At 52.6% G+C, this 57671-nt stretch carries 57 protein-coding genes and 2 tRNA genes (2 of these 59 only partly in view); 21 read left to right on the forward strand and 38 right to left on the reverse strand.

Features of this window, described 5'->3' with window-relative positions:
- Both ACQKDS_RS01340 and ACQKDS_RS01345 read right to left on the reverse strand, forming a co-directional pair.
- Nucleotides 1-969: the start of a beta-N-acetylhexosaminidase gene (locus tag ACQKDS_RS01340; RefSeq protein WP_399664469.1), read on the reverse strand. 1422 nt of this gene lie to the left of the window's left edge; the window shows 969 of its 2391 coding nt (coding positions 1-969); its start codon is at nt 967-969; its stop codon lies off the left edge, out of view.
- Nucleotides 970-1070: 101 nt separating this feature from the next.
- A complete protein-coding gene (locus ACQKDS_RS01345) occupies nt 1071-1286 on the reverse strand; it encodes a hypothetical protein (protein ID WP_399664466.1) in 216 nt (71 codons plus the stop codon).
- Nucleotides 1287-1638: 352 nt separating this feature from the next.
- Between ACQKDS_RS01345 and treR the strand changes: the two genes are divergently transcribed.
- The 3 genes from treR to treC all read left to right on the forward strand — a co-directional run bounded on the left by treR (nt 1639) and on the right by treC (nt 5876).
- On the forward strand, nt 1639-2586 hold the full coding sequence (gene treR / locus ACQKDS_RS01350) for a trehalose operon repressor TreR (RefSeq protein ID WP_399664463.1): 948 nt from the start codon (nt 1639-1641) through the stop codon (nt 2584-2586).
- 141 nt (nt 2587-2727) lie between these two features.
- On the forward strand, nt 2728-4143 hold the full coding sequence (gene treB, locus ACQKDS_RS01355; protein ID WP_399664459.1) for a PTS trehalose transporter subunit IIBC: 1416 nt from the start codon (nt 2728-2730) through the stop codon (nt 4141-4143).
- Nucleotides 4144-4211: 68 nt separating this feature from the next.
- The gene (treC, locus tag ACQKDS_RS01360; protein WP_399664456.1) at nt 4212-5876 is read left to right on the forward strand and encodes an alpha,alpha-phosphotrehalase; all 1665 of its coding nucleotides are present in this window, start codon (nt 4212-4214) and stop codon (nt 5874-5876) included.
- On the opposite strand, the gene ACQKDS_RS01365 is transcribed toward treC, so the two are convergent.
- Entirely contained in the window at nt 5798-6190 is a 393-nt protein-coding gene (locus tag ACQKDS_RS01365; protein WP_427673869.1) for a hypothetical protein, read from the reverse strand. The two genes, treC and ACQKDS_RS01365, sit on opposite strands and share 79 nt — an antisense overlap.
- Nucleotides 6191-6526: 336 nt before the next feature.
- Between ACQKDS_RS01365 and nrdD the strand changes: the two genes are divergently transcribed.
- The 6 genes from nrdD (at nt 6527) to ACQKDS_RS01395 (ending at nt 13672) form a co-directional block, all read left to right on the forward strand.
- Nucleotides 6527-8665: an anaerobic ribonucleoside-triphosphate reductase gene (gene nrdD / locus ACQKDS_RS01370; RefSeq protein ID WP_399664450.1), complete on the forward strand. Its 2139-nt coding sequence runs from the start codon at nt 6527-6529 to the stop codon at nt 8663-8665.
- A gap of 115 nt (nt 8666-8780) precedes the next feature.
- Complete coding sequence (nrdG, locus tag ACQKDS_RS01375) at nt 8781-9245, forward strand: anaerobic ribonucleoside-triphosphate reductase-activating protein (RefSeq protein WP_399664447.1); 465 nt, start codon at nt 8781-8783, stop codon at nt 9243-9245.
- A gap of 171 nt (nt 9246-9416) precedes the next feature.
- Nucleotides 9417-10946, forward strand: coding sequence for a lipase family alpha/beta hydrolase (locus ACQKDS_RS01380; RefSeq protein WP_399664444.1), 1530 nt, complete (start codon nt 9417-9419; stop codon nt 10944-10946).
- Nucleotides 10943-12049: a T6SS immunity protein Tli4 family protein gene (locus ACQKDS_RS01385; protein ID WP_399664442.1), complete on the forward strand. Its 1107-nt coding sequence runs from the start codon at nt 10943-10945 to the stop codon at nt 12047-12049. Before ACQKDS_RS01380 ends, ACQKDS_RS01385 begins: the two co-directional genes overlap by 4 nt.
- A 241-nt stretch (nt 12050-12290) precedes the next feature.
- The gene (locus tag ACQKDS_RS01390; protein ID WP_399664439.1) at nt 12291-12569 is read left to right on the forward strand and encodes a hypothetical protein; all 279 of its coding nucleotides are present in this window, start codon (nt 12291-12293) and stop codon (nt 12567-12569) included.
- Complete coding sequence (locus ACQKDS_RS01395; RefSeq protein WP_399664436.1) at nt 12566-13672, forward strand: T6SS immunity protein Tli4 family protein; 1107 nt, start codon at nt 12566-12568, stop codon at nt 13670-13672. The genes ACQKDS_RS01390 and ACQKDS_RS01395 overlap by 4 nt, the downstream gene beginning before the upstream one ends.
- A 122-nt stretch (nt 13673-13794) precedes the next feature.
- Here ACQKDS_RS01395 and ACQKDS_RS01400 read toward each other — a convergent pair whose 3' ends face one another.
- From ACQKDS_RS01400 to ACQKDS_RS01415, 4 genes are all read right to left on the reverse strand, one after another.
- Nucleotides 13795-14853 carry a permease gene (locus ACQKDS_RS01400; protein ID WP_399664434.1) on the reverse strand — a complete coding sequence of 353 codons (1059 nt, stop codon included), beginning with the start codon at nt 14851-14853 and terminating at the stop codon, nt 13795-13797.
- A 601-nt stretch (nt 14854-15454) separates the two neighbouring features.
- Entirely contained in the window at nt 15455-16096 is a 642-nt protein-coding gene (locus tag ACQKDS_RS01405) for an NAD(P)H-binding protein (RefSeq protein ID WP_399665136.1), read from the reverse strand.
- 212 nt (nt 16097-16308) lie between these two features.
- Nucleotides 16309-16569, reverse strand: coding sequence for a LysR family transcriptional regulator (locus ACQKDS_RS01410; RefSeq protein ID WP_399664431.1), 261 nt, complete (start codon nt 16567-16569; stop codon nt 16309-16311).
- Nucleotides 16557-16994, reverse strand: coding sequence for a YhbP family protein (locus ACQKDS_RS01415; protein ID WP_399664429.1), 438 nt, complete (start codon nt 16992-16994; stop codon nt 16557-16559). Before ACQKDS_RS01415 ends, ACQKDS_RS01410 begins: the two co-directional genes overlap by 13 nt.
- Before the next feature lie 274 nt (nt 16995-17268).
- On the opposite strand from ACQKDS_RS01415, the gene ACQKDS_RS01420 reads away from it, so the two are divergent.
- Nucleotides 17269-17538, forward strand: coding sequence for a GIY-YIG nuclease family protein (locus ACQKDS_RS01420; protein ID WP_399665133.1), 270 nt, complete (start codon nt 17269-17271; stop codon nt 17536-17538).
- Here ACQKDS_RS01420 and ACQKDS_RS01425 read toward each other — a convergent pair.
- Both ACQKDS_RS01425 and ubiT read right to left on the reverse strand, forming a co-directional pair.
- Complete coding sequence (locus tag ACQKDS_RS01425) at nt 17525-18028, reverse strand: GNAT family N-acetyltransferase (protein WP_399664426.1); 504 nt, start codon at nt 18026-18028, stop codon at nt 17525-17527. The genes ACQKDS_RS01420 and ACQKDS_RS01425 overlap by 14 nt on opposite strands.
- The gene (ubiT, locus tag ACQKDS_RS01430) at nt 18022-18543 is read right to left on the reverse strand and encodes a ubiquinone anaerobic biosynthesis accessory factor UbiT (protein WP_399664423.1); all 522 of its coding nucleotides are present in this window, start codon (nt 18541-18543) and stop codon (nt 18022-18024) included. The genes ACQKDS_RS01425 and ubiT overlap by 7 nt, the downstream gene beginning before the upstream one ends.
- Nucleotides 18544-18795: 252 nt before the next feature.
- Here ubiT and ubiU point away from each other — a divergent pair, with 252 nt between their 5' ends.
- Together ubiU and ACQKDS_RS01440 are read left to right on the forward strand one after the other, a co-directional pair.
- Nucleotides 18796-19791, forward strand: a complete 996-nt coding sequence (gene ubiU / locus ACQKDS_RS01435; protein WP_399664420.1) for a ubiquinone anaerobic biosynthesis protein UbiU — start codon at nt 18796-18798, stop codon at nt 19789-19791.
- 11 nt (nt 19792-19802) lie between these two features.
- Entirely contained in the window at nt 19803-20681 is an 879-nt protein-coding gene (locus ACQKDS_RS01440; protein WP_399664418.1) for a U32 family peptidase, read from the forward strand.
- A gap of 335 nt (nt 20682-21016) precedes the next feature.
- Here the strand turns inward: ACQKDS_RS01440 and ACQKDS_RS01445 are convergent, their stop codons facing one another.
- From ACQKDS_RS01445 to ACQKDS_RS01455, 3 genes are read right to left on the reverse strand one after another with little or no spacing between them, the layout of a single operon-like run.
- The gene (locus ACQKDS_RS01445) at nt 21017-22156 is read right to left on the reverse strand and encodes an ABC transporter permease (protein ID WP_399664415.1); all 1140 of its coding nucleotides are present in this window, start codon (nt 22154-22156) and stop codon (nt 21017-21019) included.
- Nucleotides 22153-23307, reverse strand: coding sequence for an ABC transporter permease (locus ACQKDS_RS01450; protein WP_399664412.1), 1155 nt, complete (start codon nt 23305-23307; stop codon nt 22153-22155). The genes ACQKDS_RS01445 and ACQKDS_RS01450 overlap by 4 nt, the downstream gene beginning before the upstream one ends.
- The gene (locus ACQKDS_RS01455) at nt 23289-24260 is read right to left on the reverse strand and encodes an HlyD family secretion protein (protein WP_399664410.1); all 972 of its coding nucleotides are present in this window, start codon (nt 24258-24260) and stop codon (nt 23289-23291) included. Before ACQKDS_RS01455 ends, ACQKDS_RS01450 begins: the two co-directional genes overlap by 19 nt.
- Before the next feature lie 340 nt (nt 24261-24600).
- Here ACQKDS_RS01455 and ACQKDS_RS01460 point away from each other — a divergent pair, with 340 nt between their 5' ends.
- The gene (locus tag ACQKDS_RS01460; protein ID WP_399664407.1) at nt 24601-25614 is read left to right on the forward strand and encodes a luciferase-like monooxygenase; all 1014 of its coding nucleotides are present in this window, start codon (nt 24601-24603) and stop codon (nt 25612-25614) included.
- A gap of 126 nt (nt 25615-25740) precedes the next feature.
- Here the strand turns inward: ACQKDS_RS01460 and yedF are convergent, their stop codons facing one another.
- From yedF to rlmE, 19 genes are all read right to left on the reverse strand, one after another.
- On the reverse strand, nt 25741-25980 hold the full coding sequence (gene yedF / locus ACQKDS_RS01465) for a sulfurtransferase-like selenium metabolism protein YedF (RefSeq protein ID WP_399664405.1): 240 nt from the start codon (nt 25978-25980) through the stop codon (nt 25741-25743).
- Nucleotides 25977-27191, reverse strand: coding sequence for a selenium metabolism membrane protein YedE/FdhT (gene yedE / locus ACQKDS_RS01470; protein WP_399664402.1), 1215 nt, complete (start codon nt 27189-27191; stop codon nt 25977-25979). Before yedE ends, yedF begins: the two co-directional genes overlap by 4 nt.
- A 145-nt stretch (nt 27192-27336) precedes the next feature.
- Nucleotides 27337-29271, reverse strand: a complete 1935-nt coding sequence (locus tag ACQKDS_RS01475; RefSeq protein ID WP_399664399.1) for a DEAD/DEAH family ATP-dependent RNA helicase — start codon at nt 29269-29271, stop codon at nt 27337-27339.
- Nucleotides 29261-29341, reverse strand: a complete 81-nt coding sequence (gene yrbN / locus ACQKDS_RS01480) for a protein YrbN (protein ID WP_096335046.1) — start codon at nt 29339-29341, stop codon at nt 29261-29263. The genes ACQKDS_RS01475 and yrbN overlap by 11 nt, the downstream gene beginning before the upstream one ends.
- Before the next feature lie 239 nt (nt 29342-29580).
- Complete coding sequence (gene nlpI, locus ACQKDS_RS01485; RefSeq protein ID WP_399664396.1) at nt 29581-30465, reverse strand: lipoprotein NlpI; 885 nt, start codon at nt 30463-30465, stop codon at nt 29581-29583.
- A gap of 128 nt (nt 30466-30593) precedes the next feature.
- A complete protein-coding gene (gene pnp / locus ACQKDS_RS01490; RefSeq protein WP_399664393.1) occupies nt 30594-32714 on the reverse strand; it encodes a polyribonucleotide nucleotidyltransferase in 2121 nt (706 codons plus the stop codon).
- 255 nt (nt 32715-32969) lie between these two features.
- Nucleotides 32970-33239, reverse strand: coding sequence for a 30S ribosomal protein S15 (rpsO, locus tag ACQKDS_RS01495; RefSeq protein ID WP_004933502.1), 270 nt, complete (start codon nt 33237-33239; stop codon nt 32970-32972).
- Nucleotides 33240-33394: 155 nt separating this feature from the next.
- Complete coding sequence (gene truB / locus ACQKDS_RS01500; protein ID WP_399664390.1) at nt 33395-34339, reverse strand: tRNA pseudouridine(55) synthase TruB; 945 nt, start codon at nt 34337-34339, stop codon at nt 33395-33397.
- Complete coding sequence (rbfA, locus tag ACQKDS_RS01505; RefSeq protein ID WP_399664387.1) at nt 34339-34749, reverse strand: 30S ribosome-binding factor RbfA; 411 nt, start codon at nt 34747-34749, stop codon at nt 34339-34341. The genes truB and rbfA overlap by 1 nt, the downstream gene beginning before the upstream one ends.
- Nucleotides 34750-34817: 68 nt before the next feature.
- Nucleotides 34818-37511, reverse strand: a complete 2694-nt coding sequence (gene infB / locus ACQKDS_RS01510; RefSeq protein ID WP_399664384.1) for a translation initiation factor IF-2 — start codon at nt 37509-37511, stop codon at nt 34818-34820.
- Between the two features lie 24 nt (nt 37512-37535).
- Complete coding sequence (gene nusA, locus ACQKDS_RS01515; protein ID WP_399664381.1) at nt 37536-39044, reverse strand: transcription termination factor NusA; 1509 nt, start codon at nt 39042-39044, stop codon at nt 37536-37538.
- Between the two features lie 21 nt (nt 39045-39065).
- Nucleotides 39066-39518 carry a ribosome maturation factor RimP gene (gene rimP, locus ACQKDS_RS01520; protein WP_399664378.1) on the reverse strand — a complete coding sequence of 151 codons (453 nt, stop codon included), beginning with the start codon at nt 39516-39518 and terminating at the stop codon, nt 39066-39068.
- Nucleotides 39519-39734: 216 nt separating this feature from the next.
- Nucleotides 39735-39811, reverse strand: a tRNA-Met gene (locus ACQKDS_RS01525).
- 60 nt (nt 39812-39871) lie between these two features.
- Nucleotides 39872-39958: transfer RNA gene (locus ACQKDS_RS01530), tRNA-Leu, on the reverse strand.
- Between the two features lie 67 nt (nt 39959-40025).
- The gene (gene secG, locus ACQKDS_RS01535; protein ID WP_399664374.1) at nt 40026-40361 is read right to left on the reverse strand and encodes a preprotein translocase subunit SecG; all 336 of its coding nucleotides are present in this window, start codon (nt 40359-40361) and stop codon (nt 40026-40028) included.
- Between the two features lie 235 nt (nt 40362-40596).
- Nucleotides 40597-41934: a phosphoglucosamine mutase gene (gene glmM, locus ACQKDS_RS01540; protein ID WP_399664371.1), complete on the reverse strand. Its 1338-nt coding sequence runs from the start codon at nt 41932-41934 to the stop codon at nt 40597-40599.
- Between the two features lie 4 nt (nt 41935-41938).
- On the reverse strand, nt 41939-42775 hold the full coding sequence (folP, locus tag ACQKDS_RS01545; RefSeq protein ID WP_399664368.1) for a dihydropteroate synthase: 837 nt from the start codon (nt 42773-42775) through the stop codon (nt 41939-41941).
- A gap of 91 nt (nt 42776-42866) precedes the next feature.
- On the reverse strand, nt 42867-44798 hold the full coding sequence (ftsH, locus tag ACQKDS_RS01550; protein WP_399664366.1) for an ATP-dependent zinc metalloprotease FtsH: 1932 nt from the start codon (nt 44796-44798) through the stop codon (nt 42867-42869).
- A gap of 56 nt (nt 44799-44854) precedes the next feature.
- The gene (gene rlmE, locus ACQKDS_RS01555) at nt 44855-45484 is read right to left on the reverse strand and encodes a 23S rRNA (uridine(2552)-2'-O)-methyltransferase RlmE (RefSeq protein WP_399664363.1); all 630 of its coding nucleotides are present in this window, start codon (nt 45482-45484) and stop codon (nt 44855-44857) included.
- A 142-nt stretch (nt 45485-45626) separates the two neighbouring features.
- On the opposite strand from rlmE, the gene yhbY reads away from it, so the two are divergent.
- Nucleotides 45627-45920 (forward strand): ribosome assembly RNA-binding protein YhbY, encoded by a 294-nt coding sequence (yhbY, locus tag ACQKDS_RS01560; RefSeq protein WP_399664360.1) that lies wholly within the window; start codon nt 45627-45629, stop codon nt 45918-45920.
- 112 nt (nt 45921-46032) lie between these two features.
- Here yhbY and greA read toward each other — a convergent pair whose 3' ends face one another.
- Entirely contained in the window at nt 46033-46509 is a 477-nt protein-coding gene (gene greA, locus ACQKDS_RS01565; RefSeq protein ID WP_399664357.1) for a transcription elongation factor GreA, read from the reverse strand.
- A 255-nt stretch (nt 46510-46764) separates the two neighbouring features.
- On the opposite strand from greA, the gene dacB reads away from it, so the two are divergent.
- Genes dacB through pmrB form a run of 3 tightly spaced genes read left to right on the forward strand, consistent with a single transcriptional unit; the run spans nt 46765 to nt 49942 of the window.
- Nucleotides 46765-48201 (forward strand): serine-type D-Ala-D-Ala carboxypeptidase, encoded by a 1437-nt coding sequence (dacB, locus tag ACQKDS_RS01570; protein ID WP_399664355.1) that lies wholly within the window; start codon nt 46765-46767, stop codon nt 48199-48201.
- Between the two features lie 8 nt (nt 48202-48209).
- Entirely contained in the window at nt 48210-48872 is a 663-nt protein-coding gene (gene pmrA, locus ACQKDS_RS01575; RefSeq protein WP_399664352.1) for a two-component system response regulator PmrA, read from the forward strand.
- The gene (gene pmrB / locus ACQKDS_RS01580) at nt 48869-49942 is read left to right on the forward strand and encodes a two-component system sensor histidine kinase PmrB (RefSeq protein WP_399664349.1); all 1074 of its coding nucleotides are present in this window, start codon (nt 48869-48871) and stop codon (nt 49940-49942) included. The genes pmrA and pmrB overlap by 4 nt, the downstream gene beginning before the upstream one ends.
- A 51-nt stretch (nt 49943-49993) precedes the next feature.
- On the opposite strand, the gene cgtA is transcribed toward pmrB, so the two are convergent.
- The 4 genes from cgtA to rplU form a co-directional block, all read right to left on the reverse strand.
- A complete protein-coding gene (gene cgtA, locus ACQKDS_RS01585) occupies nt 49994-51166 on the reverse strand; it encodes an Obg family GTPase CgtA (RefSeq protein ID WP_399664346.1) in 1173 nt (390 codons plus the stop codon).
- Between the two features lie 16 nt (nt 51167-51182).
- Complete coding sequence (locus ACQKDS_RS01590) at nt 51183-52154, reverse strand: DMT family transporter (RefSeq protein WP_399664343.1); 972 nt, start codon at nt 52152-52154, stop codon at nt 51183-51185.
- A gap of 337 nt (nt 52155-52491) precedes the next feature.
- Complete coding sequence (rpmA, locus tag ACQKDS_RS01595; RefSeq protein WP_004955926.1) at nt 52492-52749, reverse strand: 50S ribosomal protein L27; 258 nt, start codon at nt 52747-52749, stop codon at nt 52492-52494.
- Between the two features lie 17 nt (nt 52750-52766).
- A complete protein-coding gene (rplU, locus tag ACQKDS_RS01600) occupies nt 52767-53078 on the reverse strand; it encodes a 50S ribosomal protein L21 (RefSeq protein WP_004955927.1) in 312 nt (103 codons plus the stop codon).
- Nucleotides 53079-53347: 269 nt separating this feature from the next.
- Between rplU and ispB the strand changes: the two genes are divergently transcribed.
- Nucleotides 53348-54319 carry an octaprenyl diphosphate synthase gene (gene ispB, locus ACQKDS_RS01605; RefSeq protein ID WP_399664339.1) on the forward strand — a complete coding sequence of 324 codons (972 nt, stop codon included), beginning with the start codon at nt 53348-53350 and terminating at the stop codon, nt 54317-54319.
- A gap of 52 nt (nt 54320-54371) precedes the next feature.
- Here the strand turns inward: ispB and ACQKDS_RS01610 are convergent, their stop codons facing one another.
- On the reverse strand, nt 54372-54728 hold the full coding sequence (locus ACQKDS_RS01610; RefSeq protein ID WP_399664336.1) for a DNA-binding protein: 357 nt from the start codon (nt 54726-54728) through the stop codon (nt 54372-54374).
- Nucleotides 54729-54906: 178 nt separating this feature from the next.
- Between ACQKDS_RS01610 and ACQKDS_RS01615 the strand changes: the two genes are divergently transcribed.
- Complete coding sequence (locus ACQKDS_RS01615; protein WP_399664333.1) at nt 54907-55167, forward strand: helix-turn-helix domain-containing protein; 261 nt, start codon at nt 54907-54909, stop codon at nt 55165-55167.
- 73 nt (nt 55168-55240) lie between these two features.
- Here ACQKDS_RS01615 and mdh read toward each other — a convergent pair whose 3' ends face one another.
- Complete coding sequence (mdh, locus tag ACQKDS_RS01620; RefSeq protein WP_399664330.1) at nt 55241-56179, reverse strand: malate dehydrogenase; 939 nt, start codon at nt 56177-56179, stop codon at nt 55241-55243.
- A 466-nt stretch (nt 56180-56645) separates the two neighbouring features.
- Here mdh and argR point away from each other — a divergent pair, with 466 nt between their 5' ends.
- Both argR and yhcN read left to right on the forward strand, forming a co-directional pair.
- A complete protein-coding gene (argR, locus tag ACQKDS_RS01625; RefSeq protein WP_399664327.1) occupies nt 56646-57116 on the forward strand; it encodes a transcriptional regulator ArgR in 471 nt (156 codons plus the stop codon).
- Between the two features lie 417 nt (nt 57117-57533).
- Nucleotides 57534-57671: the 5' portion of a peroxide/acid stress response protein YhcN gene (gene yhcN / locus ACQKDS_RS01630; RefSeq protein ID WP_399664324.1), read on the forward strand. It continues 126 nt past the right edge of the window; the window shows 138 of its 264 coding nt (coding positions 1-138); the start codon lies at nt 57534-57536; its stop codon lies beyond the right edge, outside the window.

Below are 57671 nucleotides of genomic sequence, written 5' to 3' on the forward strand. Positions count from 1 at the left end.
CCATTGGGTAGCGTCCACTTCATCCCCACCGATATGCACATAAGGATCGGGGAAGATCGCCGCCACTTCACCGATAATGGCGTCAATAAACTGATAAACCTGCTCATTGCTCGGATCCAACGTCGGTTGATGTACGCCCCACTCCCGCTCCATCGTATAGGGGCCCGGCGCACTCATCAGTTCAGGATAGGCCACCGCAATGCTGGAAGCATGCCCCGGCAAATCGATTTCAGGCACCACGCGAATGCCACGCGCTGCCGCATACGCCACCACCTGTTGCATCTGTTCGCGGCTATAAAACTGCCCGTCGCTGGCCAACTGTTGCAGCTTCGGATAATGCACAGACGCGAAACGCCATCCCTGATCGTCGGTCAAATGCCAGTGAAAAACATTCAGCTTGGCGGCGGCCATGCCGTCTAACTGGCGTAAGATATCGCTCACCGGCAGGAAATGGCGCGCCGAATCGAGCAGCACGCCGCGCCATGGGAAGCGCGGCTCGTCGGCGATCGCTACCAGCGGCAGGAAGGTATTTTCCGCATCGGTTTGTAACAATTGCAGCAGGGTTTCCATCCCGCGTAGCGCACCAAAGCGGGTATTGGCGTGTAATGTCACCCCCTGCGGCGTCACCGCCAGTTGATAACGTTCATCACTGTCCGGCTGCGGTTGTGCGGCGACCGGATGTTGGATGGTAATTTCAATGGTTGCACCGCCCGGCGTCGCCGCAGGCGCTAAAATCCAGCCGGTCTGTAATTCAATACGTTGCCGCCAATTGGCTATCGCATCCGTTAAATCGTCCCCTTGTACCCGGATGTTCAACCGGTGATCCAACCGCAGCTTGCCCTGCGGCTGAGTGATGTCCACCTGCTGCGGCCATGGCATCAGCGGCAAGTCGCCCGCAGGCTGCGCCAGTGCACCGAGTGAAAATAATAGCGATGAAGCCAGTAACGTATAACGGTAAGCTCTATGCATTGGAAATTCCTCAAAAAATAACAATAAAAACAACCAATGCGCTAGATAAAGACCGAGTGGCGGGCAGAAGTCCAACCACGGCGATAAAAAGGGGGGATTGATCACACGTCGGCGTCAAACAGAAGTGAACTCAGCAACCATTGCAAATGGGCGCGGCATGCCACGCCCCTACGATGAGAAACCAGCACACCACCCAACATAACCGCCATCGCCGCCACCGGACATACCAAACCACATCCAGCACCACCGTGTTGACCGTAGTGGCCGGGCATGCCCGGCCTGTATTCCGGTACCCAACAGCCAACCGGGCGCGGCATGCCACGCCCCTACGATGAGAAACCAGCACACCACCCGAGATAACCGGCATCGCCGCCGGGCGCATCGAATCACACCACACCACCGTGTTGACCGTCGTGGCCGGACATGCCCGGCCTGTATGTATGCAAGTAGGAAGTCAGCGGCGTCGAGCACACGATCGCCTGACGATGTGCAGGACGCAGCGTGCCACGCCCCGACGAGGTAACCCGGATGTCATCTGCCAACGCGCGGATCGTTTCGGCAAGGCGGCGATCCTGGCTAGCATCAAGATCCTTTTGGGAAAATGCGCTATTCTGACGGCACCTACATGCGATGAATTTTGCGCCTTACAGACTAAACGATAAAAAAACCATGCAAAACCGGCTGACAATCAAGGACATCGCCCGCCTGAGCGGCGTTGGCAAATCCACCGTATCACGCGTCTTGAACCACGAAGGCAGCGTGAGCCCACACACCCGCGAACGGGTGGAAGCGGTGATCCGTCAGCAGGGTTTTACCCCGTCGAAATCGGCACGTGCCATGCGCGGCCAGAGCGACAAAGTGGTCGGCATCATCGTGTCCCGTCTCGATTCCCCATCGGAAAATCAGGCCGTGCGCACCATGCTGCCGCTGTTGTATCAGCAAGGTTATGATCCCATCGTGTTGGAAAGCCAGTTCGAGGCCCGGCTGGTACAGGAACATTTGCACGTACTGGCGCAACGCCACGTTGACGGCGTGATCCTGTTTGGCTTTACCGGTCTGAGTGCCGAGATGCTGCATCCGTGGCAGGATAAAATGGTAGTCATGGTGCGGGAGTACGAAGGGTTTTCCTCGGTCTGTTATGACGACGTTGGCGCAGTCAACCTGTTGATGGATAGGCTACGTTACCAAGGCCACCAGCACATCAGTTATCTGGGCGTACAGCAATCGGACGCCACCACCGGACAGCGCCGCTATCAAGCCTATCTCGATGCCTGCCAGCGCCATCATCTCGTGCCTCATGCAGCGCTAGGCGAGCTTAGCTACCAGAGCGGCTTCCAACTGGCAGCAGAGGCGATCGGCGAACAGACCGATGCGCTGATTTGCGCGTCGGACAGCATTGCGCTCGGCGCCATCAAGTACCTGCAACAACAGCAAAACGCCTCGATTCAGGTGTGTGCCATTGGTAACACTCCGCTGCTCAGCTTCCTGTTCCCTGAAACGCTGTCGGTGGAATTCGGCTATGGCAGTGCCGGGTTGCAAGCCGCACAACAGTTGCTCGGCCAGCTTAACGGCGAACAGGGCATTCGGCGTATTCTGGTTCCCAGCCAACTTTCCTGATTAAAAAACCCGCTATTTTGATGTTTTGTGATCGATGCCCCAATCTGGGAACGTTCCCATTTCATAAAAAAAGCGGAATGACTAAGCTTTGATCAATTACACAACTCACCTCTGCGCTCTGCCATAAAAAAGGTATTCATAATGAGTAAAGTCAACCAGCAGGATATTGACCGCCTGATCGCGTTGGTGGGCGGCCGTGACAATATCGCGACCGTCAGCCACTGCATTACCCGGCTCCGTTTTGTGCTGAACGACCCCGCCAAAGCCAGCCCGAAAGAAATCGAAACGCTGCGCATGGTCAAAGGCTGTTTCACCAATGCTGGTCAATTTCAGGTGGTGATTGGCCCAGAAGTGGGTGATTACTATCAAGCGTTGATCGCCAGCGCCAACGTCAGTGAAGCCGGTAAAGAACAGGCTAAGGTGGCAGCGCGGCAAAATATGACCTGGTTTGAGCGCGCCATTTCGCACTTCGCGGAGATCTTCTTCCCGCTGCTGCCCGCCCTGATCAGCGGTGGTTTAATCCTCGGCTTTCGTAACGTTATCGGTGACATCCCGATGTCAGACGGCCAAACGCTGGCGCAATCCAGTGCCGGTTGGAAAACCGCTTACGACTTCCTGTGGTTACTCGGCGAAGCGATCTTCATGTTCCTGCCGGTAGCCATCTGCTGGTCAACGGTGAAGAAAATGGGCGGCACGCCGGTGCTGGGCATCGTGCTTGGCGTTACCTTGGTGTCACCGCAGTTGATGAACTCTTATCTGCTCGGCCAACAGGTGCCGGAGATCTGGAACTTCGGCTGGTTCACCATTGAGAAAGTGGGCTATCAGGCACAGGTGATCCCGTCGATCCTCGCGGGTATCGCACTCGGCTGGATCGAAACCCGGCTGAAAAAGATCGTACCGGATTACCTCTATCTGGTGGTGGTGCCGGTCGTTTCACTGCTGCTGGCGGTCTTCCTGGCGCATACGCTGATCGGGCCATTCGGCCGCATGGTGGGTGACGGCGTGGCCTGGGCGGTGAAATCGGTCATGACCGGCAGCTTTGCGCCGATTGGTGCCGCGTTGTTCGGTTTCCTGTACGCGCCGCTGGTGATTACCGGCGTGCATCAAACCACCTTAGCCATCGATATGCAGATGGTACAAAGTATGGGCGGCACGCCGGTATGGCCGATTATCGCGCTGTCGAATATTGCACAGGCCTCTGCGGTGCTGGGCATCATCATCATGAGCCGCAAGGCGAACGAACGCGAGATTTCCGTCCCCGCCGCCATTTCCGCCTACCTTGGGGTGACGGAGCCGGCGATGTACGGCATCAACTTGAAATATCGTTTCCCGATGCTGTGCGCGATGATCGGTTCCGCCTGTGCTGGGTTGATCTGCGGGCTTGATGGCGTAATGGCTAACGGCATTGGCGTCGGCGGCCTGCCGGGGATCCTATCGATTAAACCGCAGTTCTGGATGGTGTTCTCGCTGGCAACGCTGGTGGCGATCGTTATCCCGCTACTCCTCACCATTTTGGTTTATCGGCGTAAAGCGCGCCGGGGCGAACTGCCGGTTTAACGCGCGTTACGCAAAATGTAGGGGCCAGGCATGTCTGGCCCGCTGTCACAGTCAAAAGGTATTCTGTTATGAGCATTTCCCTCCCTTGGTGGCAAAACGGTGTCATCTACCAAATCTACCCGAAAAGTTTTCAAGACAGCACCGGTAACGGCTATGGCGATCTGGCCGGCGTCACTCAACGGCTGGACTATTTGCAAGAACTGGGTATTGACGCTATTTGGCTGACGCCGGTCTATGTGTCACCGCAGGTGGATAACGGCTATGACGTCGCCGATTACTGTGCCATTGATCCGGCGTACGGCACCATGGCGGATTTTGAACAATTGGTGGCCGCGGCGCATCAGCGTAACATCCGCATTGTGATGGATATGGTGTTCAACCATACCTCGACGGCGCATCCGTGGTTCCAGGCAGCACAAGATCCCGAGCATCCTCATCGTCAATTTTACATTTGGCGCGACGGTAACCAGCAAGCCGCGCCTAATAACTGGCGCTCCAAGTTCGGCGGGCAAGCGTGGCAATGGCATGCTGAAAGCGGCCAATATTATCTGCACCTGTTCGCTACCGAGCAGGCGGATTTGAACTGGGAACACCCGCCGGTACGCGAAGAATTGAAGAAAATCTGCCACTTCTGGGCCGACAAAGGCGTTGACGGCCTGCGCCTCGACGTGATCAATCTGGTGTCCAAGCAACAGAATTTCCCGGACGATGCGCACGGTGACGGCCGTCGTTTTTATACCGATGGGCCACGCATTCACGAGTTTCTTCAGGAGATGAGCCGCGAGGTGTTCCAGCCGCGCGGTCTGATGACCGTGGGTGAAATGTCATCCACCACGCTGGAACACTGCCAGCGCTATGCCGCGAGCGGCGGCGAAGAGTTGTCGATGACCTTTAACTTTCATCATCTAAAAGTGGATTACGCCAACGGCGAAAAATGGACGCTGGCCGCACCGGATTATGTGGCGCTGAAAGACATTTTCCGCCATTGGCAGCAAGGTATGCACAATCGGGCGTGGAACGCCCTGTTCTGGTGTAACCACGATCAACCGCGCATCGTTTCCCGTTTTGGTGATGAAGGCGAACTGCGTGTTCCTGCCGCCAAGATGCTGGCCATGGTGCTACACGGTATGCAAGGCACACCTTACATCTATCAGGGTGAAGAGTTGGGCATGACCAACCCCGGCTTCACCCACATTGAGCAGTATCGCGATGTAGAAAGCCTGAACATGTTCGCCGAACTGCGGGCGCAAGGGAAAACGGAGGCACAAATGTTGGCGATTTTGGCCTGTAAATCACGCGATAATGGCAGAACGCCGATGCAGTGGAGCAACGCCACGCACGCCGGTTTTACCCAAGGTACACCGTGGATCGCCTGCGCCGAGAATTATGCACACATCAACGCCGAAGCCGCGCTGGCAGACACCGATTCGGTGTTTTACAGCTATCGGCACCTGATTGCATTGCGTAAACAGTATCCAATACTGACCCACGGCGATTATCAGGATTTAGCGCCTGAACATCCGGCGCTGTGGTGCTATCAACGCCGTTGGAACGGTCAACGCTTGTTGGTGGTCGCCAATCTCAGCGGTGAGCCGTTGGACTGGCAAGCAGCAGACGTAATCGCTAGCGACCTGTGGCGTTTGCTGAACAGCAATTACGCCGACGCCCCTGCATTGCCACAGGCCAGCACATTACGCCCATTCGAAGCCACGTGGTGGTTGCTGGACGCGTAATGCCCAACGCCGATGATGGGTGATGCCGCCGGGTATACCGTATCACCAATGCCCACCGTAGTGGCCGGGCATGCCCGGCCTGCATTCCGGTACCCAGCAGCCAATCGGGCGCGGCGTGCCATGCCCCTACGATGGGAAGCCAACACACCACCCAAGATAACCACCATCGCCAAACCACATCCCGAACCATCAATGCCCACCGTAGTGGCCGGGCATGCCCGGCCTGCATTCCGGTACCCAGCTGCCAACCGGGCGCGGCGTGCCACGCCCCTACGATGGGAAGCCAACACACCACCCGAGATAACCGCTATCACCGAGCGCATCCTGCCCCGAATATCGATCGCCCTCACATTTTGCCAAATTATTTTTTTGTCGGATTTTTTATTCAACCCGCGAATTATAAGGGCTGAACTCATGCGCGAAATTTACGTTTGTACAGCGAAGCAACCGTCACCAAAATTCCTTGTCCTATGTCAAAAAACACACGGCAACACCCATATATAGTGCACTGGTAAAGTAATTTAACTATATGTAGTAGTTATCCACATAATCATCCACACCCCGCCGCAGCCCTTGTGCGTTACGGTATTGCCCTGTGGATAAGCCCAACAACGGGCATAACGCTTCCGAGCGGAACGAGGAGTAACAACGTGAAACCAGTAGTGATTAAACGGGACGGCTGTCAGGTTCCTTTTGACGAGGCACGCATCAAACAGGCAATCGAACGCGCGGCCAAGGCGGCCGGCGTGACCGATAGCGATTACTGCTGCCGCGTCGCCCGCGTGGTCGCTCAACAAATGGAACAACAGCAGCGCGTTGATATTCATGATATTCAGCAGGCGGTCGAGAACCAACTGATGGCCGGGCAGTACAAGCAACTGGCACGCGCCTATATTGAATATCGGCACGATCGCGATGTGTCACGCGAACTACGCGGTCGCCTGAATCAAGAGATCCGCGGCTTGGTAGAGCAAAGCAACGTGGCACTGCTGAACGAAAACGCCAATAAAGACAGCAAAGTGATCCCCACCCAGCGCGACTTGCTTGCCGGGATCGTGGCCAAACATTACGCCAAACAGCACATCTTGCCGCGTGATGTGGTACTGGCGCATGAGCGCGGCGAGATCCATTACCACGATCTCGATTACGCCCCGTTCTTCCCGATGTTTAACTGTATGCTGATCGATCTGAAAGGCATGCTGACCAACGGTTTTAAAATGGGCAATGCGGAAATTGAGCCACCGAAGTCGATTTCCACCGCCACTGCCGTCACCGCACAGATTATCGCGCAAGTCGCCAGCCATATTTATGGCGGTACGACCATCAACCGCATTGACGAAATTCTGGCACCGTTCGTTAGCGAAAGTTATCGCAAACACCAACAAATCGCGGCGCAATGGCAGATCCCCAATGCGGACGAGTACGCCATGGCTCGCACTGAAAAAGAGTGCTACGACGCGTTCCAATCGCTGGAATATGAAGTGAATACGCTGCACACCGCCAACGGCCAGACGCCGTTTGTGACCTTTGGTTTTGGCCTTGGCACCAGTTGGCAATCACGCATGATCCAGCAAGCGATCCTGAACAATCGCATCGCTGGCCTGGGCAAAAAACGCAAGACGGCGGTGTTTCCAAAACTGGTGTTCGCTATCCGCGACGGGCTGAATCACCAATACGGCGATCCTAACTACGACATCAAGCAATTGGCATTGGAGTGCGCCAGCAAGCGCATGTATCCCGATATTCTTAACTACGATCAAGTCGTCAAGGTGACCGGTTCATTCAAAACGCCAATGGGTTGCCGCAGCTTCCTCGGCACCTACGAGGAAAATGGCGAGCTGGTGCATGACGGCCGTAATAACATTGGTGTCATTAGCCTTAACCTGCCGCGCATCGCCTTAGAAGCCAACGGGAACGAAAGCCGCTTCTGGTCACTGCTGGATGAACGCTTGTTACTGGCGAAGAAAGCCTTAATGACGCGGATTGCCCGCTTGCAAGGGATTAAAGCGCGCGTTGCACCGATCCTGTATATGGAAGGCGCCTGCGGCGTTCGCCTCCAACCTGACGATGACATCGCCGAGATCTTCAAAAATGGTCGCGCCTCGATTTCTCTGGGCTATATCGGCATGCATGAAACCATTAACGCGCTATATCGCCAAGGCACTCATCTCTATGACGATGCTGCGCTGCGTGCCAAAGCAATCGCCATCGTCGAACGCCTGCGTGCCGCCACCGAAAACTGGAAAGATGAAACCGGCTACGGTTTCAGCCTGTATAGCACCCCAAGCGAAAACCTGTGCGACCGCTTCTGCCGTCTGGATACCGCTGATTTCGGCGTGGTGCCCGGCGTCACCGACAAAGGCTATTACACCAACAGTTTCCACCTCGACGTGGAGAAGAAGGTTAATCCTTACGACAAGCTGGACTTCGAAGCGCCCTATCCGCCATTGGCCAACGGCGGTTTCATTTGCTACGGCGAGTACCCCAATTTGCAACACAACCTCAAAGCGTTAGAGGACGTGTGGGATTACAGCTACAGCCGCGTACCGTATTACGGCACCAACACGCCGATCGATGAGTGCTATCAATGCGGTTACACCGGCGAGTTCGACTGCACTAGCAAAGGTTTTACCTGCCCGAAATGCGGCAACCATGACGCGGCCAACGTGTCGGTGACCCGCCGGGTGTGCGGCTATCTCGGCAGCCCGGACGCGCGGCCATTCAACGCCGGTAAACAAGAAGAAGTGAAACGCCGGGTGAAACACCTGAACAACGGGCAGTTGGGGTAACACCCCCCACCGCATCCGGGTTTACCTCACGCAACATGCGGTGAGCGCCCCCTGCTCGCCGCCGCTCAATGCCGACTCAGCATGCTGGGCCGCTACGTTTAACAGAAGCCGTATCATGAATTATCACCAGTACTATCCTATCGATGTGGTCAACGGCCCCGGCACACGCTGCACGCTGTTCGTCGCAGGTTGCGTTCATCAATGCCCCGGTTGTTATAACAAAAGTACCTGGCGGGTGAACTCCGGTCAGCCCTTTACCGTACAACTGGCGGATCGCATCATTGCCGATCTCAATGACAGCCGTGTTCCCCGTCAGGGGCTGTCGCTGTCAGGTGGCGATCCCTTGCATCCGGCCAATCTGCCGACGATATTACTCTTAGTGCAACGGGTGCGCGCCGAATGCCCGGGTAAAGATATTTGGTTATGGACGGGCTATACGCTGGATGAACTGGACAGCGCACAAATGCAGGTTGTCGATTTAATCAATGTGTTGATTGATGGCAAGTTCGTTGAGGATTTAAAAGACCCGGCGCTGATCTGGCGCGGCAGCAGTAATCAGGTAGTGCATAAACTGCGTTAGTGAGTGCTTGGTTAAAGGCCGATACAACATATTGTGAATAGAGTCTGGCGACCCGATACGGGTAAAGGAGTAAGCGTATCCGGGATTATCGCCGGTTGATTTGTGTTAAATCCGTGCAGGGGTATGATAGGACGTGGCCTTTACCGGCCAAGGATAACAGGAGGTTAACGCATGGACGACAACGAAAACCGCGCTTATCATCGCCCCATCTGGGATGACAACGGCCGCTTTCATTACGAAATCACTCCCCAGCCGAAAGAAAACAATTTCGTGGCGGTTTGCCTCAAGCCGCCGGTAAAAGTGATCCCGGTGATTTTTATTCCGGGGGTGATGGGGTCAAACCTGAAAAATAAGAACAGTGAGGTCTGGCGGTTCAGCGCTTTGTCGCTTAAAAAGTGGCTATTTGCCAGCCCAGAGAAAAGGAAATTTCTACTGGATACGAAGACCACGATGGTGGATGACCGTGGTGAAATTGTTAACGACGGAGCCGATGGCAAAAAATTCCCCTCACGGCGCGAGCGCGGATGGGGATGCGCGTTTTACAAGAGCTACGGGAAAGCGCTCGACCGGCTGCAGTACCTGCTCAACGACGACGATATCCTGATGGATAATTACTTCCGGGAAGAACAACAGCAAACGGCGCGGCAGCGTTTTACCAGCGTCAGGATAGGCGATGAATCGGCGGAACAGGTACTGACCGAAGAAGAAACAGCACACGGCCACCGTTTTTTATACCCGCTGCACGTTTTTGGCTATAACTGGCTGCAATCCAATGCAGACTCGGCGACGCTGCTGGGGGCCTATATCCGTAAGGTGCTGGTGGGTTATCACGGCCGTCTGGCGGTGAACAAGGTCATTCTGGTCACCCACTCGATGGGGGGGCTGGTTGCCCGGCACTACTCGGAGAACATGAACGGCCAGGACAATATTCTGGGGATAGTGCACGGCGTGATGCCGGATCTCGGTTCGCCGACGGCCTACCGGCGCATGAAAACCGGTGAGCGGGGCATTACCGGCATATTTATCGGGGATAATGCAGAAAAGCTGATGCCGGTGCTGGCGCAGTCCCCCGGCCCGCTACAGCTGCTGCCGGGCAGGGCCTATGGCCCGGGCTGGCTGAAGATCGAGGGCAGCAGCACCCGTATGTCCCTGCCGGTAGAAGACCCGTATGAAGAGATATACCTGAACAAAACAGCCTGGTGGCGGCTGTGTGAGCAGGATTTGCTGCTGGGTGATACAGACAGAGAGTGGACGGCTTTTGTTAAGCGGATAAAGTACCCTGTTAAAAAATTCATTGAAGCGTTGAACGGTAAATACCATCCACAGACCTGGCTGTTTTACGGTGCCAGTGCAGGTAATCCATCGGATGCGTTATTAACGTGGCAAGAACGGCCGGTTCTGCGCCCGGTGCCAGTGATGGGCTATCCAGACCTGCCCTCACCAAGCTACCGGTATGATGCTGGGAAAACCTTTGAGCTGATTTCCGCCGGGACACCCGGCGACGGCACGGTGCCGGTCACGGCCATCCGAACCACGTCTCCCCGAATTCGTGGGCTACTGGCGACCGATGTTGACCACGAGAAGGCTTATGCCGTTGACCCCGCGGATCGTTCCCGCTCGGTGTACAGCGATCTGTCAGATGCCCTGATGTTCACCGTGCGTTCGGTGGTGAAAATCGTGCAGCAGGTGCCAGCACCATGAAAAAATTCCCGCTTCCCCTACTTATCCCACTGGCGATGCTGCTGCTGGCAGCCGGATTCTATATTCACAACTATGTGACGTTTGTGCATACGCCGCCGGCGTTAACCGACAAGGAAAAACGTATGGTCGATACCCTGTTTGCCACCACCAAAACCCAATGCGTCGGACGCTATGTGTTTGAGGTGCCCACCTCCTTTGAAAATACCCTGACAGATAGCGCTCAGATTAATGAGGTCAATATCAGCAGCAAACGGCTCTACCGTCCGGCCTTTGAACAGCGTATCCGCCTGCGGGAGCAAGAGCTGAAAAACAGCCATACGGTTGACCCGATGGATCAGCCTTTTCTCAAGCAAGTGTACCGGCTGAGTGAGAACGCGATAATATTTGACCGTAATAAAAATGAAAGTGAGGGAGGTGTATCCCGCATTCTGGAGGGGCACCTGTACGTTAACGGGGTAGCGTTTATCCTCAGTCAGGAGATTATCGATTTATCTGATCCTAAGTATCAAAAAGATAAGGAAGATTTTATCAGGGCCGGTGTCAGTGCCGTTTCTCTTAACACCAAACCGTCAAAGCTGGCGGAACTACAGGATTTAATGTCCCGCCTGAGCGGGCGACAAGACGATGAAATCCCGACGCAGCCGGGAACCTGTATTTCGCAAGGATTTATCCGCGACGGAAACGCGAAGCCGCAGGAGGATATTACCTTCGTCTACCCGCATAACTCGGTCTTTTCTTTTGTTGTCTGGAGCAATAACGCCTTAAAAGAAAGCACAAGCATGTTGGAGCGAAGCGGTGAAATTCAGTCTTATCTGACGCAGGTCAAAGCCCGGACGCTGCGCAAAGGGAAAACACAGATAGCGGGCTTTGAGGCCAGCGAATGGCTGGCCACCGCGCCGTCAGAAAAAAAACCCGCGCATCCGTCCGGACAACTACTTTTCAACGCCATCGCTAATGAGAAAACAGCGGACTTCGGGCATCCTAATCTTGACCTGACATTAAATAATTATGACTTACCCCCGCCAGCTTACAGTGATGCCGAACTGGTGGAAATATGGGATCGTATCACCCGTTCTTTCCGTATCCGACACCAGGCGTTCTGAGGGAATATCCTGACGCGCGGAAAGGTCACCTTTCGCTCACGCAAACCGGATGACAGTCGTCCATTAGCGGCAACAAAACAGGGTGATGGGGCACCGTGCAAGCTGGCTACACTGTGCCCTTTTATGCTCCCCCAGCAATCAGGTTGAAGGCCAATACAACGCATTATGGATGGAGCCTGACGCCCAGAGGTGGAGAAGGGAACGTGGCCTTTAGCGGCCAAGGATAACAGGAGGTTAACACATGGACGACAACGAAAACCGCGCTGACGGTGACAATGCAGGCAATCCGTCCGACGCATTTCTGACGTGGCAAGAACGGTCGGTTCTGCGCCCGGTCACAGCGATCCGGACCACGTCTCCCCGAATTCGTGGGCTACTGGCGACCGATGTTGACCACGAGGGCGCCTATGCCGTTGACCCCGTGGATCGCTCCCGCTCGGTGTACAGCGATCTGTCAGATGCCCTGATGTTCACCGTGCGGTCGGTGGTGAAAATCGTGCAGCAGGTGCCAGCACCATGAAAAAATTCCCGCTTCCCCTGCTTATCCCGCTGGCGATGCTGCTGCTGGCAGCCGGATTCTATATTCACAACTTTGTGACGTTTGTGCATACGCCGCCGGCGTTAACCGACAAGGAAAAACGTATGGTCGATACCCTGTTTGCCACCACCAAAACCCAATGCGTCGGGCGCTATGTGTTTGATGTGCCCGCCTCCTTTGAAAATACCCTGACAGATCGCGCTCAGATTAATGAGGTCAATATCAGCAGCAAGCGGCTCTACCGTCCGGCGTTTGAACAGCGTATCCGCCTGCGGGAGCAGGAGCTGAAAAACAGCCATACGGTTGACCCAATGGATCAGCCTTTTCTCAAGCAAGTGTACCGGCTGAGTGAGAACGCGGTGATCTTTGACCGTAATAGAAATGAAAGTGAGGGAGGTGTATCCCGCATTCTGGAGGGGCACCTGTACGTTAACGGGGTGGCGTTTATCCTCACCCAGGAGATTATCGATTTATCTGATCCTAAGTATCAAAAAGATAAGGAAGATTTTATCAGAGCCGGTGTCAGTGCCGTTTCTCTTAACACCAAACCGTCAAAGCTGGCGGAACTACAAGATTTAATGTCCCGCCTGAGCGGGCGACAAGACGATGAAATCCCGACGCAGCCCGGAACCTGTATTTCGCAAGGGTTTATCCGCGACGGAAACGCGAAGCCGCAGGAGGATATTACCTTCGTCTACCCGCATGACTCGATCTTTTCCCTGTCGGTGTCCACAAATACTTATCTTGGCGATCCAAAAAGCATGCTGGAGCGGAGTCATGAAATTCAGCCCTATCTGACGCAGGTCAAAGCCCGGACGCTGCGCAAAGGGAAAACACAGATAGCGGGCTTTGAGGCCGATGAGTGGCTCAACACCGCACCGTCAGAAAAAGCCCCCAATCATCCCTCCGGACAACTGCTTTTTAACGCCATCGCTAATGAAAAAATAGTGGATTTCCGACATCCAATTATTGACCTGACATTGAGTAATCATGCCTTGCCCCCGCCAGCTTACAGTGATGCCGAACTGGTAGAAATATGGGATCGTATCACCCGTTCTTTCCGTATCCGGCACCATGCGTTCTAAGGGCTATCCCGACGAGCGGAAAGGTCACCTTTCGCTCACGCAAACCGGATGACAGCCGTCCATTAGCGGCAACAAAACAGGGTGATGGGGCACCGTGCAGGCTGCACAGTGCCCTTTTATGCTCAGAGAATATACCCCCCAATCAATCCGGTCACCACGCCGCTTAGCACCACGAGTGCGGCGGTCAGCCACAGCGCCTTCGCGGGAAACACTTTTTTCAACATCAGCAGTGACGGCAGGCTGACGGCCGGGAGCGTGATGAGCAAGGCCAATGCCGGCCCGGAAGCCATACCCGCCAACATCATGGTTTGTACGATCGGGATTTCCGCCGCGGTGGGGATAACAAACAGGCAACCCGCAATCGCCAGCGCGATAATCCACAGCAGGCTGTTATCTATCGTGCCCTCAGCATGTGGCAACAACCAAACCCGCGCCGTGCCCAGCAGCAATACCGCCGCCACATAAATCGGAATCGTTGACCAAAATAAGGCCCACAGCGCCTTCATCCAGCGGCTAAAGAACGGTTGATTTACCGCTTTCTCCCGTGGCGTAAGCGGTACATGTTGCGTGACCGGCGGCATCTCGTTGGCAGTGGCACGCTGTACCAACCAGGCAATACCCAACACCATGACAATCCCCGCCACCAGCCTAATAACGGCAAACTGCCAGCCAAGCACCAAGCCGATAAAAATCAATGTCGCTGGGTTCAATAACGGATTACCCAGCCAAAATGCCAATGCAGCGCCGCTGGACGCCGACTGCCGCCTCAATCCAGCCGCGATCGGAGCCGCACAGCAGGTGCACATCATAGCCGGTAAGGCCATCAACGACCCCAGCAGCGTGCCTGAAAAACGGGCATGCCCCAGCGTGCGCACTAACCAACTCCGCGGGATCAGCACTTGCACTAACGAACCCAGCAGCACGCCCAGCACAGCCGCTTTCCATACCGCATTGAAATACATCAGCGCATACTGCCATGCCGCCTGCCACGGGCTGGTTTGCGCATTCGCCAAAATCGATTCGCCTATCGAATGGCTATCCGCCGCCGTCAAGGCTTTCGCGTAATACGGTTGCCATTTGAGGATATACAAGCCGATGACGGCCACCAGCAGCAACAAGAACGGTTTCCACAGCGGCCACGAGCGTGTCTGGCCGTCAGGAATGGTGATGGGTTGAGACATGGGATAACCAACATAAATACAAACAATCGCACTAGCTTAGCGCGTTGTTCTTCGCACTGCATCTGTCTATCGATCAGTGCCGCTCCACCCGTGAGCACTTACTTACACCGTTACGCCCAGTATGAAAGGCTTATCCCCCTTATGCTTATCGGACGGATCGCTGCTGTCGCCAAACGATATGTCCATCACGCACGCAACGGCCCGGCTGTCACATTGTCGCGTTCTGTTACGCCATCGCGAATAGGCTCAATGGGGCACGGGCTATTCCGGTAAATCTTACCCACCTGATACTTACAAGATGTAAGTGAGTACCAACATACAGTCAGAGCATAGTCACAACGTCTGGCCTATCGTCAATGGATGGCAAAGAAGCCTTGGGTCGGCGCCCTCTCAGGCGTGATTGGGAGTGAAATAATACGAGGTTATCGCAGCATTGCGGCGTGGGGAAATTTAACGTTTTTTACTGGCACAGTATCACAATGCCCCCTTGTCGAGGGATTTAAATCTTGTCGGGTTGCGGAAATGTGATCGCAGCCGATGCGCAAGCGGCTCCATCGCTGCTCACTGGCTGCGCAGTTGGCAACAGCCAGTGAGCGCTGCGTTAGTGTGTGGCGGAATGAACGCGACGCAACTGATCGGATTCCATCACTTTTACCCCTTCCCCGGCGCTGAACGCCTGTTCCATCAGCGTTTGTGCCACATCTTTGGCGGTGATGGATTTCCATTTACCCGGTAACAAGGTGAATAATGGCTGCGCGAGGCGTTCTAACAGGCGCGGCGCCGCACGCTGCCCCAACAACATCGATGGGCGAACCAGCGTCAGACGCGGCCAACCTTGCTCTCGCAGCGCCTGTTCCATTTCACCCTTGGTGCGATTGTAAAGGAAAGTGGAGTGGACGCTCGCCCCTAACGCACTGACCACTAAGCAGTGTTGCGCCCCCAAACGGCGGCCGGTTAGCGTACTTTCCACCACCAGTGTGTAATCCACATAGTGAAAGTCGGCATCGCTGCCAGCCTGTTGGCGCGTAGTGCCCAGACAGCAGAAAACGATATCGATCGGCTTATCCAATGCGGTTAGCAGCGCAAACAGATCGGCGCCTACCGGGTTGTCTAGCTTAGCGTGCTGCGGTAGCGGTTTGCGCGTCGGCGCAATAATCTCGTTCACTTGCCGATGGGTCAGCAATAAACTCAGAAGTTCACCACCCACTAAGCCGGTGGCGCCTAAAACCAGTACCCGTGCCATACGCCCCCCGTACAGAGTTAACATTTCCCTTAAAGTATATGCCATTTAGCACGGTTACACCTTACCGTCGCGCTGAACGCACCGCGCCATACCCAGAAGCTATACCTCAAGAGTTTTTAAGTCATTTTCCTGCGTGGTTTTCCGCCTAACAATACGACGTGCTATTGCACGGATCCCGCTAAACTAAGGAGCTTGCTATGCCGTATTCCGATTTACGCAGTTATCTGACCGCACTTGAGGAGCAACAGCAACTGCTGCACATCACAGGCACGCTGATAGAGATAGCGCCCGGCTTCGGTGGGTTTCATGCCTTTGCTGGAGCGCTCAAACAGCTGAACGCCCCAATGCTGCTTTAACTGCACCAGCGCTTTGCTCAGGGGGGGCTGGGCGATGAACAACACCTCTGCGGCGGCAAATACCGATCCCTGCTCCACCACCGCGTTGAAGTAGCTGAGCGGTTTCAGTTTAAGCATTCGCGAACCCAATACAGTTTTTTGCCAAACCCCAGCGTGTTATCGGTCATTTTCACTTCCTGCAAGCTAAGCTGCCAGATCGTCGCTTTCATGACCTTTGCTACCGGAAAGCGCTGGCAGTAACGTGCGCATGCCTGCGCTTCATCTTCTCCGCTTAACGGGACAATTTCTCCACGATATTGCACCCCTTTAATCAGCGCGATAGTTTTCGGCAGGGACGCAATGGTGCCAACCACGCAGCTATTTTGTTGCATCAGTAAACCGTGGCGAGTATCGGGTTCGGTCATCAGCCACAGTGCCATGCGCTCGGCATCGAAGACGTAAAAGCAGTTGGCGCACCACATGTCGAGGCCGTTGCCCGCACATAGCGTCAAGACGTGTTGCTGGTTGAGGAAGCGAGTGATGCGATCTAAATCCGAGCTCATAAGATTCTCTTTTCTAAGCTGCCTGTACGGCAGTGAACCGTTATAGAATAGCGCCAGCCGTATGATTTTAAAACAACATATCCCTTTTTTAGTAAAAAACCCTTTTTTCAGCCGTATAACCTTAGGTATTGATAATCAATAGGTTACGCTACCGATAAAAAAAGGTTCAGGCAAGGGTAAGCCACCGGCCGTTAATTATGGAATACTCCCCACCTTCAACGATTGATTTGATAAAGGCGGCGCGGTGAAGCAGCTCACGATCTGGCACCTCTACATGCTACGTTTGCCCAGCGGGATGCTCTATACCGGCATTACAACCGATGTCACACGGCGTTTGGCGCAGCATCAGGCAGGTAAAGGGGCGAAGGCCTTACGCGGTAAAGGCGAGCTCACGCTGGCATTTCAGTGTGAAGCAGGGGATCGTTCACAAGCGTTGCGGCTGGAGTATCGTATTAAGCAATTGAGTAAAAAAGAGAAAGAGAGGCTGGTTGCACACCCGCCCCTTTCATTGACGTATTTACTGCCAGAAACTAAAACCGATTAAACGGCGCAGAATAGTCAACCAGCCCGTTGACACCGTTCAGCGCTTCTTCCGCCAGTGGATAAACCTGAAAAGCCTGCTCGGTATCTGGCCAGCGGCAGTGTAGATCGTAATCAGCAGCAGTTTTAAAGCCAAAACGCCCGTAGTAACCCGGCTCGCCCACCACCACCACGGCGGCATAGCTGAATTCGTTCAACGCATCCAGCCCTTCATAGATCAATTTCTCAGCCACCCCTTGTCGGCGCAGACTTTCTTCTACCGCCAGCGGTGCTAGCCCAACCCATTGGCGATCTTCACCCGCGACATCAACCGGGCTGAAAGCCGCATAGCCAACCACACCGCCCTCGTCGTCCGTCGCCACGATGCCTAAGGTCAACAGACCGTCTTCCCGTAATTGTTGTACCAAATCGGCTTCGTCGTCACGGTCAAAAACACGACGTAGCAGGGCATCAATCCCTGCGGCATCGACCGGGATTTCTACGCGAATCAGCATGATGCCAGCACACGGGAAGACTGCACCGTGCCCTCCTGCAAACCCGCTTCGACAAACTCGGCCAATTGCAACAACCCGATACGCAACGGCGCAGGCATGGATTCCAGTTCAAGGGCATCCATCAAATTTTTCACATATAGACCCAATTCAGTGTCCCCTTCAATCTGCAGCCGACGCTGGAAGAATAGCGTATCAGGATCCTGCTTGCGTGCCGCGACCAGAATAAGATCGTTAGCGTCACCGCTGAAGCTCACATCGGCCTGACCATGCTGGCTGACAACCAACCGTTCGTTTTCCACGGTCATAAACCAGTGTAGACCCAGATCGCGTATCTCGATCTTCAACCAACGCGCCTCAAGAAACGCCAGATCGCCATCCGCTAACGCCTGACGAAATTGCCAACTGAGTACCTGCTCCAAAACCTGACGCTGCAGAGCAAACGGCGTGAGTTTTAACGGTACGCGCAACAGCGACGGCCCTTGACGCACAATGCGTGCTCGTAGTTTTTTCAACACGGTCATTCACTCCTTTTCACTCAGACTGAAGCTATTTTGCCACATTGACACACAGCTTCATCGGTCTATATCAACAATTAGTGCAATTCACGTTTGTGACATCAAGCCTATCAATACGCCAGAAACTGCCCCAAATCAAAACCTGTTCGCCGTGGCTTCACTAAAATTGTCCACCCGTTTAAAAAAACGCCGTCGAAAGTCTCGCGCGGCAACAATTATCACAGCGTAAACTCGCTGGATCAGGATAAAACTATGGAGCTGCTTTGTCCCGCCGGTAATTTACCGGCTCTGAAAGCTGCGGTGGATAACGGTGCCGACGCCGTGTATATCGGCCTGAAAGATGACACCAACGCGCGCCACTTTGCCGGGCTCAATTTTACCGAGAAGAAGCTGCAAGAAGCCGCAGACTATGTGCACCGCCACAACCGTAAGCTGCATATTGCGATTAATACCTTCGCCCATCCAGACGGGTATGTACGTTGGCAACGCGCGGTAGACATGGCGGCACAACTGGGTGCCGATGCGCTTATTTTGGCCGATTTGGCCATGTTAGAGTACGCCGCCGAACGCTACCCGCAGATAGAACGCCACGTCTCGGTACAGGCTTCCGCCACCAATGAAGAGGCCATCCGTTTTTATCAGCGCCATTTCGCGGTGCATCGCGTGGTGTTACCGCGTGTGTTGTCGATGCATCAGGTTAAGCAACTGGCGCGCACCAGCCCGGTGCCATTGGAAGTGTTCGCCTTCGGTAGCCTGTGCATTATGGCCGAAGGCCGCTGTTATCTTTCCTCTTATTTGACCGGTGAATCCCCGAATACCGTCGGTGCTTGCTCCCCGGCTCGCTTTGTACGTTGGCTGCAAACGCCGCAGGGAATGGAATCGCGCCTGAATGATGTGTTGATTGACCGGTATCAAGAGGGTGAAAACGCCGGTTATCCGACGCTGTGTAAAGGTCGCTACCTCGTCGATGATGTGCGCTATCACGCCTTAGAGGAGCCCACCAGCCTCAATACACTGGCGTTGCTGCCGGAGTTGCTTGCCGCCAATATCGCCTCGGTGAAAATTGAAGGCCGTCAGCGCAGTCCCGCTTACGTGAGCCAAGTGGCACGCGTTTGGCGGCAGGCCATCGATCGCTGTATCGCCGATCCCGCCCGCTATCAGGCCGACGCCGCCTGGATGGACACCCTCGGCGCAATGGCTGAGGGCACCCAGACCACACTTGGCGCGTATCACCGTAAATGGCAATAGTTGGAGACTCCATGAAATATGCTTTAGGGCCGGTGCTCTACTACTGGCCAAAAACTGACATTGAGACATTTTATCAGCACGCGGTGAACAGCAGCGCGGAGATTATCTACCTGGGTGAAACGGTCTGCACCAAGCGACGCGAGATGAAAGTCGGCGATTGGCTAGCACTCGCTCAGGCTATCGCCCAATCGGGTAAACAGGTGGTGATCTCCACGTTGGCGCTATTGCAGGCGCCGTCCGAGCTGAACGAACTGAAGCGCTACGTGGAAAACGGCGAGTTTCTGATCGAAGCCAACGATCTGGGCACGGTGAATATGGCCGCCGAACGTGGATTGCCGTTTGTCGCCGGCCACGCGCTCAATTGTTATAACGCCTACACGCTACGCCTGCTACACAAGCAAGGAATGACGCGTTGGTGCATGCCCGTGGAGCTGTCGCGTGATTGGCTGGTTAATATGCTGACGCAGTGTGAAACCTTGGGCTTTCGTCATCAATTTGAGGTGGAAGTATTGAGCTACGGCTATCTGCCGCTGGCTTATTCGGCACGCTGCTTCACCGCGCGTTCAGAAAATCGTGGTAAAGATGAATGTGAAACCTGCTGCATCAACTATCCCCAAGGGCGCATGATGCGCTCGCAGGAGAACCAGCAGGTATTCGTCTTGAACGGTATTCAGACCATGAGCGGTTATTGCTACAACTTGGGCAACGAACTGCATAGCATGCAGGGCTTGGTAGACATCGTGCGCCTTTCGCCGCAGGACTTAGGTACGCTGGCGATGGTCGAGCAGTTCCGCGCCAATGAATACGGCGAAAATCCGCTCCCGTTGACCGATGATGCCGACTGCAACGGCTACTGGCGGCGCGTCGCCGGGTTGGCGTTAGTGCGCTAAACACGATGCCCCCGCACGACAGCGTCTCTTGCACTCCTTTACGATTCCCCCCGCTTACGCGGGGAACACTAATTAACTACGATAGATCGCAATATGCCCAGCGGTTTATCCCCGCTTACGCGGGGAACACTCTAAATATATCTAACTGAATTAATAGCACTTTTCCTTTGTGAAAAAATCACCAACTATCTATTAGCATCAAGAAAACATAACCAATTGAAAAATAAATTATTTATATCTTCATCCTCTACCGTATAGGCATTTCACCAAAAATCCCCCACTCACCCCGGATAAAGTGGCTTCCTACACGAGCGAATAAACGTCATTCCCTAAACCTATGCCCGACGTTTACGCAACAGATTACGCAACGCTACGCTGTTGCGGACAAAGCCGATGGCAATACCAATAGCGGTATACAGCGCTCCCAACAACAAGAGCATGGCAACATCGCCCCACACGTCACGCAACGGAATGCCCATTTGGTTAACTCCGGCAATCGCTTTGGTCGCCCAGGTAGAAGGAATCATTGAGGAGATTGCCCGCACCCAGCCTGGCATCGCCTGTAATGGCCAAATGGTGCCCGATAGATAGAACACCGGTGTGGTAATGAAAGACAGCGTCAGATAAATCATTTCTACGCTGCGTAAGCACTCGGTGACTAACTTACTTAACCCCAGCACCGCCAGTAGAAACGGGAAGGTTAACAGCAATATCTCAGGGATCGTCGCCGCCTGCCGATAACCCAGCACCCAAGGCCACAACACAAATAGCACAATCGATAAAAACAGCCAGATAGGCAGCAACGCCGACAGGCCGCCAAGGAATGCCGGTAATGAAGGTTTACCACCCGGCGCGCTTTTCAGCGCAATACTGACGCGCACGCTGGCGATTAATAATGAGTGTTGCAGCAACATGACTAACAGACCGGGGAAGATGATCGCCGCAAAGCTGATGCCCGGGTTAAACACATCTAAGGTCTGCCCCTGTATCGGTGTCAGAACCACCTGCGCTTGCTGTTCGCTAAAGCCGTTACGCAGCAATAATTCGGTGTTGTAATGGTTGAGCAACTGTTGATAAGCGGCAACCACATCTTGCTGAATCTGCCCGTTTGCCAGACGGTTGGTGGCGTCACCGAATACCGGGATGACGATATGCTCCCCATGCAGGATCTTTTTCTCCAGATTCACCGGCATGATGATAACCGCAAACAGTTCGCGCCAACCTAAATCACGTTTAGCCTCGTCCAGATTGTCATAGGTTTTGATGGCAATTTTCGAGGTCGCATCTAGCTGCCGGATTAACTGGCGGCTGGCAGTGCTATGATCTTGGTCGATCACCGCAACCGGCAAGTCCCACACCGTGCGGTTGGCATACACCATACTCATGATGCACAAAGACAGGATCAGCATCAGCCACATTGGCCGCTCCAGCATGCCAATCAGTACCCGGCAAAATGTCTGCCAATAACTTTTCATCCTGCGGCTCCCTCTTTCGCCAACCGTTTTAGCAGACGGTTACGCACCAAGAATGCGGTGACCAACGGATAAATAAGCAACAAGGCACATACGCCAAAAATCGCGCGCGCTGGCACCTGACGCAAAAACACGTCGAACATGGCGTACAGCGCATGGGTTAACGGTTCGATATTGGAAATAATCCGCGCAGGCAGTGGCATCGACAATTCTGGCACCGCCATGCCTGAGAAGGTCAGCGCAACACTGACTAAAATACCGATCAGGCTATAGGCGGTGATGGCGCTGCTGGTAAAGGTAAACAGCAGCAGACCAATACTTTGGGCGGCTATTACGTAGAAAAAACCAATCATCAGCATAAACAGCGGATTGCCGCTGACGCGGGCGTCAAATATCCCCACCAGCGCGGCAATCTCTACCATCAATAGCGTGGTAAAACACAGGGTATACGGTGCGAGCTTACCCAGCAGCGCTAGGCTAAACGGCCGTGCTTTCAACAATGATTTGCTGCGCACCAAGACGTAAATCATGCAGGTCACGACAAACAATTGCAGCAGATGAATGGTGGCGGCAAACTGTTGATAATAGATATAGCTGCCGCTGGCATTAAACAGGCTCCCGTAATTGAGCGCTACGTCAGCCAACGGTGGCAACGTTTTACCCATTTCACCGGCAATGATCGCACGGTAATTGCCGTTGGCCTCGCTAATCAATCCGCTGAAATCCTGGGTGGAATACAAACCCGCACCGTAGAATAACGCATTGTAATACAACACAATGCTTGGCTGCTTGCCTGCCAGCGCATTGGCTTCAAAATCTGGCGGCACATACAGCAGCGCATAGTCTTGCGCACTGCGTAAGCGGCGAATTGATTCATCCATGCCACCCGCATAGGCTTCAACATGGGCGTGCGAACCGGCATCCAGTTTGCGGATCAACGATTTTGATAACGGGCTGTGATCGCTATCCACCACCGATACCGGCAAATCCAGCAGTGTACCTTCCGAGAAGTTACTACCAATCAAGCCGAAAAGCAGCAGTGGAAACAGCCAGCCTAGCCAGTGAATAACCGGGCTGCGAAAGGCAATACGGCACTCACTATCGAAGGCATGGCTGAAACAACGCCACCCGGCTCTTAGTCTTTCCATTGCCATAAGGTACTCATCCCCGGGCGCAGGCCCTCGACCGGCTGAACCGGATACAGACGGACTTCGAAGGTTTTCAGGTCGAAATCACCGGTCGCACGCGTCGCGCGTTTGGTAGCGTAATCGCCCAGCGGTGCGATGTAACGCACTTCAGCCTCAATGTTGTTGTCCTTTAATGCCGGCACCCGCAGCGTAACTTTATCCCCCTTGCGCACATGGGCCAGAATATCTTCACGCAAATTGAACACGAAATACGCATCCGGTATGCGGATCAACGTCAACAAGGGGCTCGACGCATTGAGCAATTCACCCACTTCGGCCGGGATCGGCCCCACTTCGCCGTCTACCGGCGCTTTCACCTGCAGATCATCGGTCTGGGCTTTCACTTCCAGCAGGTTTTCTTCTGCTGCCCGCAGCGCCGCCGCATATTTTTGCCGCAGTTCTATTCGATCGCCATTAATCCCTTCATCCAGATTGGCTTTTGCTGCCAATACCTGCTGGTAAGCGGTATCACGCGAGCGTCGAGAGCTATCCAGTTCCGACTTAGAGATATAGCCTTTGGCCGCCACGCTCACGTTACGATCGTAATCATGTTGCGCGTTACGCAGTTCGGCTTGCGCCTGCGCCAGACTGGCACGCAGGCTGCGGATGCTCTCTTCTCGCGTACCGTTGAGCGATTGTTCGAGCTGTGCTTTGGCTTCGTCTCGCGTCGCTTGCGCTGAGCGCAGTTGCGCCATCAGCTCCGGGCTGTCGAGTTGAATCAACCGTTGCCCAGTTTTAACATCGTCCCCACGCTCCACCAGGCGTTCAATGACCCGCCCTTTGGCTTTAGATGCAACGACCACTTCCGGTGCATCCACTTCGCCCTGTAATAATAAATACTGGTTGTGCGCGCGAAATAACACCGCCATGGCGATGGCAAACACGACCAGCAACAGGGTAAATAACGTCTTTTTTTTCATGCGTCAGGCTCCCTGAACGGTTCACGGCGGGGTAAAAAAATGGTCTATCCGAAATCCCGCTTCCTGCGTTGGGGCGTAGCACGCTGCGCCCGTCAGTCTCATCATTCACTTCTGTGGGGCAAACACGATTCACCCGCAACGAATTTGGCAAAATTATTATTGTGTTATTAATCCCGCACCATCTTTATAAATCTCTAGAAAAGCCACTCCTACGCTAAGGATATCACAAGCACAGATATCCCCTTTTATAACCGTAATTTGAATTATGCTTTTAACGTTAACGAGCAGATCTCTGCACTCGCCCTTTAAGCGATGAAATTTGGCACAATGGACGAATGATATGACTGAAAATAAACTGGTACCGCTCTCGGTACTGGATCTCTCACCGATCCCGCAGGGCGCAAAACCACGCGATGCGTTCCACTGTTCTTTAGATTTAGCACAACATGCTGAAAAGTGGGGTTTCCAACGCTATTGGTTAGCGGAACATCACAATATGACCGGCATCGGCAGCGCAGCAACCTCGGTATTATTGGGTTTTCTCGCCGCAGGAACACAAACTATCCGCCTCGGTTCCGGTGGTGTGATGCTGCCAAACCATGCCCCCTTAGTGATTGCCGAACAGTTCGGCACGTTGGAATCGCTGTATCCTGGCCGTATTGATCTCGGGCTAGGCCGCGCACCCGGCACGGATCAACGCACCATGATGGCGCTGCGTCGCCACCTTTCAAGTGAAGTGGATAATTTCCCGCGTGACGTGCAGGAGCTGCAACATTACTTTGGCGAACTGCAACCGGGCCAGGCGGTACAAGCCGTACCGGGGCAGGGCCTGCATGTGCCGATTTGGTTATTGGGTTCCAGCCTGTACAGCGCCCAGTTGGCAGCCAAGTTGGGGCTACCGTTCGCATTTGCCTCACACTTCGCGCCAGATATGCTGTTCCAAGCGCTGAAATTGTATCGTGAAAACTATCAACCCTCTGAACGCTGGCCGCAACCGCATGCGATGGTGTGCGTTAACGTGGTGGCGGCCGATAGCGATCGCGATGCACGTTTCCTGTTTACCTCCATGCAGCAACAGTTCATCAATCTGCGACGGGGTTCGCCAGGCCCACTGCCCGTACCGGTTGATAACATTCACGCGTTGTGGACCGCGGGTGAACAATATGGCGTCGAACACGCGCTCAGTATGTCGATTGTTGGCGATAAAAATACCGTGCGCCACGGTTTACAAGCGCTACTGAAAGAAACTCACGCCGATGAGATCATGGTCAACGGACAAATTTTTGATCATCAAGCACGGCTCCACTCGTTTGAACTGGTTGCGCAGTTAAAAGACGCGTTACTGACAGCCTAACCCTAATGTAACGGGCGCCTTACGGCGCCCTGATGTCAATGACCATGTGTGAGACTGAGTGCTGACAGGTGCAACATGTCACGCCCCTACGGAGAAGATAGCTATATCACTTTCGCGTCTCTGATGTTATCGCTGGATCAGATAGCGAATGGTTGGCCCATCCTGCTGAATATCCAACACGCTATAGCCATGATTGCGCGCATCGAGTGGAATAGTGTTGATTGACTGCGGGCAATCGCTAATCACCTCAAGAATCTCACCCGGTTTTAACTGCGGCATTGCCTCTAGCGTTGCCACCGCCGGGTAAGGGCATGGCTCACCGAGCATATCTAAGCGGTAATCCGGCACGATCGTTTGCGATTTCATGGCACACTCCTCAAATTAACGCCCTGCGCCTGCGGTTTGGCGCGGAAAAAACGCTTTTCCCACCACAGCATGGCGACAAACGCCAGTGCCAATAGTAGGTAAGTCACCAGCAGGCCGCCCGTCGGGCCAAACGTATCCAATAAATTGATTTTGTCATAATCTGTCGCCAATGCCGGAGCCAGGTCGTCCCAATAATAAGCCAGCAGTGTCGCCCCCATGATATTGCCTAGCCCTACCCACCAATAGTGAACTTGGCCTTCAACCGCGCGATACATCCAGCCGGTTTCACACCCGCCTGCTAGCACGATGCCAAAACCAAACAATAATCCCCCCAATGCCGCGTTAGGCCCCGCCCACATGATCTTGGGTGCCACACCAAGTTGCACATAACTGAAAATGCCGATGGCACTGACAGCCATACCCAAGATAATCGCTTTAGCCATATGAGTTCTACCGGTGATCCACAGATCACGAAACGCCGAGGTAAAGCAAATCTGCGCGCGTTCAATCAGCAGGCCAAATCCGATGCCAAACAGCATGGCGATCCCCAATTTAGGTGCATCGAACAGCGTCCACAGTGACCATACCAACGCCAACAGAAATATCACCATACCGAGTCGAAAACGCCGACGCACCTGCTGCGGTTTTTGCGTCAATGGCGCAGCCGACTGCACTTTCTGTAACGTCACCGGAATGCGAAACAGCGGCAATAACGTGAACTTGGCACCAAAATATGAACCTACGGCGGTAGCAAGCGCAAAGAACCAGGCATGTAGCGAGAACTGAGGAATACCGGTAAAGAAAGCCGCAAGGTTGCAGCCCATCGCCAACCGTGCACCGAAACCCGCGATAATGCCCCCCAACAGTGCTTGAAAAATACGCATACGATACTGGGGCATACGCAGTTTGATATTGTTTGCCCACAGTGCGGCGGCAATACACCCGGCAAACATCCCGATAATCATTCGCCCATCGATGCGTTCTAACGGTGTCCCTTCAAGACCAATCACTTTGAAGTAACCCCACTGTTCAGGGTGAAAACCGAACCATTGCAATACATGCCCACCCCAGCGGGTAAATTCGCCGGTCACGGCCCAGAAAGTCCCGGTCAAACCAAAGTAATAAGTCGAAAGGATCCCCGCCGCAATCACCGCCGGTAACGGCGCCCAAAAGCGCACCAGGTATTGAGATTTGAAATACTGCCAACTCATGGCATCTCCTATGCATCACATCCGTGAATAAAAACCCGGTAAATAATACGCCATTAGTTTCGATTAACAGCAATTTCAGGCATAAAAAAACCAGCCCGAAGGCTGGTTTTTAGCATGATTCACCGTATCACGGCTAAATCAGGATTTATGCATCACCAAAACGGCGGCGTGGTGTCGCAGGTGCAGCATCGTCACGACGCGGTGCGCGGTCACGATTAAAGTTACCACCGCCACGGCGCTCGCCACCGGCAGCGTTACCGCCTTCACGACGTTCACCGAAAGAGCGACGTGGTGCACCAGCACCTTCACGGCGTTCGCCATTGAATGGACGGCCGTTGCCACGACGTTCGCCACCGGCATTACCGCCTTCACGACGCTCACGGCGTTCATGCGGCTGAGCGTCACCCAGCAGTTGCATGTTCATCGGTTTGTTCAGAATGCGGGTACGCGTGAAGTGATTCAGGATCTCGCCCGGCATACCTTTTGGCAACTCGATAGTGGAGTGAGAGCCAAACAGTTTGATGTTACCAATGTAACGGCTGCTGATGTCACCTTCGTTAGCGATAGCACCCACGATGTGGCGTACTTCAACACCGTCATCACGGCCCACTTCAATGCGGTACAGCTGCATCTCGCCCACATCACGACGTTCGCGACGTGCTGGACGATCGCCGCCGTCACGGTTGTCACGACGACGGTCGCCACCGCGATCGTCACGATCGTTGAATTCACGACGCTGACGCGGTTTGAATACCGGATCGGGTGGCAGAATCAGTGGACGTTCGCCCTGCGCCATCTTCAGCAGTGCGGCGGCCAGCGTTTCGATATCCAGTTCTTCTTCCGGCTGCAGTTTAGCCAGCAGAGCACGGTACATGTCCAGATCGCTGCTTTCCAGCTGTTGCTGTACTTTCGCGGCAAATTTGGCCAGACGACGTTGACCCAACAGTTCAGCATTTGGCAACTCAACTTCAGGAATGGTCAACTTCATGGTGCGTTCAATGTTGCGCAGCAGGCGGCGTTCGCGGTTTTCCACAAACAGCAACGCGCGGCCAGCACGGCCAGCACGACCAGTACGGCCAATACGGTGAACGTAAGATTCTGAATCCATTGGGATATCGTAGTTTACTACCAGGCTGATACGCTCAACGTCAAGGCCGCGAGCCGCAACGTCGGTGGCAATCAGGATATCCAGACGACCGTCTTTCAGACGCTCCAGCGTCTGCTCACGCAGTGCCTGGTTCATGTCGCCGTTCAATGCAGCGCTGCTGTAACCACTGCGCTCCAACGCTTCAGCCACTTCCAGCGTAGCGTTTTTGGTACGCACAAAGATGATTGCAGCATCAAAGTCTTCGGCTTCCAGGAAACGCACCAGCGCTTCATTCTTACGCATGCCCTGTGCAGTCCAGTAGCTCTGGCTGATATCAGGACGGGTAGTAATGCTGGATTGAATACGCACTTCCTGCGGCTCTTTCATAAAGCGGCGGGTAATGCGACGAATCGCTTCCGGCATCGTGGCAGAGAACAGTGCGGTCTGATGTTCAGCCGGGATTTCTGCCATGATCGTTTCTACGTCTTCGATAAAGCCCATGCGCAGCATTTCGTCGGCTTCATCCAGCACCAGACCGCTCAGGTTAGAGAGGTTCAGGGTGCCGCGTTTCAGGTGGTCCAGCAAACGGCCCGGGGTACCCACTACGATTTGTGGGCCCTGACGCAGGGCACGCAGCTGTACGTCGTAACGTTGGCCACCGTAAAGGGCAACAACGTTAACGCCAGTCATATGTTTAGAGAAATCAGTCATCGCTTCAGCAACCTGAACCGCCAATTCGCGGGTCGGTGCCAGCACCAAAATCTGTGGTGCCTTCAAGGAAGCGTCGAGGTTATGCAGCAGTGGCAGCGAGAACGCTGCAGTTTTACCACTGCCGGTTTGTGCCATACCCAGCACATCGCGACCGTTCAACAGGTGAGGAATACACTCTGCCTGGATCGGTGACGGTTTTTCGTAGCCCAGATCGGTCAGGGCAGAAATGATAGGAGCAGACAGCCCCAGGTCAGCAAAAGAGGTTTCAAGCTCAGTAGTCATGTACACGTGCCTCATTAATAATGGCAGCCAGTCTACATAACTCGTCGAGAAAATTTTCAGTCATTTTCATTGAAAAGTGTGAACCGGCTCAAATTAGATTATAAAACGAACAAAAAAGCCCTCACCCGTGAAGGCGATAGCTATGGCATATGCCAAGGTCTATCAGGCTGATTACCCTTCATCTTTCACGCTGCTGCCGTGTTGGCTGCTCTCCCTCACCCTCGTCACTTAGTTCACTAAGCTCCCAGGGATGCGTTCGATTGCCAACTTGCCGCAACGCGAAACCTTTTGGGTATAGGTGTTCGTCAGCTATTGCTGGTCCGATTCCGATAGGTCGTCTTGTTCTTGGCCCAAAAGTGCCAATTCCAACAATGCATAGCGGTGCTCAACAAAGTTATGAACGTTGTTAGCCACCGTCAGTTTGAACAGCGCCGAAGCGGTGCTCTTGTCCCCCAGACTCAGGTAATGTTTACCCAAATAGAAGTCAGTTTCACTGAGATGCTCAGCGAGCGAAGTGTTATCCGTTGCATCTGCCTTGAGGCTTTCCATCAGCGTTTTTTCGCTGATCTTACCTAGGTAGAATTCGACAATTTTCCATCCCCATTGCCCTCTGTCCGCTTTGTCATAACGCTGCTGGAGCGCTACGTCAGCTTTCTTGGAATCGATCTCTCTTTCCACAAGATAAAGCCACAATGAACGGAAGGGATCATTTGGGTCGTCTTGATAAAACGCCTGCAGATCATCCTGCGCCAACGGGAAGCGGCCGCCATAATACAGTGCGATGCCCCGGTTTAAACGCGCGTAATTGTAAGTTGGATCAAGCTCTAGTACAGAATCAAACGCTTCATAGGCAGCATCAAAATTGCCTGCCTGCGTTAAGTAAATGCCCAGGTAGTTGAAAACTTCTGGCATATCAGGACGTATCGCCAGCGCTTGCGAAAAATCATTGCGCGCCAGTGCACGTAACCCAAGGCTATCATACAGCACACCGCGCTCATATAAAAGCTGCGCACGCTCATCGTCCGTCAGTGCCCGGCTGGCAAGTATTTGTTCCATGCGCGCCAGGATCACTTCCTGCTGCAGCGTCGGCTGCAACGGAATAGCCAAAACGTCATCATTACGCCAATCATTGTTGCTGCATCCTGCCAGCATGAGTGCTGTCGCAACGTAACACCAGCGTAAGAAAGGTTTCATTTCCCACTCCCGAAGACAAACATTGGATGAACGTCCTGTCCCCCGCTGCTCAAAACGCGAGTTTCCTATCCGCGCGATACGAACAGCTCCCAACCTCAAGGCGGGGAGCTGTAAAAACTGCTTTACAGTTATTCTGCTTCAGGTGCAGCAGGCGCATCCGTTTCAGGTGCGGTGGCTTCTTTGATGCTCAGGCGCACACGGCCCTGACGATCAACTTCCAACACCTTGACGGGAACTTCCTGACCCATCTGCAGATAGTCAGTCACTTTCTCAACGCGCTTGTCAGCAATTTGCGAAATATGAACCAGACCTTCTTTACCGCCGCCGATAGCCACGAAGGCACCGAAGTCAACGATACGGGTTACTTTACCCTGATAGATACGACCTACTTCGATTTCAGCGGTAATTTCTTCGATACGACGGATAGCATACTTGGCTTTATCACCGTCGGTCGCAGCAATTTTCACTGTACCATCATCTTCGATTTCGATGGTAGTACCTGTTTCTTCAGTCAACGCACGGATGACTGAACCGCCTTTACCGATAACATCTTTGATCTTATCTGGGCTGATCTTGATGGTATGAATACGTGGTGCAAATTCGGAGATATCGCCACGCGGAGTGCTGATAGCTTGCTCCATCACGCTCAGGATGTGCAGACGCGCACCCTTGGCCTGATTCAGTGCTACCTGCATGATTTCGCGGGTGATACCTTCAATTTTAATGTCCATTTGCAGCGCGGTGATGCCATCACGGCTACCCGCCACTTTGAAGTCCATGTCGCCCAGATGATCTTCGTCACCCAGAATGTCGGACAGAACGACAAAGTTATCCTGCTCTTTCACCAAGCCCATCGCGATACCGGCAACGGCTGCCTTGATAGGCACACCTGCGTCCATCAATGCCAAAGAGGCACCACACACCGACGCCATAGATGAAGAACCGTTAGATTCGGTGATTTCAGACACCACACGTACCGTGTACGGGAAATCTTCTGGTTTAGGCATCATAGCCAATACGCCGCGTTTCGCTAGGCGACCGTGACCAATTTCACGACGTTTAGGCGAACCAACCATACCGGTTTCACCGACGGAGTATGGAGGGAAGTTGTAGTGGAACAGGAAGCTGTCGGTTTTTTCACCCATCAGCTCATCCAGGTTCTGTGCATCACGCGCCGTACCCAGCGTGGCCGTAACCAGTGCCTGAGTTTCACCACGGGTGAACAGGGCGGAACCATGGGTACGCGGCAGCACACCGGTACGCACGTCCAGACCACGGATCATGTCTTTTTCGCGGCCATCGATACGTGGCTCACCACGCAGTACGCGGCTACGCACAACGTTCTTCTCAACGTTACCCAAGATGTCTTGAATTTCGCTGGCGTCCAGGGTTTCGTCCTGTGCCAACAATGCAGCAGTAACGTCTTCTTTGATTGCATCAACCTGGGTGTAGCGTTCTTGCTTCTCGGTGATGTGGTAAGCATCGCCCAGACGGCTTTCGGCCAGCTCTGCTACGCGTGCGTGCAGCGCTTCGTTGACCGCAGGTGCCTGCCAATCCCACTTCGGCTTGCCCGCTTCAGCAACCAGAGAGTTGATGTTTTCGATAACAACTTGCTGTTGTTCGTGACCGAACACCACTGCGCCCAGCATTTGGTCTTCGCTCAGCACGTCGGCTTCGGATTCAACCATCAGTACCGCGCCAGCCGTACCGGCAACTACCAGATCCAGGCTGCTTTCTTTCAGCTCATCGGTGGTTGGGTTCAGGACGTATTGGTTGTTGATGTAACCAACGCGCGCAGAACCGATCGGGCCATTGAACGGAATACCGGACAGGCTCAGTGCAGCAGATGCACCGATCATGGCGACGATATCAGGGTTAACCTGTGGGTTTACAGAAACCACGGTGGCAATAACCTGCACTTCGTTCAGGAAGTTGTCCGGGAACAGAGGGCGGATTGGGCGGTCAATCAGACGGGAAGTGAGCGTTTCACCCTCGCTTGGGCGGCCTTCACGACGGAAGAAGCTGCCTGGGATACGACCTGCAGCGTAGGTACGCTCTTGATAGTTAACAGTCAGCGGGAAGAAGCTTTGGCCTGGCTTGGCTTTCTTCTGGCCCACAACGGTCACGAATACGGCAGTGTCATCCATGCTAACCATAACGGCAGCAGTGGCCTGACGCGCCATCATACCGGTCTCAATGGTGACGGTATGCTGGCCATACTGGAACTTACGGATAATCGGTGTCAGCAAAATTTTTTCCTTAGATTAGGCGCGCAATCGTATTGACGACTCGACACGCCTGGAGCTCTACTTGCCTTCTCACTACATCCTCGCGACTAATGACAATCTTTATCTCATTCGTAAGATAAAGCCTCTCATTAGCCGCGCGAACCTCTGTAACGGAAGATCCTGTTTAGAAACATCAGCAATACATTAACCTGATTTGCTTATGCTTCCTAGAAGAAAGGGGCCAAAATAGGCCCCTTTCCACTGAAACTCGCTAGATTAGCGACGCAGACCCAGACGCTCGATCAGGCTGGTGTAACGTGCTACATCTTTACGCTTCAGGTAGTCCAGCAGCTTACGACGCTGAGAAACCATACGCAGCAGACCACGACGGCTGTGGTGATCTTTTTTGTGCTCTGAGAAGTGGCCTTGCAGATGGTTGATCTGCGCAGTCAACAGGGCAACCTGAACTTCGGTAGAACCGCTGTCGTTAGTACCACGACCGAAATCAGCTACGATTTGAGCTTTAGCTTCAACACTTAGAGACATTGTCATACTCCAAATTATAAACTTTAAATACAGGCGCCGATCTCTAATTCAGCAACCCAATAATAAGCAATGACCCTCAATTGAGAGTCATTGCCTAGGCTGGACTATTCTACTCTTAGCGTAGAACAATCGCAAGGTGAGTCGTTTTTGGCCAGTTAGTCGAAATACTCGACAACCAGCCGCTTCGGCGCAACGCGACCGTCGTCAGCAATCTGACCCACGCCAATAAATTTATGCTCATCGCCTTCGGTGATGCGCACCATGCCAGAAGCTGGCACACCCGCCGCTTGAACCGGTTGCCCTTGCTTGACATAACCTGCCACCACTGGCAACAAGTTAACTTCCGGGAAGTTTTCTACCGGGCTATCCATCGGCATCAGCAATGGGTCGAGCAGTTCACTCGGCGCAATACCTTCGGCCTGCGCCTGCTCCAACAACGCATTCAACTGCTCCAGCGTCACCATACGTTCGATAGGATACGTTGCTACCTGCAAACGACGCAGGTAAATCACATGCGCGCCGCAGCCCAGCAATTCGCCAAGATCGTCGGTAATAGTACGGATATACGTCCCTTTGGAGCAGTGAACTTCCAGCTCCAGTTCATCACCTTCCCAACGAATAAACGTCAGTTCGTAAACGGTGATGCTGCGCGCTTCACGTGGCACTTCAATGCCTTGCCGCGCGTATTCGTACAGTTTTTTACCCTGATACTTCAACGCGGAATACATCGATGGCACTTGCTGGATGTTGCCACGGAACGTTTCCAGCGCTGCATCGAGCTGCGCTTGAGTCACGTTGACCGGGCGTTCTTGCACTATCTGGCCATCCGCATCCGAGGTATCGGTACGCTGGCCAAGACGCGCGATCACGCGATAACGCTTATCGGAGTCGAGCAAGAATTGGGAGAACTTGGTCGCTTCGCCCAAGCAGATCGGCAGCATGCCGGTTGCCAACGGATCGAGCGCTCCGGTATGGCCTGCCCGATTAGCGTTATAACAGCGTTTTACTTTTTGCAGTGCGTCATTGGAGGACAAACCTTGAGGTTTATCCAACAACAGAACGCCGTGGATGTCACGGCCGCGGCGACGAGGGCGACTCATTAAGCCTCCTCGTCATCGCCTGAGGCAGTACGACGCTCAGCGTCATTCTTCACCACGTTGGTCACCAGGTTCGACATACGCATACCTTCCACCAACGAGTTGTCGTAAGCGAAGGTCAGTTCCGGTACCACGCGCAGTCGCATCGCCTTGCCCAGTAAAGTACGGATATAGCCGGATGCATCTTGCAGTGCTTTAATGCCTTTGGTCACCAATTCGGGATCGTGGTTTTCGGTCAGCACGTTGAGGAAAGTGACATAAACCTTTGCATAAGCCAGATCGCGCGACACTTCCACGCCAGACACGGTCGCCATGCCGACACGCGGATCTTTGACTTCACGCTGCAAAATGATCGCGATCTCTTTTTGCATTTCTTGCGCGACGCGTTGGCCGCGGCTGAATTCTTTTGCCATTTGGAAATCCTCCAGACAAATAAGGGGGCACAAGGCCCCCTAAAACAAAATAACGTATTATTCGAGGCTTAAGCGATAGTACGCTGGATCTCGATAATTTCGAACACTTCGATCATATCGCCGGTGCGAACATCGTTGTAGTTCTTAACGCCGATACCACATTCCATGCCGTTACGGACTTCGTTAACGTCATCTTTGAAGCGGCGCAGAGATTCCAGCTCACCTTCATAGATAACCACGTTGTCGCGCAGTACACGAATTGGGTTGTGACGTTTGATGTTACCTTCGGTCACCATACAACCTGCGATAGCACCAAATTTCGGTGATTTGAACACGTCACGCACTTCAGCCAAACCGATAATTTGCTGTTTGTATTCCGGTGCCAACATACCGCTCATCGCCTGCTTAACTTCATCAATCAGGCTATAAATGACGGAGTAATAACGCAGATCCAAGCTTTCCGCTTCGATAACGCGACGCGCAGACGCGTCAGCACGAACGTTAAAGCCGATGATGATCGCATTGGAGGCCGCAGCCAGCGTTGCATCAGTTTCGGTGATACCACCAACGCCGGAACCCACAATCTTCACTTTCACTTCGTCAGTCGAGAGTTTCAACAGTGAATCACAAATCGCTTCACAAGAACCCTGTACGTCAGATTTCAGTACGATGTTCAGTTCAGAAACTTCACCATCGGTCATGTTAGCAAACATGTTTTCAAGTTTAGATTTCTGCTGGCGTGCCAGTTTAACCTCGCGGAACTTGCCTTGACGGTACAGCGCCACTTCACGCGCTTTCTTCTCGTCACGCACTACGGTTGCCTCATCACCCGCAGCAGGAACACTGGACAGACCCAGGATTTCTACCGGGATAGAAGGGCCCGCTGAAGTCACTTCGCGGCCTAACTCATCACGCATCGCACGTACACGGCCGTATTCAAAGCCGCACAGCACGATATCGCCTTTGTTAAGCGTACCTTCTTGTACCAGAACGGTTGCCACAGGACCACGACCTTTATCTAGGAAGGATTCGATGACCACACCGCTTGCCATACCGCTACGTACCGCTTTCAGTTCGAGAACTTCAGCTTGCAGCAAAATAGCATCCAGCAATTCATCAATACCGGTACCCGCTTTCGCAGAAACGTGAACAAACTGCGCTTCGCCGCCCCACTCTTCCGGCATTACGCCGTACTGGGACAGTTCTTGTTTCACACGATCCGGATCGGCTTCTGGTTTATCGATTTTGTTAACCGCTACCACCAATGGCACTTTAGCTGCTTTCGCGTGCTGGATAGCTTCGATGGTTTGCGGCATCACGCCATCATCCGCCGCCACAACCAGAACCACGATGTCAGTCGCCTGAGCACCACGAGCACGCATTGAGGTGAACGCGGCGTGGCCTGGGGTATCCAGGAAGGTGATCATGCCACTGTCAGTTTCAACGTGGTATGCACCAATGTGCTGAGTAATGCCGCCCGCTTCACCCGATGCCACCTTGGTGGAACGAATGTAATCAAGCAGAGAGGTTTTACCGTGGTCAACGTGACCCATGATGGTCACAACCGGTGCGCGTGGTTCAGCAGCCGCAGTACCACCGGTATCACGATCGCTCATCAGCGCTTCTTCCAGTTCGTTTTCACGACGCAGGATAACTTTGTGGCCCATCTCTTCAGCAACCAGCTGTGCGGTTTCCTGATCGATGACTTGGTTAATGGTCGCCATAGCGCCCAGCTTCATCATGGTTTTAATAACCTGAGAGCCTTTAACCGCCATCTTGTTGGCCAGTTCGGCAACGGTAATGGTTTCGCCGACGATAACGTCGCGGTTAACCGCTTGAGCGGGTTTGTTGAAGCCCTGCTGCAGCGTGCTAGGCTTACGTCGACCTTTACCACCACGGGTTACGGCACGCGCTTCTTCACGGTCAGCTTTGGATTCGGAAAGTTTGCTGCCTTTCTTCTGCTTGGTCGCTTTGCCACCGCGAGTACGGGCACGGCGATCGCCTTCAACTTTAGCGTCGTTCTCATCTTCAGCCGCGCGCGCATGTTGAGAGGTTGTTACGTGGTAGTCGGCAGTTTCAACAGCCGCGCTTGCCGCGTCAGCTTCCGCCCACTTCTCACCATTTTCTTCCGCCATACGGCGTGCTTCTTCGGCGACGCGTTTGGCTTCTTCTTCAACCTTACGGCGCACTTCTTCTTCCGCTTTACGTTTAAGTTCTGCGGCTTCGGCTTCGCGGCGTGCTTTTTCTGCCTGAGCTGGCTTGGTCATTTCGTCGGTATGTTGATTCGTCACTTTATCTTTTTCCGCTGCATCACGCTTAGCAATTTCTGCGGCCTCACGTTTGGCTTGCTCTTCGGCTGCGCGCTTCGCTTCTGCTTCGCGTTTCGCTAACTCTTCCGCTTCGCGCCGTGCCTGCTCTTCCGCTTCACGCTGTGCCTGCTCTGCCGCTTCCGCCTGTTGGGCTTCTTGCGTATCGCGATTTACATAAGTGCGTTTCTTGCGGACCTCAATTTGCACCGATTTACTTTTACCGCCGGTGCTCGGAATATTTAACGTGCTACGCGTTTTGCGCTGCAACGTCAGTTTACTTGGCGCGCTACCGTGTTCACGGTTCAGGTGCGCCAATAAAGTCTCTTTTTCTTGCTGGGTAACAGAGTCTGTCTCAGACTTGTTGATCCCTGCGTCAGCAAACTGCTGTACCAGGCGATCAACCGGAGTCTGGATCTCTGCTGCCAGTGATTTTACGGTTACATCTGTCGTCATGCTGTTCCTTCCTGCTACAGTTTATTACGCGTTGTCGCCAAACCAACAGATATTTCGTGCGGCCATAATTAGCTCGCCGGCTTGCTGATCGCTAAGCCCTTCAATATCAGCCAGATCGTCAACACCCTGCTCGGCAAGATCTTCCAGCGTACAAACCCCACGCGCGGCCAGTTTAAAGGCCATGCTGCGCTCAAGACCCGGCAGGTTGAGCAAATCGTCAGCAGGTTTTTGGTCACCCAGGCTTTCTTCTTGAGCCAGGGCCAGCGTGGTCAATGCAGCTTTGGCGCGATCGCGCAACGCTTCAACCGTATCTTCATCCAGACCGTCGATTTCCAGCAGCTCGTTGATTGGCACGTAAGCCAGTTCTTCCAGCGTAGAGAAGCCTTCCTCGACCAGTACAGTGGCGAAATCTTCGTCGATATCAAGATACTTGGTGAAGGTATCAATGGCGGCATGAGCTTCAGCCTGGTGCTTGGCCTGCAGATCGTCCGCCGTCATCACGTTCAGTTCCCAACGGTCATCATCACGATGCTGTTTCAATAATTGGGAAGCCAAACGCACGTTTTGGCCATTACGGCCGATCGCCTGTGCCAGATTGCTGGCTTCAACGGCGATATCCATGGTGCAATTATCTTCATCAACCACGATTGAGGCGACGTCTGCCGGCGCCATAGCGTTGATGACGAACTGCGCTGGGTTATCATCCCACAGGATGATATCGATACGTTCACCGCCGAGTTCACTCGAAACGGCCTGAACGCGCGCACCGCGCATACCGACACAAGCGCCAACGGGATCGATGCGCTTATCGTTGGTTTTCACTGCAATTTTCGCACGGGAGCCAGGATCGCGGGCTGCCGCTTTAATTTCAATCACTTCTTCGCCGATTTCCGGCACTTCGATGCGGAATAATTCTTTCAGCATCTCTGAACTGGAGCGGCTGACGAACAGCTGCGCGCCACGCGCTTCAGGACGCACCGCATACAGCACGCCGCGGATGCGGTCGCCTGGGCGGAAGTTTTCACGCGGAAGCATATCTTCACGGCCAATAACCGCTTCCGCATTGCCACCTAAATCCAGCGCAATGCTGTCGCGGTTAACTTTTTTCACCACGCCAGTGACGATTTCACCTTCGTGCTGACGGAAAGCGTCAACCACCATGGCACGCTCAGCTTCTCGTACTTTTTGCACGATAACCTGTTTAGCGGTCTGGGTTGTGATGCGGTCAAAGGTCACCGATTCGATTTGATCTTCAATGTATCCGCCCAACTCAATGCTTGGGTCGTCATACTGAGCAGCTTCCAGCGTGATTTCACGCGTAGGTTGAGTCACTTCATCAACGGCGACCCAACGGCGGAAAGTATCAAAATCGCCGGTTTTGCGATCGATGCTGACACGCACGTCAATTTCCTGCTCGTATTTTTTCTTGGTGGCGGTGGCTAATGCGGTTTCCAACGCTTCGAAAATCTTCTCACGCGGAAGGGATTTTTCATTGGAAACTGCTTCAACAACAGCCAGAATCTCTTTATTCATCCGAGTTGCCTCATCCAAACTTTAAAAGTGGGGTACCAGGTTCGCTTTCTGAATATTACTCAGCGCGAACACTTCATCTTTCCCATCCACAGTAACCGTGATCATTTCGCCTTCAACAGACTTGATGATGCCCTGCCATTTACGACGATTCTGTACCGCCATTCGCAGGACCAGGCTAACTTCTTCACCGAGGAAACGAGTATAGTGCTCAGCGGTGAACATTGGGCGCTCAAGGCCAGGAGAGGAGACTTCCAAGTTGTAAGCGACTGTGATCGGATCTTCGACATCCAATACGGCGCTGACCTGGTGGCTGACATCAGCACAATCATCAACATTAATGCCGTTTTCACTATCAATATAGATGCGGAGCGTGGATTGGCGTGCACGAATAAATTCTATGCCTACAAGCTCAAAGCCCAACGCCTCTACCGGTGCCGAAAGCATCTCTGTTAATTTTTGCTCTAATGTGGACAAGCCCACCCCCAAGACATAAAAAAAGGGCTTAATAGCCCAGTGATTCTGTTGCCAAATAACAAAAAACCCCGAAAAATCGGGGCTTTATGCAACTGGACCCTGTTTGCCGCAAAGCGGCTTCGGTACAACTTTCTGACAAGTGTCATTTTCAAATGTTGTTCGAAAAAAGTGGATTCAATCGAAAAGTGTATTTGAAAATAAACACTTAAAGGAAAGTGGTTGCGGGGGCCGGATTTGAACCGACGACCTTCGGGTTATGAGCCCGACGAGCTACCAGGCTGCTCCACCCCGCGTCCGAAAACGTGGCAAATATTACGCCGATAATCGCAAAATTGCAAGTTATCTCTGGGATTTGGTACCGAGGATGGGACTCGAACCCACAAGCCCGTTAGGGCACTACCACCTCAAGGTAGCGTGTCTACCAATTCCACCACCTCGGTACTGATTCTTTACTGCACGGCCGTTAGTATTTATTACTGCTAACCACCGTTCATAACTCTGCGCTGCTTACTGCGGGATATCGCTGCTCGGCTTAGCTGGTGCTGCCGGCGCGGTAGTCTGCTCAGTTTTTACTGGCTGACCCAAGTTTTCCCACTCGCTGCCTTTCTTGCTTTGGTTGCTGCTCAGGTTGCCCAAGATCAGACTGATGACGAAGAACAACGTCGCCAAACCAGCCGTCATGCGGGTCATGAAGTTACCGGAACCGCTCGAACCGAACAATGTGCCAGAAGCACCTGCACCGAATGAGGCTCCCATATCAGCACCTTTACCTTGCTGCAGCATAATCAGAGCAACAAGCCCGATCGAAACCAGCAGGAAAATTACCAAAAGAGCTTCGTACATAGTCGTACCCGTATCCTTGCGGCTTCACCGCGTGCCAATGCTTCTTACCCCAAATGCTTCTTTACGAAGTAGCAGGAGTTTTTATAAACAGCCTACTGAAGCGGGTGTGAATACTAACCAAACCCGCTAAACCGCGCAAGGGCAATTTGCAGCCGCAGGCGCGATTGCGGAAAAAAACAGCAAAGCGTGGCGCCCGACAGCAAAAAAAAACGCTGCTGGGCGTTAACCGCCTGTTTTATCCGGCTGATTTCACTGCATCAGCAATGCGGTTAGCAAGCTCAGTAACCTGCTGCTCATCTTCACCTTCGACCATCACGCGAATCAGTGGCTCCGTACCCGATTTACGCAACAGCACCCGCCCACGCCCAGCAAGTTCGGCTTCGACGGTTTCGGTCACTTTACGCACTTCTTCTGTTTCCAACGGGTTATGTTCACCCACAAAACGAACGTTAACCAAGATTTGCGGCAACAGCTTCATGCCACTGCACAGATCATGCAGGCTCATGTCGTTTCGAACTATCGCCGTTAGCACTTGCAGACCCGCAACGATGCCATCACCGGTCGTGGTTTTATCCAGCAAAATTACGTGGCCTGAGTTTTCAGCACCGATACGCCAGCCCATTTCCTGCAGTTTTTCCAGCACGTAGCGGTCGCCCACTTTGGCTCGGGCAAACGGGATACCGAGCTGCTTCAATGCCAGCTCCAGCCCCATATTACTCATCAGCGTACCGACTGCGCCACCGCGCAATTGCCCCTGACGTAATCCCTCACGAGCAATGATATACAGAATTTGGTCGCCATCGACTTTGTTACCCAAATGGTCAACCATCATCACGCGGTCGCCGTCACCGTCAAATGCCAAGCCGACATGTGCTTTTTCTGCCAGTACGCGGGCCTGCAACTGACGCACATCCGTTGCGCCACACTCTTCATTGATGTTCATCCCATCAGGTTCACAACCGATAGCAATCACGGTAGCGCCCAATTCGCGCAGCACGCTGGGTGCAATGTGATAGGTTGCGCCGTTAGCGCAGTCCACCACGATTTTGAGGCCTTTCAGGCTCAATTCACTTGGGAATGTCCCTTTACAAAATTCAATGTATCGGCCTGCCGCATCGATAATGCGGCTAGCTTTGCCCAACTCCGCGGATTCCACGCAGGTAAGCGGTTTTTCCATTTCGGCTTCGATCGCTTCTTCCACATGATCCGGCAATTTAGCCCCATCGATAGAGAAGAATTTAATGCCGTTATCGTAATATGGGTTATGTGACGCGGAGATCACAATGCCCGCTTCAGCACGAAAAGTACGCGTCAAATAAGCCACTGCCGGCGTCGGCATCGGGCCGGTAAAGGAAGCAGAAAGACCTGCTGCCGCAAGGCCGGCCTCCAATGCCGATTCCAACATATAACCGGAAATACGCGTGTCTTTACCGATAATAATTTTGCGCGAACCATGACGTGCTAACACTTTCCCCGCAGCCCAGCCGAGCTTTAGGACGAAATCCGGCGTAATCGGGCTATCACCGACCTTGCCACGGATGCCATCGGTACCAAAATATTTACGCTCGCTCATGTTTCTACTGTCCTTTAGCTGAAAGTGTTGCCTCGACGACGCGCATCGCCTCGACAGTTTCTTTAACGTCATGCACTCTGATCACCTGCGCGCCTTGCATTGCTGCAATCACCGCGCAGGCTACGCTACCGATAACCCGCTGTTCAGGCGGAACATTCAGCAGTTGTCCAATCATCGATTTACGCGACATACCCACCAATAACGGCAGGCCGAAGTGATGAAATTCAGACAATCGTGCCAGAAGCTGATAATTATGCGCTAGATTCTTACCGAAACCGAAGCCCGGGTCGAGTAACAATTTATCTTTTGCGATGCCCGCCGCAGTACAGCGTTCAATATGATGCTGAAAAAACGCCTGCACATCACTCATCAGATCGTCATAGTGTGGTGCTTGTTGCATGGTACGAGGCTCACCCTGCATGTGCATCAGGCAAACCGGTAATGCACTTTCCACCGCTGCCGCCAGCGCGCCGGGTTCTTGCAATGATCGAACGTCGTTGATCAGGTGTGCACCCGCTTTCGCAGATTCGCGTATGACACCGGGTTTAGACGTGTCCACTGAGATAAACACTTCAAAGCGCCGGGCGATCGCCTCAACCACCGGAACAACGCGCGCCATCTCTTCTTCTTCACTGACTTCTGCCGCGCCCGGACGCGTGGACTCGCCGCCCACATCGATCATCGTTGCGCCAGCAGAGATCAAGGCATGCGCATGTAACAGAGCGTCATTCAATGAATTGTGTTTGCCCCCGTCAGAAAAGGAATCAGGGGTGACGTTAAGAATGCCCATTACCCGAGGATGGGAGAGATCGAAAGCCATGTTGCGCACGCTTAATTGCATGAATAATTTACCTTACTGTTTCTCAATTCATTGCCTGAGGACAATAAAAAACCCCGGCATGCCGGGGTTCGATGTTATTACACAGTCGATATTATTTGTCGAGCTGTTCAGACATGGTATTGCCAGGGTTTGGCGTACGGGGCTCATCAACCGGCCTTGGGGCTTTAGGTGTGCCACCGTTGTCGGAGTTATTGCCTTTGTTCGCATCATCCCAACCTGCTGGCGGACGCACATCCTTACGGTTCATCAGATCATCAATCTGCGGCGCGTCGATGGTTTCGTACTTCATCAGGGCATCTTTCATCGAGTGCAAGATGTCCATGTTTTCCATCAACAGGGCACGCGCGCGGGTGTAATTACGCTCGATCAGGGATTTCACCTCCTGGTCGATGATGCGCGCCGTTTCGTCAGACATGTGTTTCGCTTTGGCAACAGAACGCCCCAGGAACACTTCGCCCTCTTCTTCTGCGTACAACAGCGGCCCCAACTTCTCAGAGAAGCCCCATTGGGTCACCATGTTACGCGCGATTGAGGTCGCAACTTTAATGTCATTCGATGCACCTGTAGAGACTTTTTCCGGCCCGTAAATAATTTCTTCCGCCAAACGACCACCGTACAGGGTCGAAATTTGGCTTTCCAGCTTCTGACGGCTGGCGCTGATCGCATCCCCTTCGGGTAGGAAGAAGGTCACACCCAACGCGCGGCCACGAGGAATAATCGTAACTTTGTGCACCGGATCGTGTTCAGGAACCAGACGGCCGATAATGGCATGGCCTGCTTCATGATATGCAGTCGACTCTTTCTGCGCTTCTGTCATCACCATGGAGCGACGTTCCGCACCCATCATGATTTTATCTTTGGCTTTTTCGAACTCAACCATCGATACGACACGCTTGTTACCGCGAGCGGCAAACAACGCGGCTTCGTTGACCAGGTTAGCCAAATCTGCACCGGAGAAACCAGGCGTACCACGCGCAATGACTGACGCGTCGATATCGGCGGCTAACGGTACGCGGCGCATATGCACTTTCAAAATCTGTTCACGACCACGCACGTCCGGCAGGCCAACCACCACTTGGCGGTCAAAACGACCAGGGCGCAACAGGGCAGGGTCAAGTACGTCTGGACGGTTGGTTGCCGCGATGACAATAATGCCTTCGTTGCCTTCGAAACCATCCATCTCAACCAACATCTGGTTCAGCGTTTGCTCACGTTCATCGTGGCCACCACCTAATCCAGCGCCACGTTGGCGACCGACTGCGTCAATTTCATCGATGAAGATGATACATGGCGCTGCTTTCTTCGCCTGTTCGAACATGTCACGTACGCGGGATGCCCCCACGCCGACAAACATTTCAACGAAGTCAGAACCGGAAATGGTGAAGAACGGTACTTTAGCCTCACCGGCAATCGCCTTTGCCAGCAATGTCTTACCGGTACCCGGTGGGCCGACCATCAGCACGCCTTTCGGGATCTTACCGCCAAGCTTTTGGAAACGGCTCGGTTCGCGCAGGTAATCGACCAGTTCGCTCACTTCTTCTTTTGCTTCATCACACCCTGCAACGTCAGCAAACGTGGTTTTAATCTGGTCTTCCGTCAGCATGCGTGCCTTGCTCTTGCCGAAGGACATCGCGCCCTTACCGCCGCCGCCCTGCATTTGCCGCATGAAGAATATCCAGACCCCAATCAGCAACAGCATTGGGAACCATGAAATGAAGATAGAAGCCAGCAAACTCGGCTCTTCCGGCGGTTCACCGACAACTTTCACATTCTTCGTCAGTAACGTATCCAACAGTTTAGGATCGTTGACGGGGATATAAGTCGTGTATCGGTTACTATCTTTCTTGGTAACGTTGATCTCACGTCCGTTAATTCGTGCTTCACGAATCTGATCTTGGGTCAGTTCGGACATGAAGGTAGAGTAATCCACCCTACGGCCATTCGACTCGCTGGGCCCAAAGCTCTGGAATACCGACATCAGCACTACCGCGATGACTAGCCAGAGAATTAGGTTTTTCGCCATGTCACTCAAGGGATTAACCTCATATTACAACTGTGTTAACAAACAGCGTTAGGGTACTACAGTTTGCGCCCTGTCGCTACAATGTACACTTCACGCGAACGTGCGCGAGAAGCGTCTGGCTTACGAATCTTAACCTTCGTAAACAGGGAGCGAATTTCCCGTAGGTACTCGTCAAAACCATCTCCCTGGAACACCTTCACCAGGAAACTTCCGCCTGGTGCGAGGACATCACGACACATTTCCAGTGCTAATTCCACTAGATACATCGATCTTGGAATATCGACCGCCGGGTTGCCACTCATATTCGGGGCCATATCAGACATGACCACCTGAACCTTCTTCTCACCAACACGATCCATCAATGCTTTAAGCACCAGTTCATCACGAAAATCACCCTGAAGGAAATCGACGCCGACGATAGGATCCATAGGTAAAATATCACAGGCGATGATTCGCCCATTGCCACCGATTTGCGTGACGACATACTGCGACCAACCGCCTGGTGCCGCCCCCAAATCAACAACCGTCATACCCGGTTTAAACAGCTTGTCGCTTTGCTGTATTTCATCAAGTTTAAACCAGGCGCGGGAACGTAGCCCTTTTTTCTGCGCCTGTAGGACATATTTATCGCTAAAGTGTTCTTGAAGCCAGCGACTGGAACTCGCCGAACGCTTTTTACCTGTCATCGTGTTTCCAACTATCCTAAAAAGAGTCTTATGTCAGGCTCGCTGCTCACGTAGACTCCCATCGGTGAAGACCGATTTGGTGATACACATGAGATGGCGGTAGAATGTACCGTTTTCAATCCCAACTTAAGCAAAAAAGACAATGAATCTGAATAATAAACAAAAACAGCACCTGAAAGGCTTGGCGCATCCGTTAAAACCGGTTGTCATGCTAGGTAATAACGGTCTTACCGAAGGGGTGCTGGCTGAAATTGAACAGGCTCTAGAGCACCATGAGTTGATCAAGGTAAAAATCGCGGCTGAAGATCGCGAGACTAAAACCCTGATCGCCGACGCTATCGTGCGTGAAACTGGCGCCTGCAACGTGCAAGTTATCGGTAGCACACTCGTTCTTTATCGCCCTTCTAAAGAGCGCAAGATTAGTCTACCGCGTTAACTTTCGCTAGTTTAACGAAAAGGTGCCATGCACTTGCATCAGATAAAAGGCCGCCAAGCGGCCTTTTCCTTTCTTTACAAACTCTGCTTAACTTCCGACCAATTCTTGTTGATCAGAGATATTCGACGTTCAGAATTTCATATTCTACGTCGCCGCCTGGCGTTTTGATCACCACCACGTCATCTTGCTCTTTGCCGATTAAACCTCGGGCCATCGGCGAGTTCACAGAGATAAGATTCTTCTTAAAATCTGCTTCATCATCACCCACGATACGGTAAGTCACTTCGTCTTCCGTATCCAGGTTCATCACCGTGACGGTCGCGCCAAAAATCACGCGCCCCGTATTAGGCATTTTGGTGATATCAATCACTTGCGCGTTGGAAAGTTTCGCTTCAATTTCCTGAATGCGGCCTTCGCAGAAACCCTGCTGCTCACGCGCCGCATGATACTCCGCATTTTCTTTCAAATCGCCGTGTTCGCGCGCTTCCGCAATGTCTGAAATAATTTTCGGACGGCGCACGCTCTTCAAATATTCAAGTTCTTCACGCAGTTTTTCAGCGCCAAACAAGGTCATCGGAATCTGTTTCATAATTTCACTACCTCTAAATCTTTCCTGTTCAAATAGCCGTCATCCTGACGTATTCGTATGAAAACACGGTGGCTGGCGCCAGCCGCCTCCAGGCGATAAACAAAAGAAACCTAACTCGGAACAGTCGCCCAAGTCAGGATCGATTTTGCATTTTGATACCTATTTTAACGTAGAGTTCCTTGAGGGTCATCGTTTACTTTTTCCCTCGTTGCACCTTAGTATGACGGCACGTTACCCATCGGTTATCCTGAGATTATGCGTTTTTCACGAATTGTCAGTGCATTGGCTTGCGCATTTGTTCTAAATGTAAATGCAGCCCCGGTTGAAGATTACACACAATACTTGCCGGATGGGGCCAACCTTGCCTTGGTGGTTCAAAAGGTCGGGGCCAGTACACCGGCTATCGATTATCATGCGCAGCAATTGGCACTGCCTGCCAGCACCCAAAAGGTGTTAACTGCCTTGGCCGCCCTATTACAACTTGGGCCAGACTACCGGTTTACCACAACGCTGGAGAGCCAAGGCACCATCAATAACAACGGTGTGCTGCAAGGTAACCTGATCGCGCGGTTCGGTGGCGATCCCACCTTTAAGCGGCAAAGTTTGCGCAATATGGTTGCCGTATTGAAGCAACAAGGTGTCCAGCAAATTACCGGCGACGTACTGATTGATACCTCCGTGTTCGCCAGCCACGATAAAGCGCCGGGATGGCCGTGGAACGATCTTCCTCAGTGCTTCAGCGCTCCCCCTTCCGCGGCGATTGTTGACCGTAACTGTTTTTCAGTGTCGTTGTACAGTGCCCCGAAACCTGGCGACTTGGCTTTTATCCGCGTGGCATCCTTTTATCCAGTGAATATGTTCAGCCAGGTACGTACCTTGGCTAAAGGCTCTCCAGACGCACAATACTGCGAACTTGACGTGGTGCCGGGGGAATTGAACCGCTTTACTCTGACAGGATGTATGACGCAACGCAGCGAGCCGTTACCGTTGGCCTTCGCGATTCAGGATGGTGCCAGCTACGCGGGTGCCATATTAAAAGATGAGCTGGTAAAAGCAGGTATTCAGATCGATGGCCATCTAAAGCGCCAAACCCAACCGGGCCTGACTGGCACCGTCATCGCCCAAACACAATCGGCACCATTGCACGATCTGCTTAAAATCATGCTGAAGAAATCCGACAACATGATCGCCGACACCGTATTTCGCATGATCGGCCATGATCGATTTGGCGTACCAGGAACCTGGCGTGCGGGCTCTGATGCCGTACGTCAGGTGCTGCGCCAAAAAGCGGGGGTTGATCTCGGTAACAGTATCGTGGCTGATGGCTCAGGCCTGTCGCGTCACAACCTGCTGGCTCCGGCGACCATGATGCAAGCGCTGCAATATATTGCTCAACACGATAACGAACTGAACTTTATTTCGATGTTACCGTTATCCGGCTATGACGGTACGCTGCGCTACCGGGGCGGCCTGCACGAAGCGGGTGTCGATGGGAAGGTTTCTGCCAAAACCGGTGCGCTGCAAGGCGTCTATAATTTAGCAGGCTTTATTACCACCGCCAGCGGCCAACGCTTTGCCTTTGTGCAGTTCCTATCGGGTTATGCCGTTGCGCCTGAGGATTATCGCCAACGTCGCGTACCGTTGGTGCGGTTCGAAAGCCGACTGTACCGCGATATCTATCAAAATAACTGAGAACGAATGTGAAACTACTGATTGTCGAGGACGATGAACTACTCCAACAAGGCTTGGCAATGGCCATGAGCAGCGAAGGTTATGCCTACGACTGTGCTCTCACCGCCGCTGAAGCCAATCGTTTAATCATCGCCAGTCATTACAGCTTAGTCATACTGGATTTGGGGCTGCCGGATATAGACGGCGCCACCTTGTTACGGCAATGGCGCCGCCAACAAATCAGCATACCGGTATTAGTTCTCACTGCACGTGACTCACTCGAAGATCGCGTCGATGGATTAGATGCCGGGGCAGATGACTATCTGATCAAACCCTTTGCGCTGTCCGAATTGCAGGCACGTGCTCGCGCATTGATTCGGCGCTATCAGGGCCACAGTGATAACCTGTTACACCTAGATAACTTAACCCTCAACCTCGCCAGCCAGCAAGTGTATCTGCAACAGCAGCCGATTGAAGTCACGCCGAAAGAATTCGCCATTTTATCGCGTTTAATCATGCGTGCCGGACAAACCGTCAATCGCGAACTTTTGCAGCAGGATTTATATGCATGGAGCAATGATTTAAGCTCCAATACTCTTGAAGTTCACATTCATAATTTACGTCGTAAACTGGGTAAGGAACGTATTCGAACCATTCGCGGCATCGGTTATCGCTTAGTGTCGTTACCATGAACAGTATGCGTCGTCGTCTCTTGCTAATGCTGGCACTGATTTTGTTTTTCACTCAACTGATCAGTGCATTGTGGCTATGGCATGAAAGCCAAGAGCAAATCAGTTTACTGGTCGACAAAACGCTATCTGCGCAAACGCGCACTATGCGAATCGATAAGGAGATCGCCGAAGCCATGGCTTCGCTGATCGCGCCGTCACTGATTATGATGATAATTTCGCTATTAGCTTCATTCTGGGCAATCAGTTGGATTACCCAGCCACTCCATAAATTACACAAGCGATTGCAAAAACGCTCTGCTGATAATCTGTCTCCCCTGCCCGTTGACAGCAGCAGCAGTGAAACAGTGGCCGTTATCACCACACTTAACCAGTTATTTTCGCGGCTCGATAGCACCCTGCAACAAGAACGCTTGTTTACCGCCGACGCCGCACATGAATTACGAACCCCGTTAGCCGGCATCCGCTTACATCTGGAATTATTGGAACAGCAGGGGGTTAATACCAGCACTGCGTTGATCGCACGTATCGATCAACTGATGCACACCGTGGAGCAATTGCTGATGCTATCGCGCGCCGGACAGAGCTTTGCCCGGGGCCATTATCAACGATTCGATTGGGTGGATAATGTGATTCGTCCATTGCAAGAAGAATTAGAAGAGCTAGCCGCCCAACGCCAACAAAACTTGGCATGGCAATTACCCGTTAATGCGCCCACTTATGGCGATCCCCTGTTATTGCGGCTGATGTTACGTAACTTGATAGAAAACGCTCACCGCTACAGTCCGAAAAGCAGCACTATTCAAATTCGGTTGGCGCAACATGAGCAAGGGCATTTATTGCAAGTCATTGATGAAGGACCGGGTATCAAAGAAAAAATGGCAGGTGAGCTGACAAAAGCATTTCGGCGTATGGATCAACGCTATGGTGGTAGCGGTCTGGGATTGAATATTGTTATTCGTATCGTGCAATTGCATCAAGGGCGTTTAACGCTAGAAAATCGCACGGGTCACTGTGGCTTGAATGCCCAGTGCTGGCTGCCAACTCAAGCGTCGTCCCGCTCCCTGCAATAACAAAAAAGCCCTGCATAGGGCAGGGCTTGTCTCAATCATTGCGATCTCAGATTACTTTTTATAGATGAACTCGACGCCTTCGTCGTCTTCTTCATCCCAATCATCATCCCAATCGTCATCAGCTTCTGCTTCCACTTCTGCGATTTGCTCACGATGATAGTCGTCCCACATGAACTCCACTTTTTCCGGGGCACTTTCTTCGATTGCCATGGCTTTCGGCTGGGTGTTGATGAAGTTCATCACATCCCAGCACAAGGCGTTGACACCCGCACGGTTAGCGGCCGAAATCATGTAGTACTTGTCTTCCCAGCCCATGCCTTCCACGATAGCTTTAGCGCGCTCAGCCGCCTCTTCCTCGTCCAGCAGGTCAGTTTTGTTGAACACCAGCCAGCGTGGCTTCTGCGCCAGATTTTCACTGTATTGGTTCAGTTCGTTGATGATTACCTTGGCATTTTCCACCGGATCGGTTTCGTCGATCGGTGCGATATCGACCAAGTGCAGCAACACGCGGCAACGCTCCAAATGCTTCAGGAAGCGAATCCCTAAGCCTGCACCATCAGATGCGCCTTCGATCAACCCCGGAATATCCGCCACCACGAAGCTTTGCTCGTGATCCATACGCACGACACCTAGGCTTGGTACCAGAGTCGTAAACGGATAATCAGCGACCTTGGGCTTGGCAGCAGATACCGCACGAATGAAGGTGGATTTACCCGCATTCGGTAACCCCAACATGCCGACGTCAGCCAACAGCAGCAATTCCAACAGCAAATCGCGCTCTTCGCCCGGTGTACCATTGGTTTTTTGCCGAGGCGCACGGTTGACGGAAGATTTGAAACGGGTATTACCCAAGCCATGCCAGCCGCCTTTGGCAACCATCAGGCGTTGTTCATGCCGGGTCATATCACCAAGAATTTCGCCGGTGCCCTGATCTTTCACACGGGTTCCCACCGGCACTTTGATGACGATGTCTTTACCCCGTTTCCCGGTACAGTCACGGCTCTGGCCATTTTGCCCCCGCTCCGCACGGAAAGATTTTTCAAAGCGGTAATCGATCAGCGTGTTCAGGTTTTCGTCGGCCAGCAGATAGACGTCGCCGCCATCGCCACCGTCACCGCCGTCTGGGCCGCCGTTCGGTATATATTTTTCGCGGCGGAAGCTGACGCAACCATTACCACCATCACCTGCAACGACCAAAATCGCTGCTTCATCTACAAACTTCATTTACCGTCTCCGTAAATCATTCACCGGGTTGCTTAATAGGAGCAACCAGGAGGGTTTCTGCCCGTCGCGGCCACCACCGGTGACCAATTGCGGAAAACATAGCGCCAGCAACCACCACGAAAGCCCCAACGTAACCGACGACATTCAGCGTCGGGGCTGTGAAGACCTGTGGCCAAGCCAGCGCCAATAAATCTGAAAACAACAGGGTAAAGAGCGGGGTCAGTGTCACTAAAGCACTAACCTGCGCCGCCTGCCAGCGCGCCATGGCTTCCGCCAGCGCACCATAGCCAATCAGCGTGTTGGCACCACAGAACAACAAACAGGCTAATTGCCAGTTGCTGAGCTGGAAGATTACCGCTGGCTTCGCCAGTGGGAATAATGCAACCGCACATAAAGTGTACAACATTACCAAGATCTGCGGCGACGCTAATCGACGTAGCAAGACTTTCTGCGCCACGCCATACGTCACCCACACCATCGCGGCACAAACACCTAACAGCACCCCTAAGGTGTAATCGGTCAGTCGCGTGAAGATCTCAATCAGGCTGACATTAAAGAACAACATTAGCCCGCAAATCAGCATGATTGCCCCAATAACTTGGGTAATGCGCATCCGCTCTTTCAAAATCAATACGCTTGCGAACATCATACCGACCGGTGAAAGCTGGCCAATCACCTGCGATGCCGTTGGGCTAAGATATTGTAGCGAAGAGCTGAAGAACACAAAGTTCCCCAACAATCCTGCCGTGGCAATAACCAGTAACAGCAACCAACGTGGCTGACGGAACATTTTTACCGGCGGTAATTTGCCACGCACGGCCAGAATAATGCCCAAGCCAATCGCGGCAATGGTGAAGCGATACCAAACGATGGTGAACGGCTCCATCACCTGCAACACTTCTTTCATGGCAATTGGCAAAGCGCCCCAGCAAACCGCTGTGGTCACCGCCAGGAAAATACCCATACCGACCTGCTGTTTTGTTTCCATACGTGTTTTTGCCTGCGCGATATCGGGCCGGGACACCAGCAGCCCTCGGGTCTTATGATTCAAGTTGCAAATCGTTGGCTCAAATAGAGCGAAACGACGTAATCAAACTAAACGAGCACCGCCAAAGCCGCTGCAGCTTAGGCATGATGAGTCTCAGCTTAGCATCGCTCAAGCTAGCTGCGCGTTGGTCGCCCTCATCCCATTCATACCGCGAGGTAGATGAGCACAGGGATTCGCCGTCTTATCGTTTTTATACCACTCGAATATTTTGCGTATAAATGTAAAAAGCCCCGCAACGAATTGCGAGGCTTACATCTATTTAGTCCGGCTCGGGTAATTATTCAGCGTCGATGCTGATAAATTTACGGTTGCTCGGGCCTTTAACTTCGAATTTGACTTTACCGTCTTTCAAAGCAAACAGAGTGTGGTCTTTGCCGCAACCCACGTTAGTACCGGCGTGGAATTTGGTGCCACGCTGACGAACGATGATGCTGCCTGCCAGAACTGCTTCGCCGCCAAAGCGTTTTACGCCCAGACGTTTGCTTTCAGAATCGCGACCGTTACGAGTCGAGCCGCCAGCTTTTTTGTGTGCCATTAATCCGCTCTCCTAACTTAAGCGCTGATGCCGGTGATTTTGACGTCAGTGAACCACTGACGGTGGCCTTGCTGCTTACGGTAGTGCTTACGACGACGAAACTTAACGATCTTAATTTTCTCGCCACGACCGTGAGCAACCACTTCAGCTTTGATCTTGCCGCCATCGACGAAAGGAACGCCGATTTTGATATCTTCGCCATTAGCGATCATCAGAATCTGGTCAAACTCAACCGCTTCACCAGTTGCGATGTCCAGCTTTTCCAAGCGAACGGTCTGACCTTCGCTTACTCGGTGTTGTTTACCACCACTTTGGAAAACCGCGTACATATAAAACTCCGCTTTCCGCGTGCTCAACCATTTAGTACAGAGCGCGCTATAAATATTCACAATAGGGCGCGAATTCTACGCAAAAATCCAGCGTATGACAAGAGCAGAATCCGGCCCGATCGTGAAAAAAGAAGAAAAAAAACACAGTTTCTTTCACGGCGTTTATCTGGGGCGTTTTTCAAGTACAATCATAAGACAGTTACCGCCATGTGCCGATGTGAGCAGCAATCTCATCGCGGTGAAGAGAAACACAGCTGAAAACAATACAAATGAACATAGAACAAATTACCGAGTTAACCGCACAAGATATGGCGGCAGTGAACGCAACAATTCTCGAACAGTTGAATTCCGAAGTCACGCTCATCAATCAGCTTGGCTATTACATTATCAGCGGCGGAGGTAAGCGGATCCGTCCGATGATCGCCGTGTTAGCGGCACGTGCATTGCAGTATCAAGGCGACAAGCATATCACCGTTGCTGCACTGATCGAGTTCATCCATACCGCTACCCTGCTACATGACGACGTCGTGGATGAATCCGACATGCGCAGAGGCAAGGCTACCGCCAATGCGGCATTTGGCAATGCCGCCAGCGTTCTGGTGGGTGACTTCATCTATACTCGCGCATTCCAGATGATGACCAGCCTCGAATCACTGCGGGTGCTGGCCCTGATGTCGGAGGCCGTCAACGTGATTGCCGAAGGCGAAGTGCTGCAGCTCATGAATGTTCACGATCCGGACATCAGCGAAGAGAGCTACATGCGGGTGATTTACAGTAAAACCGCGCGTTTGTTCGAAGCCGCGGCACAGTCCTCTGCCATTTTGTCGGGTGCCAGTGAGGCGCAGGAAAAAGGCTTGCAGGATTATGGACGCTATCTGGGTACCGCTTTTCAGCTCATTGATGATTTACTCGATTACAGCGCTGACGGCGCAACATTAGGTAAAAATACCGGTGACGACCTGAACGAAGGCAAACCCACTCTGCCACTGTTACATGCAATGCATAATGGCAATGAAGAACAAACAGCCATGATCCGCAGCGCGATCGAACAAGGGAATGGTCGGCACCTGTTAGAACCGGTTTTAACCGCGATGGAGCAATGCGGCTCTTTGTCTTACACCCGTCAACGCGCGGAAGAAGAAGCCGATAAAGCGATTGCCGCGTTAGCGGTACTGCCTGAGTCACCGTTCCGCAGCGCACTGGAAGGGTTGGCGCACCTGGCTGTGCAACGCGCATTTTAAGAAAGTAATTTCCAAATATAATAGTGGCCCGTTTCTCCGGGCCTGCTATTGTTCACTCATTATTGTCATCGCGAATGCGTGACAACAGACCACCAATACCTTCCCGAATCAAAAACGCAAGTACCTGCTCGCGTTCACTTTCCGACATATGGCGAAAACACTCAACCCACATGGCTAAGGGATCCTTGAGTTCAACATCATAATAAGCTGGATTTTCTTTCATCATCAACAAATTACGTACAGACAATGGCAAACTGTCAATGTGATACTCCACCGCTTTACCTTGTACGCCCTTCCTACGTTGGCTGGCCCAACCTTCACGGCGTGCCATTTGATTAATTCCTTGTGGTGAGGAAGGTAGCCCGGCAATGCCTGCCAGTTCTTGGGCAGCAAACCACTCTTTTTTCATAGCCATTTTCTCTGGAAAATTGTATGGCGAACACTTTTTTGGAAATCAAAACGCTATTTTTAGAAAAAAATGGTATTCTTATTTCCGTATAAGCGTTTCATGTTGTGCAAACGATTAATACTTACCTGTTAGTTATACCACTAACAGAACTTTGGCTAATCAAAAAAGGAATGTAAACATGAATTCAAGGAGTCAGGATTGGCATCCAGCGGATGTCATCGCAGCATTACGCAAGAAAGGCACGACGCTGGCCGCCGTATCACGACAGGCCGGGCTGAGTTCATCCACGCTGGCAAACGCCCTATCACGCCCGTGGCCAAAAGGAGAGTGGTTAATCGCCGATGCGTTGGGTATCCACCCGGCAGAAATCTGGCCCAGCCGTTATTATGATCCCAACACTCACCTACTGTTGGAGCGTAAAACTCGCATGAAATCTTGACGGCAGGCATAAAAAAACCGCCGGAACTCAGTCCGGCGGCCTCATTGACGATCTGCTAGCTTAAACTGGGTTATCAGTTATTGATAAATTTTTCGCCCAATTCAATATCTTTATGCAGCACATCCAGCATGTCATTCAACGCTTGTTGCTCGAACGCGCTCAGAGCGCCAATAGCTTTACGCTCTTCAACACCATTTTTGCCCAGTAACAGCGGTTGTGCGAAGAAGCGCGCATAGTTGCCATCACCTTCGACATACGCGCACTCTACTACACCTTGTTCACCTTGCAGTGCACGCACCAGCGACAGACCGAAACGTGCCGCAGCCTGGCCCATTGACAAGGTTGCAGAACCGCCGCCGGCTTTGGCCTCAACCACTTCAGTACCCGCATTCTGGATACGTTTGGTCAGATCCGCCACTTCTTGTTCGGTAAAGGTGACGCCAGGAATCTGGGACAGCAGTGGCAAAATGGTCACGCCTGAGTGACCGCCGATAACGGGTACGTTCAACTCTTCCGGCTGTTTGCCTTTCAGCTCAGCAACAAACGTATTCGAACGGATGATGTCGAGTGACGTGACGCCAAAGAGTTTGTTCTTATCATACACGCCCGCTTTCTTCAGCACTTCAGCCGCGATAGCAACCGTGGTGTTCACCGGGTTGGTGATGATACCGATGCAGGCTTTTGGACAGGTCGTCGCAACTTGTTCAATCAGATTACGCACGATACCGGCGTTAACATTGAACAAATCTGAGCGATCCATGCCGGGTTTACGCGCCACACCTGCGGAAATCAGTACCACATCGGCACCCTGCAGAGCTGGTTTTGCGTCTTCACCGGAGAAGCCTTTGATTTTGACGGCGGTAGGGATGTGGCTTAAGTCAACGGCAACGCCTGGCGTAACGGGGGCAATGTCGTAAAGGGAGAGTTCAGAACCTGAAGGAAGCTGGGTTTTGAGTAGAAGGGCGAGGGCCTGGCCAATTCCGCCAGCAGCACCGAGAACTGCAACTTTCATCCTATACTCCTTTATTATCTTAAATATAAAAGTGCCGTGAATTCTTGGGTTACGGACTTTAAATTATTACACCTTTGAAAACAAACTCTTAACAGTTGGATTGAGAGCTAGCGCAATAAAATTGATCCTAATCGTGCACATTTTAGATTAAATCGCTTACGCATTAATGGCATAGCGCGCACAAATCAAAAACAGTGCGGGGTTATTCACGTGCAAGTTAACCGGTCGTTACATTACACCCTTACACAACATCAGAACAACATCATTTTAATAACATTTAGTTTACGCTCGGCCAGCATGAATGCCAGTAAGAAAAGGGCATATTCATGAGATAGGGATTTTGTTAAAATACGCTTCTTTCCTTATTATTCGGGCGTTTTTATTTCTTTCGCTCGGCGTTTAATTGCATAAAAATTCATTTATATGCATAATAATGAACTCTACTGTCAACATTCATCGGTGCAAAATGCGTAATCCCGCAAAGCAGGAAGATCTGATCAAGGCGTTTAAAGCGTTATTGAAAGAAGAAAAATTCAGCTCGCAAGGCGAGATCGTTTTGGCGCTGCAAGAAGAAGGCTTTGAAAACATAAACCAATCCAAAGTCTCTCGCATGCTGACCAAGTTTGGTGCGGTACGTACGCGTAATGCGAAAATGGAAATGGTCTACTGCCTTCCTGCCGAGCTGGGTGTACCAACCACCACCAGCCCGTTGAAAAACCTGGTGCTCGATGTCGATCATAACGATGCCTTGGTCGTTATTCATACCAGCCCTGGCGCAGCGCAGTTAATTGCCCGTTTACTCGATTCATTGGGTAAATCCGAAGGTATTCTCGGCACGATCGCCGGTGACGATACCATTTTTGTCACCCCAGCCAGCGCTTTCAGCGCACGGCAATTGTATGAAGCTATCCTGACGCTGTTCGAACAAGAGCTCTGATGCATCCGCTAACAAAATACGGTGACCATAACCGCGCTTTGTTAGCGTTTGCTTAAACCCACACCGCCTTCTTTTCCAGACACACTCTTTTCATCAACCTTATCTGGCACGGCTTAGAAGTTCATCCACAGCCTATTGCAATGACATTCAGATATGCTCAGTGGTACCTGCTGTAAATTTCCGCACTTTTAGTCAAAAGCACTTAGCTCATTGAAATTACATCTATTTGACATCAAAAGACCATTTTACGTACGTTTTTTATTCCATATCGTTATAAAAAATGATTAACACTATACGTAAGTTTCACAAGAAACTGTTAGCTAGCTATTAATATTTCGCGTTACTAGATGTATACTCATTTCCGTGATGTAAATCACAGTTCGTTGGAACTGCTAACAGAATTCGATGAGGTAAATCATGAAAATTAAAACGACCGTAATGGCATTAAGCGTTCTTTCTATGCTTTCATTTGGTGCCTTTGCAGCACAATCAATCAACGCCGAGCAGGCTGCTCAATTGCAATCCGCAGGCACGATTACCGTCAGCGGCGTAGCC

Source organism: Serratia sp. NPDC078593 (assembly GCF_050268245.1).
Taxonomy (GTDB): Bacteria; Pseudomonadota; Gammaproteobacteria; order Enterobacterales; family Enterobacteriaceae; genus JBNNGK01.

Coding starts and splice junctions, on each gene's coding strand:
- mdh (WP_399664330.1), bottom strand. CDS start 56,179: ATGAAAGTTGCAGTTCTCGGTGCTGCTGGCGGAATTGGCCAGGCCCTC.
- rpsO (WP_004933502.1), bottom strand. CDS start 33,239: ATGTCTCTAAGTGTTGAAGCTAAAGCTCAAATCGTAGCTGATTTCGGT.
- ftsH (WP_399664366.1), bottom strand. CDS start 44,798: ATGGCGAAAAACCTAATTCTCTGGCTAGTCATCGCGGTAGTGCTGATG.
- ACQKDS_RS01455 (WP_399664410.1), bottom strand. CDS start 24,260: ATGAAAAAAAAGACGTTATTTACCCTGTTGCTGGTCGTGTTTGCCATC.
- rbfA (WP_399664387.1), bottom strand. CDS start 34,749: ATGGCAAAAGAATTCAGCCGCGGCCAACGCGTCGCGCAAGAAATGCAA.
- ACQKDS_RS01610 (WP_399664336.1), bottom strand. CDS start 54,728: ATGAAAAAAGAGTGGTTTGCTGCCCAAGAACTGGCAGGCATTGCCGGG.
- yrbN (WP_096335046.1), bottom strand. CDS start 29,341: ATGAAAATGACTGAAAATTTTCTCGACGAGTTATGTAGACTGGCTGCC.
- nusA (WP_399664381.1), bottom strand. CDS start 39,044: ATGAATAAAGAGATTCTGGCTGTTGTTGAAGCAGTTTCCAATGAAAAA.
- ACQKDS_RS01400 (WP_399664434.1), bottom strand. CDS start 14,853: ATGTCTCAACCCATCACCATTCCTGACGGCCAGACACGCTCGTGGCCG.
- ACQKDS_RS01440 (WP_399664418.1), top strand. CDS start 19,803: ATGAAATATGCTTTAGGGCCGGTGCTCTACTACTGGCCAAAAACTGAC.
- rplU (WP_004955927.1), bottom strand. CDS start 53,078: ATGTACGCGGTTTTCCAAAGTGGTGGTAAACAACACCGAGTAAGCGAA.
- ACQKDS_RS01385 (WP_399664442.1), top strand. CDS start 10,943: ATGAAAAAATTCCCGCTTCCCCTACTTATCCCACTGGCGATGCTGCTG.
- greA (WP_399664357.1), bottom strand. CDS start 46,509: ATGAAACAGATTCCGATGACCTTGTTTGGCGCTGAAAAACTGCGTGAA.
- nrdG (WP_399664447.1), top strand. CDS start 8,781: ATGAATTATCACCAGTACTATCCTATCGATGTGGTCAACGGCCCCGGC.
- cgtA (WP_399664346.1), bottom strand. CDS start 51,166: ATGAAGTTTGTAGATGAAGCAGCGATTTTGGTCGTTGCAGGTGATGGT.
- folP (WP_399664368.1), bottom strand. CDS start 42,775: ATGCAATTAAGCGTGCGCAACATGGCTTTCGATCTCTCCCATCCTCGG.
- treR (WP_399664463.1), top strand. CDS start 1,639: ATGCAAAACCGGCTGACAATCAAGGACATCGCCCGCCTGAGCGGCGTT.
- argR (WP_399664327.1), top strand. CDS start 56,646: ATGCGTAATCCCGCAAAGCAGGAAGATCTGATCAAGGCGTTTAAAGCG.
- infB (WP_399664384.1), bottom strand. CDS start 37,511: ATGACGACAGATGTAACCGTAAAATCACTGGCAGCAGAGATCCAGACT.
- ACQKDS_RS01415 (WP_399664429.1), bottom strand. CDS start 16,994: ATGAGCTCGGATTTAGATCGCATCACTCGCTTCCTCAACCAGCAACAC.
- ACQKDS_RS01420 (WP_399665133.1), top strand. CDS start 17,269: ATGCTACGTTTGCCCAGCGGGATGCTCTATACCGGCATTACAACCGAT.
- ACQKDS_RS01460 (WP_399664407.1), top strand. CDS start 24,601: ATGACTGAAAATAAACTGGTACCGCTCTCGGTACTGGATCTCTCACCG.
- ACQKDS_RS01345 (WP_399664466.1), bottom strand. CDS start 1,286: ATGCCGCGCCCGGTTGGCTGTTGGGTACCGGAATACAGGCCGGGCATG.
- ACQKDS_RS01395 (WP_399664436.1), top strand. CDS start 12,566: ATGAAAAAATTCCCGCTTCCCCTGCTTATCCCGCTGGCGATGCTGCTG.
- ACQKDS_RS01380 (WP_399664444.1), top strand. CDS start 9,417: ATGGACGACAACGAAAACCGCGCTTATCATCGCCCCATCTGGGATGAC.
- pmrB (WP_399664349.1), top strand. CDS start 48,869: ATGAACAGTATGCGTCGTCGTCTCTTGCTAATGCTGGCACTGATTTTG.
- yhbY (WP_399664360.1), top strand. CDS start 45,627: ATGAATCTGAATAATAAACAAAAACAGCACCTGAAAGGCTTGGCGCAT.
- glmM (WP_399664371.1), bottom strand. CDS start 41,934: ATGAGCGAGCGTAAATATTTTGGTACCGATGGCATCCGTGGCAAGGTC.
- nlpI (WP_399664396.1), bottom strand. CDS start 30,465: ATGAAACCTTTCTTACGCTGGTGTTACGTTGCGACAGCACTCATGCTG.
- ACQKDS_RS01405 (WP_399665136.1), bottom strand. CDS start 16,096: ATGGCACGGGTACTGGTTTTAGGCGCCACCGGCTTAGTGGGTGGTGAA.
- yedE (WP_399664402.1), bottom strand. CDS start 27,191: ATGAGTTGGCAGTATTTCAAATCTCAATACCTGGTGCGCTTTTGGGCG.
- ACQKDS_RS01590 (WP_399664343.1), bottom strand. CDS start 52,154: ATGGAAACAAAACAGCAGGTCGGTATGGGTATTTTCCTGGCGGTGACC.
- ACQKDS_RS01615 (WP_399664333.1), top strand. CDS start 54,907: ATGAATTCAAGGAGTCAGGATTGGCATCCAGCGGATGTCATCGCAGCA.
- truB (WP_399664390.1), bottom strand. CDS start 34,339: ATGAGTCGCCCTCGTCGCCGCGGCCGTGACATCCACGGCGTTCTGTTG.
- ubiU (WP_399664420.1), top strand. CDS start 18,796: ATGGAGCTGCTTTGTCCCGCCGGTAATTTACCGGCTCTGAAAGCTGCG.
- ACQKDS_RS01390 (WP_399664439.1), top strand. CDS start 12,291: ATGGACGACAACGAAAACCGCGCTGACGGTGACAATGCAGGCAATCCG.
- treB (WP_399664459.1), top strand. CDS start 2,728: ATGAGTAAAGTCAACCAGCAGGATATTGACCGCCTGATCGCGTTGGTG.
- rpmA (WP_004955926.1), bottom strand. CDS start 52,749: ATGGCACACAAAAAAGCTGGCGGCTCGACTCGTAACGGTCGCGATTCT.
- ACQKDS_RS01475 (WP_399664399.1), bottom strand. CDS start 29,271: ATGACTACTGAGCTTGAAACCTCTTTTGCTGACCTGGGGCTGTCTGCT.
- ACQKDS_RS01450 (WP_399664412.1), bottom strand. CDS start 23,307: ATGGCAATGGAAAGACTAAGAGCCGGGTGGCGTTGTTTCAGCCATGCC.
- yedF (WP_399664405.1), bottom strand. CDS start 25,980: ATGAAATCGCAAACGATCGTGCCGGATTACCGCTTAGATATGCTCGGT.
- secG (WP_399664374.1), bottom strand. CDS start 40,361: ATGTACGAAGCTCTTTTGGTAATTTTCCTGCTGGTTTCGATCGGGCTT.
- ACQKDS_RS01410 (WP_399664431.1), bottom strand. CDS start 16,569: ATGCTTAAACTGAAACCGCTCAGCTACTTCAACGCGGTGGTGGAGCAG.
- ACQKDS_RS01425 (WP_399664426.1), bottom strand. CDS start 18,028: ATGCTGATTCGCGTAGAAATCCCGGTCGATGCCGCAGGGATTGATGCC.
- treC (WP_399664456.1), top strand. CDS start 4,212: ATGAGCATTTCCCTCCCTTGGTGGCAAAACGGTGTCATCTACCAAATC.
- dacB (WP_399664355.1), top strand. CDS start 46,765: ATGCGTTTTTCACGAATTGTCAGTGCATTGGCTTGCGCATTTGTTCTA.
- ispB (WP_399664339.1), top strand. CDS start 53,348: ATGAACATAGAACAAATTACCGAGTTAACCGCACAAGATATGGCGGCA.
- rlmE (WP_399664363.1), bottom strand. CDS start 45,484: ATGACAGGTAAAAAGCGTTCGGCGAGTTCCAGTCGCTGGCTTCAAGAA.
- ACQKDS_RS01445 (WP_399664415.1), bottom strand. CDS start 22,156: ATGAAAAGTTATTGGCAGACATTTTGCCGGGTACTGATTGGCATGCTG.